Origin of the sequence: Gracilimonas amylolytica (assembly GCF_002911695.1) — a bacterium.
Taxonomy (GTDB): Bacteria; Bacteroidota; Rhodothermia; order Balneolales; family Balneolaceae; genus Gracilimonas; species Gracilimonas amylolytica.
Genome location: NZ_PQBS01000010.1, coordinates 57,672 through 115,342 on the forward strand (window position 1 = coordinate 57,672; position 57,671 = coordinate 115,342).

Genomic DNA, 57,671 nt, shown 5'->3' on the forward strand with positions numbered 1-57,671 from the left:
TTTCTCCGGGTTGAACCGCGATAGCCTTCTTCTCTCTCATCCCCATCATGCCATCTTCGGTTTCGTAGGTTTCGTGAACCTGAGTCAACGCAGAAATTTCACCGGCCACCCCAAGCAGGGTATCGGGCTCAGACAATGAGTTGGTGTAGGTAAAATAGGCTGCTGTTGTGCCCCCGCTTGCAGCCGGACGCACCCGCTGTTCGGCCACAACTTCATCGGAGTCAGCGGTTTGTTTTTCTTCAGAATTACAGGCTGTTGCCAACAGTCCCAATCCCAGGATCATTAAAACTAAAACGGAATTTCTCATCGTACTTTATTTAGGTCTTCAACCACAATGGAAGGTATCACTTTTTGACTGCCGCCATATTCAAAGATCACTCGCGACTCCTTATCCAGCACCATGATCTTATCGGAGTGGTTGATAAAATACAACTCACGTCCATCTTCAGTTTCCGTGGTCATGGAAACCTGACTTCGGACCCGGGCACTGTCCATCAGGGCAAACACCTGTGTGGAGTCACCGGTTAAAAAGGTAAACCCTTCATCCACTCCGAACGATCTCGCATAATTCTTTAATGTGGAGGGCGTATCCCTCACCGGATCAAAAGTGGCGGCCACAAATTCTACATCCTCCGGATAATTCAGATCCTGCTGTATCTTTTTAAGGTTCTGGGTGATCAAAGAGCAAATATCCGGACAGTTGGTATAGATGAAACCCATAACCACATATTTCCCCTGAAGGTCGTCAGGAAAAGTTACAGCGGCACTGTCCTGATCAAGAAGTTGAAATTCTGCATCCCCCATATCATCAATAACGTCAGGGTTATTACCGCATGCGAATACAAAAAATGGTAGTATAAGAAGTAAAAGTTTTTTCATGATTTGAATGTAAGGAACTTCAGGAATAACTTTGAAATTATGACAACAAGTATAAATCATTTAATCATTCAGTATGAAAAATCAATTCAGAATCTTAGCTGCATTATTTGTAACCGTTTTAGTCTTTGTTGGATTTGCCTGCCAACCCCAGTCATCTGAAGAGCCTTCAGTCAGTGAACCGGCTCATTCCGATTCTGACGAAAATTATGCTGAAACCGTCCCATTGATCTATCACATGTCTTTTATTCAGCGTTACAGTACAAAACTGTACCTGGCCGGCATGGAAGAAAACTGGGGACTTGCGGATATCTATGCCCATGAGCTGGAAGAGCTATCTGAGGTGATAAGCGAAGGCAATATGATGGATGACGGTATTGACATCAGCAATCTTATGAGTACCATGTTGCCACCGCAGCTTGAACAAGTTGGGGAAGCGATCGACAATCAGGACCTGAGCCAGTTCAGGCAGAACTACGAGAATATGATCCAAACCTGTAATCAGTGTCATCAGGCCGCCGATTATGGACTTGTGAAGATCACCATTCCTGAAGGAAACCCATTCAATCAGGATTTCTCAGCTCCGGCAGAGTAGAATAGAATATTTTTAGTGGTGATGCTCATGTTGATGAACAACCTGATGATCTTGAGCACTGCACGGCTCAAATTCAAACTCAAGGGTGCTGTGGGTGATGTGATACTCATCATGCAGCACTTTTTTAATGGCTGATTTAATTTCTTCCATCAAATGCAGGTCTTCTTTTTGTATCACAATGTGGCTTTCTAACAGGGTGCTTTCTTCATCCAGCCTCCACACATGCACATGATGAACATCACACACTTTATCGACACTCTGCATGGAAGTTGTCAATTCTGTGATATCGATATTGTCCGGCTTGGCTTCCATCAGTATCTCAATAGCTTCCCTCAGCATGTGATAGCTGTGCCATAAAATGTATGAACCGATCAGGAGAGTGAGAATGGCATCCACCACGTACCAGTTATATTTGATGATCAACCATCCCCCAATGATCACCCCAACCGAGGAGATCGCATCAGCCAGAATGTGAATAAAAGCAGCCCTCATATTCAGGTCGTCCTTGGAATTCTTCCACAACAGGGCAGCAGTTATCAGGTTGGCAGCCAGGCCGATCATAGCTACCCAAAACATGGTGAGTCCATCAATGGTCTCAGGTACGAAAAACCTCTCTATCCCTTCCTTGATGAGAAACAGAGCTACGATCACCAAAGTGATCAGATTCACGAAAGCACCAATGATCTCCGCTCTTTTGTAGCCAAAGGTCTTTGAGGATGTGGCTCCCTTCTTTGCAATTTTTTTGGTCACCAAAGTAGTCACCAGCGACATCGAATCATTGAAATTATGAACCGCATCCGACAGCAGGGAGAGGCTATTCGAAATAAGCCCACCGATCACCTGTGCAAGGGTGATCCCAAGGTTCAAAAAGATGGAAACCCATAGCTTCCAGATGGAGGAGTCGTCTATTTTAGAATGGTGATGATGGTGGTGATTATGTCCCATTATAATGGTCTGTGGACTGTATTCTTAAACTATTTGAGTTAAATGTGCCGGGAAAATATTCCAATTATTCAGACACCATGCTTCTCACATTTGCACTACATGTTGCCGAATTATGATCTAACCCAGATACCAAATGCCGAAGCTGCCTAAAAGTGTGATCAAAAATAATATGTATGCTTGTTTTACGGGCTTGTCAGGCAAATAATTATACAGCGGATTTTCTGTGAAGAACTCTTCCAGCTGTTCCCGCCGTGTTTTTTCATGTTCGTCCAGGTCGTCCTCTTTTTTGACCAGTACTTCGGCGTCTCCCCTAACTTCTTCAAGACTTTCGTTTAAAAAACCGGCAATGGTGTATTGGTCCACCTTCCCAAGATTACTGAGGATCAGATAGGCCGGCGTTCCAACCATAAAGATCGCGATGCTGACCACTGTTTGATCCCAAACGGTAAGGTCCACAAACAAACTTAACGACATGCTGACGAATGCGGCCAAACCCATAATGCTCAATAGAGCACTCAGTATGAGCCTTAATTTCCAGTTTTGTATGCCTTCCAGCAGTATTTCAGATCCCTTCATAAACTTCCGATCAAAATATTAGACATGAATATGTGCAACACTGCATTAGTTATCAAGATTTTTGTGATGCCATTCTTCCAGTAGTAATTGCATCAACGAACGGGCGGCTGACCTCGAAATTTCATCCAGTCTGTCTGTTTCAAGACGATCGTCCACCTCATATGTTACAGCATCTATTCCAAAGGTATGATAAAACCAGTTTTTAGCAATAGGTGAACTTGTGTCGAATTCCTCAACCGTAAATTCCACATCAGCGTTATTCTCTTTGATCAATGGGATCCATTTCTGAGTGATGTTATCCGGTGTGGTCTTTACCTCCTCATTGATGGGGTAGAACAGGTTTTCGTTTGTGGAGTGAAAATCGATCGCATAAAACATGATCCGTCGGTCGTGATCTTTCAACCGTGAAAGTGCATCCCTGACCACCCGCGTTTCGGGTTGATTGAAATTCTCCCAGTCCCGGTTTAGGTCAATTCCCCCGGCATTATGCCTCCAGTGTCCCAGGTCAACTCCATCCGGATTGATCATCGGGAAAGCTTTGACCACAAAGGTATTTCTGAATTGTTCAGCCAGTTCGGTATCTGAAGTCAACTCCTCCAGAAAACTCAGGGAAGCCAGATATCCGGTCACTTCAGGTGGGTGTTGCCTTCCAACTATCGCAAGCACCGGTGCTTTTTGATCGGGAGCAACCTCCGTGATCTCAAGTTCCATGATCTCTCTTCCTTTTTTAGAAAGCCCGGCACGTTTATGTTTTACAAAATCGTGACCGACAATGTTGCGGGACTCAAGATCTTCCATCAGATCTGATGTGGTCTGCAATGGCTGTGCCGAAACATAAAGCGGTGCCTCGCTTAGTTCCAGCTCAATAACTGCCGTGCCATCGGTTGAATCATATTCGAATGCCAACTCTTCGTAATCACTGAGCGTTACAGACCCCAAACTATCAGGCCTATGTAATTTAGGAACATATCGATGTGTGGCATCCTGATAATTAATCTTTATTTTAGCTGACCTGAGTGTGTCGCTCCAAATTTTAAAGGCATACCACGGGCTGTTATTGATAGGTGCATTTTCGGGGCGAATGTACACTTCAAAGAGTGAGTCATTTTTGGCATAAAAATCATTGAGGCGAGCCCCATCGAACATATTTGAGACCCAAACGGTGGGTTCCCCTGTTCCGATCACACGTTTATACTGAGGGGTGAGCTCTTTATCAGTGGTATCCGTCACATCAGGCGGATCGTAAGAGAAACCGGAAAACTCTTCGGTACTTTTACAGGATGTTAGTAAAATCATCAGTGAAGTCAGCAGTAATACAAATCTCATGAAAATAAAGACATTTAGACTTTTACATTATTTCCTTAAAATCAAATCTTGGGTACCAAGATAGCAAACATTAGGTTATACTTATTATTCAAATAACGGTTTCTGATCCCTGAATTTAAACATGCATAGAGCTACTCATATTTTAATTTTGTCGGCAGGGTTTCTGTTTTTAGCACTGGGTACCGCTTTCGCTCAATCACAGGATGAGGAGCCGGTTCAACCACGGGTATGGAGCGTGAGTTTTGAGGGTAACACCACCTACGAAGACCTTGTATTGCGCAACAATATTCTGAATGAACCACCCGGCTGGTTCAAAAAACTGGCTTTCTGGAAAAACCCGGGCATGAGACTCAACGAAAATGAAGTCCGTAGGGATGTTATTAGAATTGAGCGATTCTATCAGCGAAGAGGGTTCAATGACGTTCAGGTGGCCTATGAGATCCGAACGCTGAACAAAGAGTGGAAAAAGGCCCTTCTATTTACGATCACGGAAAACAAACCCATTCGAATTGATAAGGTGAACTTCAGTATCACCTCACAAAAAGAAGCGGACCGTGAACTGATCCTGAATAACGATGATTTCAGGAAACTGACCGATCGACTGCCATATCGTAAAGGTGAACGCTACGAAACCGTTAACGAAACGGATGTAAAAGCGAATCTGACCGGTGCTCTTAATGATCTTGGGTATCCCTATGCCGAAAGTTCGGTTCAGGCCCAAATTGACAGTGTCAAAAAGCTGGCTATTGTAAACATTGAGGTGAACTCAGGCGTCAGAGCTCGCTTTGATTCTGTGAGTGTAGAAGGTGAAGAACAACTTGCAGCAAAATATATCCGGCGTGAAACGGGCATAGAAAAAGGCGAGTATTTCAGCAATGATCAGCTGCGGGAAGCACAACGTGAGGTTTTCAGTCATCATTTTCTAAGGTTCGCGATCGTATCCATCCCGGATCAACCTCAGGATTCTACTATTGATATCAACGTGAGAGTCAGGGAAGCTCCGCCAAGAACCATTCAATTACTGTTCGGTATTGGAAACCTCACAAGAATAGATGATGGCTGGGCCGATTTTTATAAACTCTTCAGGGGGCGTGCTTCATGGACCCACCGTAACATGCGAGGAAGAGGTGAACGATTAACGGCATCTGCCAGCGCGTCGGCCATTGAACAACGCTTTAGCACCGACTACCTGTTTCCATATCTCTTCAACACAAAAACCTCTTTTGTTACCTCGCCGTTTATCAGTCACCAACTGGAACCTTCCTACGAGATCCTGAGAGGGGGTTTCAACAACAGCTTTGTGTATCAGTACAGTGCCAACTTCACCGGTACCGTTTCCTATGAATTTACCCTCAACAATGAGTACACCCTAAACTCACAGGAAAGCTTGCCCGACAGTATTCAATCCTATAACACCTCCTCTTTTAATATAAATGCATTCTACTCAAATGGGTTGAACCGGGGACAAAGCGGGTGGTCCATCCAACCCTTTTGGGAACTTTCAGGATTGTTTGGGGAGTCAACCTACAGCTTTCAAAAGGCCGGTCTTGATGCCAGAAAATTCACTCCTATTACAGACGATATTGTTTTTGCGAACCGGATCAATATGTCGGGGATCTACTTTTCAAAGAATGACACCCTCCCCTCAAATATCAGGGTGTACAGTGGAGGGACGAATTCCGTAAGGGGCTGGAACCGGCAGGAACTTGGGCCAAAAAGAGCGATCATTGACGCAGACGGTAATTTCGACCGGTTTGTCCCAATGGGAGGCCGCGCCAGCTTTAGTTTCAACACGGAGTTCAGGTTCAGATTAGACCGGCTCATCAAAGGTTTTGGTGTAGCTACTTTTTTAGATGGCGGGCAGGTTTGGAGAAACTTTGGTTCCATTGCATCCACACCCATTCTGTTTGGTACAGGCGCAGGGTTAAGGTACCAGTCTCCCATTGGTCCGGTCAGAGTTGATGTTGCGTATAAGATCAACCCAACTGACGAGGACCTACGGATCTATCAAGGTACCGACTACGGCAGCGCGTGGAACCGGTGGGGTATTCACTTTAGCATTGGGCAGGCATTTTAATGAGTGAATCAAAGCAACATAGCCCCCTTAGCCCCCGGCTGAAAAGAATACTTTGGGTATCACTCGCTTTAGTGTTCTTTTTGATCGGAATACGCTTATCACTAAAAACTCAGACTGTCCGTAATTTTGCCAAAGATCAGATCACTTCCATTGCCAAATCTTCCCTCAATGGCACCCTTGAGATCCGGAATATTAGCGGAGATCTCTGGAATGACTTCCATGTTTCCGGAATTACCCTTACAGATTCCAAAGCGGATACTCTGCTTTCTGTGGCAGATATCCACATCAGGCACTCGCTGTTGAAACTTATCGGTTTAACCTATCAAAGCTCACAGATCTCGGTTAATGGGATGAAGCTGTATTTGAAAGAAGAAGAACCGGGTACGTTCAATGCTCAAAATCTGATTCCGCAGGATACGACCAACACCAATCCCGAAAGTGGTTCGCCCCTGAATATTGACCTTCAGGAAATTCAGCTTCAGAATTCGGAGATCTTTGTAAGCTCACCGACTTATCTCCCCGATGGGTTTCTCTCTATTACTGACCTGAATGCTACAGCGCACCTGCGGTTATTTGAAGAGATCAGCGCGAGTTTAGACCAACTCGACCTGAAGATCAATGAAGGCCGGCTACCGGATTCCATAGCCCTGACTGCCTCTGCCGATTACGACACCGGCCGGATTTCCCTGAACGAGCTCATCCTTAGTACCGGACGATCGTTTTTGGAAGCCAATGCCTATACTGACCTTCAGGATTCAACCCTGAATGCTGCATTTAGTGCCTCCCCGTTCTCGTTTTCTGACCTCAAACCCTATATCGACCAACCGCTGCCGGATGAAGATCTGCAGTTATCTCTTCAAGCCAATGGTACGTTTGAATCATTTGATATAGAGATCTCAGGTGACGGTTCCGGCTTTGATGATCTCCTGTTTGTAACAACGCTGTCAATTCATGAAGAACCAACACTCAAAAAGGCCGGACTGAGTGCCCGCAATCTGGATCTCGGGTATTACACTCAAGATTCTGTTAAGGCAATGGTCTCCGCCTTTCAGGTCACGGCTGAAGGACACCTTGATCCGACCCCTGAGCAGGCGAATCTGACCTGGGGGTTTACACTGGATGATATTCGGTATGAGAATTACAGGCTGCAAACACTTTTCGGAAGCGGTACGCTGAAAAATGAGACTTTGATCGCCAATCTAGAAATGCGAGACGGACCGGAATCGGTGATCCTGAATGCTGATATTGAACGCCTGTTTGATAACGATCCTGAATGGGCCGCAAGTTTAACACTCTCTGAACTCAACCCTGCCCGATGGGCGAAATCACCTGAATTAAGCGGTGTAGTTTCCCTAAATGCCAAGGCTTCCGGTACCGGATTTACCCTAAGTGATGAGCCATGGAAATTTTCACTCTTCAAACAAAAAATACCGGTCAGAACAAACGACCCCGCCAATGCGACCTTTGGAGAACGCATTACACTTCAATCTGATCCCATAGAGCTTGCCGGATATCAGATTCCTGATCTATCCATCACCGGTACGGTAAATTCAGAAACACTGACCACAGAGGGCTTCATCGATCTGTTCGATAACAGGATCAACCTTAAGGCCGCTATTCAACAGCTTTTTAATGAAACCCGCTCATTTTCGTTTGAGACCTCCACCCGTGCATTCAACCTTTCTGACCTCCCTGATCTCGAGTCGATACCAAGTTCATTTAACCTAAGTTTGGCGGCAAACGGAAATTTCACTGACTTAGAAAACCACTCTTTTGAAACGTTGATCCAGGTCGATTCCAGCTATATCAATGGAGCCTCCATTGATTCTCTGCTCATTGATGCTCAATTGCAGGATAACATATTGAGGGTCAGAAACGGTGAATTAGTCAGTGAAGTCATTGCAGGGAATTTTTCAGGCCGCCGAAACCTGATAGATCGCACGGATCCATCCAACAACTTTGACCTGAATATGAAGGTCTTGGATCTTCAGCCTCTGGCTCCTTTGGCAGGAGCAGAACAGCTTAAAGCCACCGGAACCATTACCGGTAAGGTGAGCGAAGTGATCGAAAATGAATTGTTGTTCGATGGAAATATTTCCCTTTCTGAGGTTCAGTACGATTCCCTTTTTACCGCCGATCAGATCTCCGGCTTAACCAAGATCTCCATTCGGGATGAGTACGGCTTTGACTTTTCGCTGAACATTGAACAACCGGTGATCAACGATATCCCCCTTCAGGATGTCACATTTCAAACCATTGGTGTTGCTGACAGTGAATTCATGTCCGGATATTTCAACTTTGACATTCTTAGCGAGGATGCGGGGGAGATCAGGCAATCAGGTGATTTCGCGGTTAACCTCAATACCCTGAGGACGGAGTTAAGCTGGGATGAGTTAGAATTCATTACATCAGTTCAAACCTTATCCATGGAGCAACCTTTTAATCTGATCTATGAAGAAGCTTCCATAAAAACGGATACCCTGCGTTTAGGCTCACAAAATGATGCCTTTTTGAATTTTGCGGTTCCTTATGCCGACACCCTTTCCCAACGCTTCTGGATGGAAGCCAATAATTGCGATCTCGGTATCATTCAGGAAACCATTTTTGATGAACGGTTTGTAGATGGCATCCTGTCCGGTGGGCTGGCTCTCGAAAATACCGACAGTACCTTTACCGGTAATGGCGCCTTGAATATCCGAAACTTGTCGTACCTTGGAACAGAAACCGAACTTTTTTCACTGGATTTTCAGATCGGTGAGGAGCGGTTAAATGCAGGGTTGCGGGTGATGATGCATGGAGATGAAATGGTTAGTGGAACCGTGGACGTCCCCTTCAGGCCTGAAGCTCCTGATGATTTACCCGAAACCTTTTTTGAGGAACCGGTATCCGGTTCACTGGAAATAAAACCGATCGATCTTAACGAGATCAAGGGCATACTACAAGCATTTCAGGTCACCCAAACAGAGGGCGAGATCTCATTTCTTGGTAATTTAGATGGCACTGCCGGGCAGCCTAATTTTGGAGGGTCGTTTAAGCTGAAAAACCCCACTATATCCGGTATCCCGATCGATTCCGCTCTGGCCAGTTTTCAGTACAACCATACCGAGGAACACATCTCCGCCTTTACCCGCATTGATGCTCGCGGGCAACGTGCGGCATCCATCGATGCCATGGTACCGGTTTCCATAGACTTCAGGACCTTTGAAGTTCAGACCCCGGGCGAGGATGATTCTTTAAACGTGAACCTCGTCACCGATAATTTTAACCTGTCGGTATTTAACGACTTTCTGGATCAGCAATTCACCCGAAATTTAAGAGGTACGCTGAATGCGAATGTTCAAATAAACGGGACCAAAACTACATTGGCACCCAAGGGATTCCTTAGATTAGAAGAGGGCCGGGTTTCTGTACCCGTTGCCGGAATTACACTGACCGATATTCAATCTGAAATTGAATTTATGGAAGATGGCCACCTCAACCTGAACCGTTTCAATATGAATAGCGGAAGTGGTGGCTTCTCTGCTTCCGGTTCAATTGAACTGGATGGAATCACGCCAAAGAACCTGAACCTTAACGCACGGGCTAATCGGTTCAGGCTTGCCAATACCGATGACTATAATCTAACTATTGATCTGAATAGTGATCTTTCCGGTGACCCGGTTCGTCCAAAGGCTTCCGGTTCCCTCACTATCAAAAATGGGTTTGTGTTCCTTCAGAACTTTGGCGAGAAATCGGTTGAGGATGTACAGCTTGAAGAAGAAGAAAAAGCCTCATTCAGTCCTTACGATTCCCTTGCCATGGATATGACCTTTGTTATTGAGAGGGATTTCTTTATCCGTAACCGTCGTTACCTGGATATGCAGATCGAATTGAATGGCGAGCTTGAGGCTCAAAAACAAACCGGTGGTGAACTTCAGCTATTTGGCAGCCTCGATGCTAACGAGGGCTATGTCCGGCCGCTCGGCAAACAGTTTAACCTGGAAGATGGGTCTTTTACATTCAGTGGTCCCCTCACAAATCCGGATATTTATGTAAACACGAGTTACGTCCCTCAAAGCGCACAAAAGCAAGGTGATCCAATTACCCTGTTTTATGTGATCGAAGGAACTGCTGAGGAACCTGAATTTCGTTTTGAAAGTGAACCTTACATGGAGCAGCAGGATATCATCTGCTACACACTTTTCAACAAACCTTGCTATGCCCTTGATTCGTGGCAGCAGGTGGTCAGCGGAGGCAGCGGTTCTTCCCCAACCGATCTCCTGGTCGGGGTCTTACTGGATGAGGTGGAAGCCCTCGCTACTCAGGAACTTGGCATTGATGTCGTTCAGATCGAAACCAATAATACAGGATCTGATGCCGGAACAACTACTTCTATCAAAACCGGATGGTACCTGAACCGAAGAACGTTTTTTGCGATCATCAATGAGATCACCGGTACCACTCCAGAAACCATGTTCATCCTGGAATACATGCTCAAAAACAACCTGGATCTGATCATCACTCAGGGAGATGAAAGACAGCAGGGAATTGACCTGCGTTGGCAGTATGATTATTAGGAGACGGTTATGGTGTGATTGCGTTACGGTATTAGGCTAGTACTTACGTGCCCTAATAGCGTAACACGTAAGCACCTAAACACCATAACACTTAACCCCCACACTGTTCTCCGCGGCAGCATTCTTCTGCGTTGATCCCACAAGCTGCACATTGCCCGTGACCATGCACCCAGATCAGTTCTGCCTCCTGCCCACAGAACAGGCATCTTCTTTTAGCTGACTGCTTATTTTGGTTCTCTTCCTGGGTGTTAGTCTTGTGTGAGTTCATCATAGGCAACCTGTACATTCGCGCTTAAAGGTAATCTCCATCCCGGGGCTTTAAATTCCTCAAAGCCATCGAAAGTTTCAATATCTGACAGCTCCTCTTTTGAACTCCCGGCTGTTTTCCTCGTTCTGACGCAGAGCTACTGATCGTGGTAGTGTAGGTTTTCAAGGACTTCAGCGAAATGCCACTTAGGCTAATTGACGATGGAAAATATCAACTCAGGAAAAGTTAATATACCCTCGAAACCTCTATACCAATCATTGTCCAAGCGGAACGCTAGAACCAGGCCTTAGCAGCGGGGATTTTCAACTCAGGATTTGGTAAATACATCCTCTACACCTAACCTCGCTAAGACGCTCTGCGCCTGCCTTTATCGGCAGACAGGTCGTTGCGAACAAAGTCCGATCAACTCATGCCGCGGTAACGACCGGGCTTGTGGTTAATGGCCAGAATAATATTAAGAGCTACAGCCGCCAATACCGAAAAAGCCAGGGCTTTCCAATCCACAATAAAGAAGGCAGCCAGAATGATCAGTGTGTCAGCTACCATCTGAAATTTACCGGCACTGATCTGAAAATATTCCTGAACATAGATGGACAGGATATTCAACCCTCCCAGACTTGCCTTATGCCGGAAAAGCATCAATAATCCACTGCCGATCAGAAAGCCTCCAAAGATTGCAGCAAACCACGGATTGATCTCCCCAAACTCAAAGATCGTCGGGATGAACTCTGTCAGGAATGAAACCCCTGATACAGCAATAAAGGTCTTTATCGTGAAATCCCATCCAAGTTTTTTGATGGCAAGAACATAGAACGGCAGGTTGATCACAAAGAAGATCGGACCAAAGGTCAGTGAGGTGGTGTATTGAGTCAGAAATGCCACACCGGCAGTTCCCCCGATCAGAAAGTTCATGTGCGAAAAGATCGCGATACCAAAAGCTGCCATCAGAGAGCCTATGATGATCCCCTGAATGTCATCTACCACGGAATGCTTTTCCATGTCTTTCGTTTTCTCTTGTTCTTTTGCTTCAGAAACGGTTTCGTTTGTACTGATCTCTTTCTCTTTAACTGTATTCATTTAGGTTAATTGGTCGTCTCTGATCAAAAGCAGAATGGCCGCATGCGGCACGATCAGATACGTTTCGTTTTCAAATTCTATTTCATAGGCTTGTTTCTTCAGGAAAATAGCCAGATCTCCCTCCATAGCCTGCATACCGATGTATTTGGTATCGGTACTGCCTTTCCAGGTTTCTTCAATATCTGTATTTGGAATGGGGTATCCGGGCCCGGTTCTCAAAATGTAACCGCTCTGTATCTCTTCTTTTTCCTTCACGGATGCCGGAAGCACAAGTCCGCTGCGGGTGTGCGTTTCCATGTCTCTCGGCTTGATGAGAACTCGATCTCCCACCACCACAAATTTGTCAATTGAGTTCAGATATTCCTGTATCATTGAGCAATTAATTTTTGCCTGAAGATACGGAATTTGAGACTTATGAAAACCGTTAGAAATCCCGTATCAATATTTAAAAAACGACGTATTACCTTTCAAAATTCAACAAGCTGAACAGTCAATCATGCAAAACAAATTAGTGGTGATCACCGGGGCTAACTCCGGAATCGGATTTGAAACTTCAAAAGCCTTAGCTAAGAAAGGCGCTTACCTTGTTATGGTTTGTCGAAATGAAGATAAAGCCATGAAAGCACGGCAGGAGATCATCGAAGCAACGGGTAACTCCGGCATCGAGATCGTGTTATGTGATTTTGCCATTCAGTCCGACATTCACTCAGCCGCTAAACAGATCACAGATGCTTATGATAAGATCGACGTACTTATCAACAACCATGGTTTCCTGGCTTCAGAAAAAGAAGAAACCGTTGACGGACTCGAAATGACCTTTGCGGTCAACCACATGGGGTATTTCCTTTTCACCAGCTTGTTGCTCGATCACATCAAAGCTGCAGACAGTGGCCGAATTATCAATGTGTCCTCTGACGCCCATAAAGCCGGCACCTTTGATCCTGATAACATTCAATTGAAGGATGGATACTCGCCATGGAAAGCCTATGGAAATTCCAAACTCTACAACATCCTGTTTACCAAAGAGCTGGCTGATCGCCTGGTGGATACCAATGTGACTGCGAATTGCCTTCACCCTGGAGTCGTGGCTTCAAATTTTGCCCAAAGTGGAGGTTTCTTTTCGAAGTTGTTTTTTACTCTGGGTAAACCCTTTCTGACCTCACCTGAAAAAGGAGCCGAAACTTCCATTTATCTCGCCAGTTCACCGGAGGTTGAAATGACCAACGGGGCTTATTTCAAAAACAAAAAAGCAGCCACACCGTCTAAAATAGCCCGGGATCCTGAAGCCGCTAAATTACTATGGGATATCAGCGAAAAGCTATGCTGATCGCATGAGTATGGGTAAGTTATTTGAAATTTACCTTGGTAATAATGATGCCAACCAGCATCACAACTGCCGAAATGATAATAGGATTGTAATCTCCGGTACTGATCGCGAAGTCTGCCCCAAAGGCTTCAAATGATTCAGATTCTTCATAATATTGCCAGCCGTAATAGATGATGCCTAATACACCCCCAATGGTCAGTATTCTTCCTATTGTGTCCTTCATTTTACTCCGAATTTATTTCCGATTTATTTATTAAACCCGGAACACAATACTTTGTTTCGCCAATAATTTCCATTTGAGCTTTTTATACAAAACAACAGCTTACAAAAAAACCCTTATCCAATGATCCAATGAATAAGGGTTTGATGCTAAATGTCTTTAATAAAGACGGGTCCGTATGTGATCAATAGGAAGAATATACGCTTGTGGAACCGTCATTATGAACCAGAAGCACATCATAGCTTTCCGGAGCGCGGCCCGGTGTTTCCATTCCCGGTGAACCGATCGGCATTCCCGGTACGGCCAACCCAATGGCATCGGGTTTTTCCCTTAGCATACGCTCCACATCGGCTCGTGGCACATGACCTTCCACCACATATCCTTCTACCAGGGCAGTATGACAAGAAGCGAGTTCTCGGGAGATCCCGTTATCGCGTTTTACCTGCATCAATACGGGAACCGGAACTTCTTCCACTGCAAAATCACCTTCATGCATGTGATCGCCCCATTTTGTACAGCACTGACAGCCTTCATTTTTATACATTACCACTTCAGTTCCGCTTTTAAACAGGTCGCTGGGTGACTCATTACCCGGCCAGAATAAAAAGGCGGCCACGCCGGCAGTTATTAGTAAACCAAGGATCAGGATCTTGTTATTGCTCATAGCTCTAATAAATAAAATTTTTGAATAGGATTTCGTCAAAGATAACCTTCTTACAGGAAATTTGTTTTATGCTGAATTATGAAAGTTTGTTAGGGTGCTTTTCGATCGGTATGGGTGGAAAGTTAGACTGGAATTGGATAGCATGAGGCGGAGCCTCCATTAGGCATTCCTGAGCGGAGCACCGGAACGAGGTTTAATTGGTCTGACGATTACATGAATTACCCTTAAAACTCAATCCAACTCCGCTTTACCCAGCCGCTTGGAGTTGAGTACGACTTTTATGGAACTGAAGGCCATAGCTACCTCAGCCAGTAAGGGATGCAGCATACCCACCACAGCAAGAGGTATCATGATCAGGTTGTAGAAAAAGGCCCAGAACAAATTTTGCTTGATCTTGGTAAACGTTGCCTTACTGAGATTGATCGCCCGCAATACGCCGGGTAGGTCGCCTTTTACGAGTACAATATCACCTGATTCTATGGCTACATCCGTTCCTGTTCCGATGGCAATGCCCACATCTGCCAGGGTCAGCGCCGGAGCATCATTGATGCCATCCCCTACCATAGCTACCACTTTGCCTAACTGCTGCAGTTTCCTGATCTCATCTGATTTCTGATCCGGCAGTACCTCAGCGATCACTTCATCAATACCGACCTTATCGGCAATGGCCTGACCGGTTTTGGCATTATCGCCCGTCAGCATGATGGTTGTTAATCCCAGCTTTCGGAATTCACTTATAGCCTCCAAACTGTCCGGCTTCACTTCATCCGCGATACCCAGAATGCCCAGCAGGTCTCCGGATAGGCATACATAAACGGCTGTTTTGGCCTCTTCTTCAAGTTGTTGTTTTTGCCGGGATCTCTCATCGGTGATCTCTGCACCCAGTTCTTCCATCAGTGATGCCGTTCCCACTCCCACGGCTCCCTCACCAACAATAGCTTTCACCCCTTTTCCGGTAATACTTTCAAAGCCGACTGAATTTAATAGTTCGATACCTTTTTCTGAGGCCGCATTCACCACAGCACGGGCCAGCGGGTGCTCTGAATTGTTTTCAACAGAGGCAGCCAGATTAAGCAGATCACTCTCGCTCAGTTCCCCAAAAGTGATCACATCGGTCACTTCCGGCTTCCCTTTGGTGATGGTTCCGGTCTTATCCAGCACAATGGTATCCACATCTTTCATACGCTGAATGGCTTCTCCCTTACGGATCAATATGCCGTTTTCAGCGCCCAATCCGGACCCAATCATAAGTGCTGTTGGAGTGGCTAATCCCAGAGCACACGGACAGGCAATGACCAGTACCGCGATCATCGCATAAAAAGCGAGGGCAGTGGAACCAAGATCAGGGTTTACCCATGGAATAAAGTCTGATGCCCAGATCACCAATCCGCCAAAAAGATCCGGAAATACCAGCCAGGCGGTTAAAGTCGAAAGGGCAAGCAAAAGTACCACCGGCACAAAGACGTTGGTCACCCGGTCGGCAAAATCCTGAATCGGGATCCTGGAGCCCTGAGCTTCTTCCACCATTTTGATCACCTGATTCAGAAAAGTATCCTTACCGATCTTGGTGGCTTTCACTTTTAAAACGCCATTGGTATTCAGGGTAGCGCCAATGACCTCATCTCCTTTGGTTTTCTCTACCGGCATAGACTCACCGGTGGCAATGGACTCATCCACACTGCTTTCCCCTTCTATTACCTCTCCATCGGTAGGGATCTTTTCTCCGGGGCGAACCAGCATCACATCCCCGATCTTCAGTTGGCTGACAGGGATCTTGATCTCTTCCCCATCTCTTAAAACGGAGGCTTCCTTTGCCCCCAGGGTCAATAACTTCCGAATGGCCTGTGAGGCACTCCCTTTGGCTTTGGTCTCAATGTACCGACCGGTGAGGTGGAAGGCCATGATCATGCCCCCTATCATGGCAAAGCTGTGAAAATCAGCTCCGATCCCAAAGGCATGCAGCAGCTTAACAAACCCGGTTGAAAGAGCCGCCAGTGACCCCATCGCGATCAGCACATCCATATTCGGGCTCAGATTTTTGGTTGACCGCCAGGCACTCTTCAGAGTTTCCCATCCCGGCACAAAAATGGCAAAACCTGACAACAGGATCATACCGGCTTCCATCCCGATCATACCAAAAAGCATATAATCGGCGATCCACATGGGTATCATCCATGCCAGCATGATGAGCGTCGGGACCCACGACCACACCATGTTTCTGCGGGCCGTATCCAGTTTCTTTTGCTCGCGTTCCTCAGCCTGTTTGGCTTTATCTTCTGTTTCTTCTGATTGCTGACGGACCAGTGTGAAACCGGCTTTGGTGACGGCCTCATCAAAAGTCTCTATGGAGATCTCTCCCTCATACTCAACCGTGGCCGATTCCGTGGCAAGATTTACCTGAGCCGATCGCACGCCCTCCAGGGCTTCAAGCTGTTTATCTACGGCATTGACGCAACCGGCACAATGCATGCCATCAATTTGGAACGTGGTTTTTTTCATGGGTAACAGATTTATATGATTTTTTTGCTTTTCAGGCATCAATGCGGACCGGAGGTCCGGGCGGTCCGGGCATGCATTCTCCCAATTTCATCGGGATGGTTTGGAACGAGCTTAATAATTATAAGTGTGAAACAGTATTCCAAAAAGCAACCTCGCAGCGTGCGAAGCTCCTGCGAGCGTTGCGGATCCAGGTTTAAACTATGACGTTGTCACACTGGACGCCTTATAATATTTTTGAAGAAACTTATTGAACATCAAGAGTCTCAAACAAGATCAAACATCTAAGTCCAAAAATAAGTTGAGATCCTTCGCGATCATCAATAATTCCTTTGTTACTATAACAGCGCTCAGGATGACAACCATCGGGAATGGTTCTTAAGAGAAGTTGTCATCCCGAGTGTGTACCAAGTTCCTAATTGTGATAATGTCTAACACGAGGGATCTCAAGGTAAGACATAGCTCTTAATTTAGTTTGAAATACCCGTCATCTGGTAACCGGCTTCTTCCACGGCTTTCCTGAAGTCTTCTTCCTTTACTTCATTCTCGTCGTAGTCCACTTCAGCGATGCCCTTTTCCAAATTGGCGATCGCGGTTTTTACTCCAGGCAGAGCGGCAAGGGTATTTTCAACCGTATTCACGCATCCGGAACATCCCATTCCGTCGATATTCAAAGTTATGGATCTCATGGTGCTTCTCGTTTTTTAGTTAAATTTTCTAATCAAAGATACTGAAGCTTCTGTACCCATAAATGCCGAATCCGTACTGAGGTTTATCAAATTTTGCGGAACCGATTAAACCAACTTTTTCAATATTTCTCCCCCAAAGTTTTTATCCTCTTTTCCACAATTAGTCAAATTTGAACCATCAAGATCCTATGAAGCATTTATTTACTGCCCTTGTAATGGTATTGTTTATCGGTGCCGACCTCACTGCACAAGCCCAACAATTTCCGGATGAATTAACCCTGAAGGATATTTTCCACGAACCATTCATCCCGGGAACCCGACCCTCTTTTTCACATTATTCACCCGACGGCAAGACTATCTATTTTAGCTGGAGTGATTCGGCCACTTCAGACCGGGAACTCTTTCAGGTTGGCCTGAGCGGTAAGAATCAAAAGGAAGCCCCGGAGGGTGTGGTCCGGAATTATGAACGGTCACCGGATGGTAAGCATGTATTGTTTACTGAGGATGGGGACCTGATCCTGGCTAACTCCAAGTTTGAAGAACAAAGACTGATCGTCGCTTCCAAGGATTTTGATTATAACCCGGTCTGGAATGCCGATGGTACTCAGTTTGCATTCGTTCAGAGCGGAGATGTTTGGATATCAGGCGTGGAAGAAGCTTTCATCAAGCAGATCACCAATAAAGCAGAAGATGACCCCGGTTACAGCGTAGCCGGATGGGCAGGCAACAAACTCTTGTTGAGTCAATTTGATAGTTCGGATTATACCGAATATTACTTCCCGGAATATGCCGGTCAATACGTAGAAACCGGATCAACCCGACGCGGTATTCCAAACCGAATATTTTCCGTAGCCCCGATCGATAGTGGTGACGTGGAAGTGATCCTGGAACACAAGGGATATGTGAGTTCTGATATCAGCGCTACCGGTAAACATTTTGCCCTGGATATCATCGACGCCCCCATGAAAAAGCGCCGGATCGAGGTGTTCAATACAAACGACCTTAGCTCAAAGGTTCTTTTTGAGGATTCCACCAAAGGCTGGCTCTATGGCACCAACATGGAATTTGCCCCGGCCACCGAACGCCTGATGTTTCAGAGCGAGCAGGATGGATGGAATCACATTTATACCGTCAATCCCGATGGATCAGGTTTTGAACAACATACTTTTGGGGAGTACGATATTCCCTGGGCAACCTGGATGGACGAACGTACCATTGTAATGGCTACCAATGAAATGGATCCGGGTGAAGTGCAATTGTACAGGCTGGATATCATCAACAATCTGCCAACCAAATTAACCTCAGCTGAGGGCTTCCGGCAAGATTTCAACTTAAGCCCTGACAGACGGTATGTTGTATACAGCAAAACCTATTTCAATGAGCCCTTTGATCTGTATATGGTCGATACCAAGATCCCTCAAAGAGAAGTACAGCTGACAAATTCTGTACCTGAGTCATTCTTTGAATATGACTGGCAGAAGGAAGATTACGTTCGGTTCACGGGTAGGGATGGAGAAACCCGTTTATCCATGTCGGTGCTAAAGCCGGAACGCAGAAACCCGGAGGGAAATCCGGTGGTGGTATTTGTTCACGGAGCCGGTTCTCTGCAAAATGTCTATAAAGGATGGTCAAGCAGTTACTGGCGCGAGTACATGTTTCATCAGTTCCTGACGCATGAGGGTTATTACGTGATCGAAGTAGATTACCGACACAGTACCGGATACGGCCGTAAATTCCGGGAGGATGTGACCAACTGGATGGGTAAGTACGAGACCGAGGACATTGAAGATGGTCTTGCCTTCCTGGCCGATAATTATGACAAAGCGGATACCTCCAGAGTAGGTATTTACGGAGGAAGTTATGGTGGATTCATGGCACTTTATGCCGTGGGAGTTTCACCGGAACACTTTGATGCTGCAGCCGCCTTGCGATCGGTCACCAACTGGGAGAACTACTACTACACCAATCCATGGTACACCCTGCCAAGACTGGGTGATCCCGAAGAATTTCCGGAACACTACGAACGCAGTAATCCCTTGACTTATGCGGATTCCCTGCAACGACCGGTCATCCTCCTGCATGGGCTCATTGATAATAATGTCGGGTTTCAGGATGCGGTACAATACATTGAGAGATTGGTTCAAACAGGCAACGAGAACTTTGAGATGATGATGTACCCTACCGAACGTCACAGTTTTCAGGATGAAGATGCCTGGTATGATGAGTATCGCAGGATCTATCAATTCTTTGAGGAGCATTTGAAGCAGAATGGTCAGTGATAAGGAAATAAGTATATAAGGGAACGTAATGAATGGATTTAAGGTCTGTATTACACAGTGCATAATATCACCTATTCCCTTATTTACTTATCCCCAAAAACCTTAAAGCAGCCGTTAAACAAAACCAACCCATGAAACTCATTGGTAAAATCGTGACCATACTTTTGATCCTGCTTATTACAGCCGCACTGTTTATCGCCTCTGTTGGCTGGTATGTATCGGAGCCGGGATATGAGGGTCCGGTCAGTGAGCACTTCAACGGAAATACCTTTGAAAACCCCGGAGAAGTTCCCGATAAATCCTTTATGGATGTCATGAAGTGGTACTTTCAAAGAGATCAGGGAGAATGGAGCCCAATTCCCGAATCTGAGATCACCTTTGCCAAAAAACCGGCTGAAAATGTCACCGATGGAATGACCATCACATATGTGAACCACTCCACCTTTCTGATTCAGGTGGCCGGGGTTAACATTCTGACCGATCCGGTGTGGAGTGATCGTGTGAGTCCGGTTAGTTTTGCTGGCCCCAAACGATTCCGCCCTGCCGGCATCCGATTTGAGGACCTTCCCCGTATCGATCTTATTGTTATCAGCCATAATCACTACGACCACCTGGATATTGAAACCCTTAAAAAGGTCCATAAAGCCTATGAGCCCCGTGTGATCGCCCCTCTTGGCGTTGGTCGCATGCTGAACAGTAACGGCATCTACAAGGTGTTTGAGTTAAACTGGTGGGAGGACAAAGTCATCGACAGCGACATCACGGTTCATGCCGTTCAGGCTCAGCACTTTTCTGCCCGCGGATTATTTGACCGTGATAAGACCTTCTGGAACGGCTATGTGATCGAAACCCCGGCCGGTGATGTTTATTTTGCCGGTGATACCGGTTATGGTCCCTTTTTCACAGAGATCGGTCAGCGTTACCCCGATATCAAAGTGGGGTTGATCCCTATCGGTGCCTACAAACCCCGCTGGTTCATGAAACCCATGCACGTCAATCCGAAAGAGGCCATTCAGGTTCATAAGGATGTGGGAGCTGAGATCAGCTTTGGCATGCACTTTGGTACGTTTCCACTCGCCGACGATGGCATGAAGGATCCTGAAAATGATTTTTCTGCAGCAATGCGCTTAAAGGAAAACCGAGGCGTGAATTTTAAGCTGCTGACGGAGGGAGATTCGTTTAGAGTTCGGTAAACTGCACCCGTTTACTGCAAGGAGAGCACGAGAAAACTCAAATAAAGCAGCACAGCCAATGGTACCCCCATTCTTTTCTCCTTTACACTACCGGTGTTAAAATTGAAAAAGGCACTGATCATGAATACCAACCCTAATACAGGGTAGGTTTCTGCAATACGCAGAAATTCTAAATTAGCGCCAAGAAGTAACAGGACGACTACTGCAAACAAGATGGCTGAAAACAGACTGCCATATCGAAATTTCTTTGGCAGCACTTCATTCTTCCCACCCCATGCATACGCACCAATCGGGTACCCTTTTGCCAGCAGCCCATGAAAAACAATGAATCCAAGCGAAACGAAAGTTGAACCCCAAACCAACCATGCCTTCAGGTCAAAATAATTGACATACGTTCTGCTATTGATGATGTCATTCCCTGCAAATTCTACAGTACACCTGTTCGAATGCAGATCGTAGTTGCTCCATACCATCAATTTATCCCCACTTCGTTCATATTTAAGCAGGTTTCCGGTATTCAGGGTCTTGGTTACATAATCTGCTGACTCCCCGGCATCAAACATCAGGCACAGGATCCGGATCTCTTTTTCAGCTTCGGTCCAGTATATTGCACCGGCCGACAATCCGAGTAGGACCCCGGCAAACAAGATATTTTTAATCAGCTTCAACATCCGCGATCAGAGTAAAAATCCTCAAAGATAGGTTTAGGTTGTAACGACCACAGCTCCTGATTTATGTCCTTTTGATACATACTCAAATGCATCATGGATAGCATCAAGATCATACTTCCGGTCAATGACGGATATAAGCTTTTTTTGATTGAAAAGCTCTGAGATAAAGAGCAAGTCCGCCGTTTTATCCTCATTTTTCCTAAGACCTGTTAAAGCCAGTATGCTTTTCTTATCAGTTCCCTTTGTCATCAACATATCAATCACGGAACCTAAACTCAGCACTGTTGTCAGGTAAATTCCCTGAGGACTAAGTAAGTGTTTCAATACACGCATCGAATACTTCCCAATTGTATCAAAAATGATATCAAACTGATCCTCAATGTCCTCCAATTTGGTTGTTTGATAGTTGATACAGTGATCGGCTCCCAAAGATGAGACCAGCTCTACCTTTTCTGAACTGCAAACGGCCGTTACTTCTGTCTCAAAATATTTTGCCAATTGAACGGCATAAGTACCCACACTGCCTGATGCTCCAATGATCAACACCCGATCTCCCTGTTTTATCTTACCGTGGTCTCTTAAAAACGGTAAAGCTGTGAGAGCTCCATAAGGTACGGCCGCAGCTTCTTCAAAAGAAAGACCTTCCGGTTTATGAACGATCGGATCCTTGTCAGAAACGATCACATACTCCGCATGAGCCCCATAATTTGTCCCACTGTCAGCTATGACCTCATCCCCGATCTTAAAGTCATTAACCTGTTCACCCAGAGCCTCTACCACACCGGATAATTCCGTACCAAGTGTTTTGATCCTGGGTGAAAATAAACCCGTTGCCATTCTGGGAAACAGATCGTTTCCTGACCTGAAAATAGCATCCACAGCTGTAACAGTGGTCGCTTTAACCCTGATGAGTATTTCATGTTCTTTTATTTTCGGAAGCTCAACCTCACTAACCACAATTGAGTCACGACTTCCATACTTTTTGAATAACGCTGCTTTCATTTTACCTGATCTTAAATGACTTGATCGCTCGGGTATCCTACATAGTTTTGATAGAAAAGTTGCACAGAATCATTACATAGACGTTTTTTCGAAATTATTTCAGCTCTCGAAAAAATAATTGACATTTCTATGTAACATATTTTTTACATCACGTAAAGAATACCCGACTCTTAACAACACATTATACTTATGTCAAAACAAGAAATATATGCCTGGACCTCACTGCTTTCATCAATTGCCATTTTAGGTTTTTATGGACTAACTATGTTTGGACTTCCCTCAGAATGGGCTGCCATTGAAGATCAATTATCATCCGTTTTGTTCAAGATCTTTCTGTTTGCCCTTATCGTAGAAGTTGGGATAGGTATCCTGAAAAACAAACATGAGGTAGAAAAAGATGAGCGTGATGAAAAGATAGCCGGTAAAGGATTTAAAAACGCTTATTACTTCCTGGCGATCGCGGTTTCGTTTGTTCTTTTTCAGGTGATCATGGATAACATCTTTTCCTATGCCCCATTTATGTACGGCACCCTATCTCTGATCCACCTGCTGGTGGTCACACTGGTTCTTTCCTCTGTAGTGAATCGTACAACACAGATCTACTTCTATCGAAAGATGTAAGGCAAGGACAAGAAGATGAAAGACAAAAAGATCGCAAATAATATCCGGACACTAAGATTTCAAAACGGGGAGATGACCCAGGCTGAACTGGCTGAAAAAGTGGGTGTAACCCGGCAAACCATTAACGCATTGGAGGCTGCCAAGTACTCCCCTTCCCTGGAACTGGCATTCAAAATTGCTCACGTATTTGGGGTAGGACTGGAAGAAGTATTTCAATATCAGGATTAGTATTTCATATGAACCATAAAAGTATTTCTAAACATAGAAATTTATTTCACACTACGTTTTTAATCCCCCAATTCACCCCAATTTTTTCTGTTCCTTTTTGTACATTGCTTTGATTGAAAAACCGATTTATCAATGTCAGACACTTACCGCGCACTTACCAGAAAATACCGGCCGACTTCCTTTGAGGATATTGTCTCACAGGATCATGTGAGCAACACCATCAAAAATGCGATCAAGCAGAATCGTTTGTCTCATGCGTACATGTTTTGCGGTCCGCGAGGAGTGGGTAAAACCACCATGGCGAGGGTGCTGGCCCGTACCATTAACGAGATCGACAGCAGCATTGACGGGGAGTCGCTGAATCAGACATTGAACATCGTTGAGATGGATGCCGCCTCCAATAATAAGGTGGATGATGTACATCACCTTCGCGAAAGCGTCCGGATCCCTCCGCAAAATGGTAAATACAAGGTCTTTATAGTGGATGAGGTCCATATGCTCAGTAAAGCGGCATTTAATGCCCTGCTAAAAACGCTTGAGGAACCGCCTGAGCACGCTATTTTCATTTTTGCCACCACCGAACCGCACAAGGTTCTGCCTACCATTTTATCCCGCGTTCAGCGGTTCGATTTCAAACGAATTTCAGTAGATGAGATCGTTCAGCGTTTGCGCAAGATCTCCCTGGATGAAGATATTTCCATTGATGAGGAATCCCTGCATGTGATCGCTAAAAAAGCGGACGGAGCCCTGCGCGATGCCCTTGGGCTCATGGATCAGGCTATAGCATTCTGTGGTGATACCATCACTCACAACGAACTGCTGCAGGCACTCAATGTGGTGGGAACCGATCGCCTGTTTGAATTTATGGAGTGCGTTAAGGATCATGATGCCGACCGTGGACTGGAACTGATCAACACGCTGCTTCAGGAAGGCTATGACATTCAGGAATATCTGATAGGGTTGACGGAACACCTCCGGAATTTGTACATCGCTCACGAAACATCTAAGCTGTACCTGGTGGAGGCCTCTGAGGAAACCAAAAAACGGTATCAGCAGACGGCCGGAGATTTTTCACGGGATGACCTGATGCGCATGCTGCATATCATCAGCGAAGCACAGATCAAGTTGAAGGATGCGAGTCAGCCAAGAATACAGTTTGAGATCACCCTGCTGAAGCTCATTCACATGGAGCGGAGTGAGCAACTTTCTGAACTGCTGGCCGGACTTCAGGAGTTAAAAAAAAACTCCGGTAACTTCGTAGCCCCTTCCCAAAACGGTTCAACCCAAAAAGAAGTGAAGCCTGAACCTGAAGAACAGGCCGAAAAAGTATCTGAACCGGTTGATGAGACCGAATCAACTGAGGAAAACCTCGAACCTCAGCCCCTCAACCCCTCAACTGACTCTGAAGCAGTAGGATCGGACGGTAGCTCTCCCGGACCAAAAGAATCTGAAATTGAGGTCGAAGCTGAAGCTGAAGTCGATACTCAAATTGAAGAAGAGGAAGACGATGATTTTGATATTGGCGCTCCTGCTTTGATCACTACCTTAGCCCGAAAGGCCCGTGCATCGGTTCAGTCCGAAAAGCAGAAACAAACGGCACCGTCTAATGGTGCCCCTACGGAAACCTCTTCTGAAAAAGACCTCCCTGAGAAGATCACCACAGAATATGTTCAGGAGATCTGGGTTGAATACCTGGAGTCATTAAAAGGTGATTTCCCTATGCTTTTACATCTGCAGATGGAGCGAACCAAAGTTAAGAAGGTTAAAGGCGGAGAACTTCACCTGGAGTGTGATAACAGTTTTGCCCAGAAAATGCTGGATGAGCAGAGTACGGATCTGCAGTTCAAGCTAAAGGAATTTACAGGCAGCGTACTGCGTTTTAACATCTCCGTGGGTGAGATAGATGAAAAAGACAAACCCATGAGCGTGTACGAGCGCTTTAAACAAATACAACAAAAAGACCCCATCATACGTGATATCGTTGAGATCTTTGGGGCTGAACTTGAATATTAACACCTGCCACCCCATGAATGACCCGTGCTTTTACGCCAGTGGTCAAAGTGGCATTACATCGAATTCACTAAATCAAATCGAAGACTTATGAACAATTTTAACATGGCCGATATGTTTGGCAAGATCCAGGAAATGCAATCGAAAATGCAGGAGGCGCAGGAAGGCCTCAACGACGTGATCGTAGAGGCTGAAGCCGGCGGTGGCATGGTGAAAGTGAAAGCCAACGGCAACAAGCAGATCGTTTCCATTGAAATGGACAATGATGTGGTTGATCCGGCCGACAAAGAAATGCTGGAAGACCTGATCGTGGCCGGTGTTAACAAAGCTCTTGAAAAAGCTGAGGAGGCATCTAAAGAAAAAATGCAGGAAATGTATAAGAATATGATGCCCGGCGGCGGTATTCCCGGAATGGACATGTCTAAATTTGGACTATAAATCAGGTACAAGGTTCAAGGGGTTAGGTTTCAGAAACACTAACACCTAATACCTTGCGCCTTGCCTCTTAAAACATGCAAATAACCTCAGAATATTTAGAACGGGCGATCGAGCAGCTTTCCAAGCTCCCGGGAACCGGCAGAAAATCAGCTCAGCGTATTGCCATCCATCTTTTAAAACAGAATAGCGATTATGCCCTTAGTCTGGCTCAGGCTATCGTTGACCTCAAGGAAAAGGTAACCCGATGTTCCGTTTGTGGAAATGTAAGTGATTCCGATCCTTGCAAGATCTGTGATAACCCCAAAAGAGATCCCTCAGCCATTTGTGTGGTGGAAGAATTCAATGATGTCTATATCATCGAAAAATCGAATGAATTCCGGGGCCGATATCATGTTCTTGGAGGCGTGATCTCTCCTATGGACAACATTGGTCCCGACAAATTACGTATTCAGGAATTACTGAAACGGGTCGGGGAAGATGATCAGATCAATGAAGTGATATTAGCTTTGAACCCGGATGCGGAGGGTGAGGCCACGTCTTACTACATCAACAAATTATTGAAGCAATATGATGTGCAGGTAACGCGTATTGCCTATGGAATTCCTATGGGAACCGAACTGGAGTTCATCGATGAAGCCACTTTAAGCCGTGCCTTCGCCAGCCGGAACTCTTTTTAATCATGGGCTTAGCAAACTCTGCGAAACCCTTGCGTTCTTTGCGGTTTATTTTAACTTGGTCTGTTACCGCAGAGATCGCTGAGATCATGCAAAGTACGCTAAGAACAAACGACCATGACAGAGAATGATATTTCAAAAATAGTTTTGGATTCTGCCATTCAGGTTCACCGGGCGCTTGGTCCCGGCTTGTTAGAATCAGCATACCAAAAATGTTTAGCGTATGAATTGATGCAGCAGAATTTGTTTGTTGAAACAGAAAGAGGACTCCCTTTAGTTTATAAAGAAGTTGAAATGGAAGTTGGCTACAGAGTTGATATCTTTGTTAACCATAAAGTCATTGTAGAGATTAAATCAGTTGATGCCCTCAACGACATTCATTTAGCTCAGGTTTTAACATATTTAAAATTATCTGATTCAAAACTTGGCTTACTTATTAACTTCAATACTAATTTATTAATAAACGGTTTTCGACGAGTTGTAAATAACCTCTAACTCCGCGTGCTTTGCGTAAACTTTGCGCTCTCTGCGGTAAATTTATACTGTATGAAAAAACTACTATCGCTACTACTAATTACCATCTTAACACTGCCTGTTTTGCAGGCTCAGAACCGTGATTACTGGCAACAGCACGTGGATTACACCATGGAGATTGACGTGGATGCTGAAAACCATCAATATGCGGGTAAGCAAACATTGGTTTACACCAATAATTCGCCCCACACCCTGGATCGGGTTTACTACCACCTGTATTTCAATGCCTTCCAGCCGGAAAGCATGATGGATATTCGCTCCAGAACCATCGTTGATCCGGATCGCCGGGTGGGTGACCGCATCTACAATCTTTCCGAAGATGAGATCGGTTACCAAAGAGTGAATTCACTTACACAAAACGGTCGTGCCGTAGATTATGAAACGGACGGCACCGTGCTGGTAGTTGACCTTAACGAGCCGATCGGCCCAGGTGAAAAAGCCACATTCGAAATGGAATGGGATGCTCAGGTTCCCTTGCAGATCCGCCGCTCCGGCTGGAATAACGCTGAGGGTGTTGAGTTCTCAATGAGTCAGTGGTACCCTAAAATGGCTGAATATGACTACCAAGGCTGGCATCCAAATGAGTACGTTGGACGTGAATTCCACGCTCCATTTGGCAATTTTGACGTCAAGATCACCATCGATCAGGATTATGTATTAGGTGGAACCGGTGTTCTCCAAAACCCGAATGAGATCGGCTACGGATATGAAGAAGAAAGTGCACGTGTAGAGCGCCCACGTGGTGATAAAATGACCTGGCACTTTAAGGCCGAAAATGTGATCGATTTCTTCTGGGGAGCCGATCCGGATTTCAAACACGTTACGGCTCAGGTTCCCAACGGACCAAAACTACATTTTCTGTATCAGCAGCCTGCCGTTGTTGAAGGAGCTTCAGACGAAGCCAACGCTCAGTACACAGAGAATTGGGAGCAGCTGGTGGAATACACCATCGGTGCTTTTGAATATGCCAATGAGCACTTTGGTGAGTATCCCTATCCGCAATACACCAACCTGCAAGGTGGTGACGGCGGAATGGAATACCCTATGGGAACCCTTATTACCGGTGGAAGAAGCCTTGGTAGCCTGGTTGGCGTGATGGTTCACGAAATGTATCACAGTTGGTTCCAGAATGTGCTGGCCACCAACGAAAGCCTGCTCGAATGGATGGATGAAGGCTTCACCAGTTTTGCTTCCTCAGAAACCATGGCTCATTTATTTGACCGTGACGGCAATGTTCACTCCGGCTCCTACCGAAGCTACAATTACATTGTTCAAAGCGGCAATGAAGAGCCTATGACCACCCATGCCGATCATTACAATACCAATGGCGCATACAGTGTGGCCGCATATTCCAAAGGAGCTGTATTCCTGAATCAACTGGAGTACATTATCGGTAAAGAAGATTTCCGGAACGGTATGCTGAAATACCATGAAACCTGGAAAATGAAGCATCCTACCGCCCTCGATTTCGTTAACATCATGGAGCAGGAATCCGGTATGATCCTCGACTGGTATTACGAATATTTCGTGCAAACCACGAAGACCATCGATTACGGAATTGAATCGGTAGTGGGAGACGAGAACAAGACCGTTGCCAAACTTGAGCGCAACAAATTGATGCCTATGCCACTCGATATTGTGGTGGAATACACCAATGGTGAAAAGGAATTGTTCTACCTGCCACTGCGTATGATGCGTGGCGAAAAACCAATCGAAACCGACATGAAGCGCACGGTTCTGCGAGACTGGACCTGGGTTGAGCCGACTTACAACCTGGTGATCAACAAACCGGCCTCACAGATCAAGAGCATCACCATTGATCCAACCGAGCGTTTAGCTGATATTAATTCAGATAATAATTCTTTCGATGTGGCTTCAATGTTGAGTGAATAATTCCTTATTTTTAGCAGATCATCTAAAGGCGTTGCTCATTGCAACGCCTTTTTTATTTAATGAACTTTTTAAAACTCACTTTAATTAAGCTTACATACGCTTAAACTCATCATATACCATGTCCCAAAAAGATTACGCCAAACTGGCTCTCGAAGCACACGAAAAATACAAAGGCAAGATCTCTGTTGAACCCAAAATGCCTCTCGAAACCAAAGACGACCTGAGCATTGCCTATACACCCGGTGTGGCCAAACCATGTCAGGAGATCGCTGAAGACAAGGAAAAAGCTTACACATACACAGCTAAAGGAAATATGGTGGCCGTGGTCAGTGACGGCTCTGCGGTTTTAGGTCTTGGAAATATTGGCCCCGAGGCTTCTCTCCCGGTTATGGAAGGAAAATCCGTACTGTTCAAAAAGTTTGCCAATGTAGATGCCTTTCCCATCATCCTTGATACACAGGATACCGACGAGATCATCCATACGGTAAAAAATATTGCTCCCGGTTTTGGCGGTATCAACCTGGAAGACATCTCGGCTCCACGCTGTTTTGAAATTGAAAAGCGACTGAAGCAGGAACTCAACATCCCTGTATTTCATGACGATCAGCATGGTACAGCTATTGTAACGCTGGCCGGAATGTACAACGCTCTTGAACTCACTCATAAAGAAATGAGTGAACTTCAGGTAGTGGTCAATGGAGCGGGCGCAGCCGGTGTGGCTATTGTGAAGTTATTATTTGCCGCCGGAGTTAAAGATGTCATTATGTGCGACAGCCGTGGGATCATTTACAAAGGAAGAAAAAGCCTGAATCACACGAAGAAGGAAATGGCTGAGATCACTAATAAACAAGGGCGTAAAGGGTCTCTGGAAGATGCGGTTAAAGACATGGATGTCTTCATCGGTGTTTCCGTGCCTAATGTATTGTCCGGGGAAATGGTTCGAAGCATGAACGATAATCCCATGATCTTCGCGATGTCGAATCCGGATCCTGAAATTCTGCCGGAAGATGCCAAAGCAGCCGGAGCTGCAGTCGTTGCAACCGGTCGCTCAGACTTCCCTAATCAGATCAATAATGTACTCGCCTTTCCGGGATTGTTCCGCGGTGCCTTGGATGCCCGCATCACGCGCTTGACCACAAAAATGTTCATCACAGCCGCTAAAGCCATTGCCGACTGTGTGGAAGATGTGACCCCGGATAAGATCATCCCAAGTCCCTTTGATGAGCGTGTTCCACAACGTGTAGCAAATGCCATCATCGAAAGTGCCGAATAACTGTGGCTATTCAGACCGGAGGTGTAGCTTCGATATCTTTTTACAAAATGCACCTCCGCCTGATATTCAAAATCTTTACTTTCCCTGACTTCTATCAACAAAAATATCAGGAAAGTAATGAGGTCCATATATTTAGCCGCCTGTGTACTAATTTTCACAGCGTTTTCATTCAGTGCATTCGGGCAAATACAACCACCGGTTCCGGATCCCACCGATTTTGAAGTCACGGCTGTATTCACCGAAAATCCACCTTTTGTAGATGGAGACCTGAGTGACGAGGTTTGGCAGGATATTCAACCCATCACGAACCTGACACAGGTCTGGCCAAACGACGGTGCTGAAGCCACTGAAGACTCTGAGGTCAGGATCGCCTATGACCGCGATCACCTCTATTTCGCATTCCGTTTTTATGATAAGGATCCCGAGCTGATCCGCGCCAAGAACCTGGAACGGGGTGGCCGCAACAACCGGGATGATCACGCCTATATCGGTATCGACACCTATCGCGATGGCCGTAATGCCTACCTGTTTGAAATGAATGCGCTTGGCACTCAGGATGATGCCCTGGTAACCGATGAAAAGATCAGCTACGAAAGTTTTTCGTGGGATGCGGTTTTCATCAGCGAAACCAAGATCGATGAGGAGGGATGGACCCTTGAGGTTTCCATTCCGTTCAGGCAGCTTCGCTTTCCGGAAGGTGATGAACTTGAGTTTGGGCTTATGGTCTCACGTATGATCAACCGTAAGAACGAACGTGTGCTCTGGCCGGCTATCGGGATGGAATACGGGGGCAGTTTTGGCGTGTTGGCCGCCGCCTCCCAATACGGAACTTTGAAAGGCATCCGGAATATTCGGCGTGGGAATAATATTGAGTTAAAGCCTTATGTGATCTCAGGGGTGCAGGAAGTGCGACCGGATCTTCAGAACGAAGCGACCGATACCGATTATACCTACGACATTGGCGGTGATATGAAATGGGGGATCACTTCTAACCTGACTTTGGATATGACCGTAAACACCGACTTTGCTCAGGTGGAATCCGATAATGTACAGCTGAACCTTTCCCGTTTCAGTCTCTTCTTCCCGGAGAAACGGGAGTTTTTCCTGGAACGAGCCGGTCTGTTTGAACATGGTAATGCACGTTCAACCCAAACCTTTTTCTCAAGGCGAATTGGCCTGACCGATCAGATCCTGACCGGGGCCCGCATGACCGGGCAGGTTGGCCGATTCTCGATCGGTGCCATGAATATTGAAACAGGTGACAAACTGAAGCAGGCCTTTGGCAGTCAATCGGTTAATAATTCGGTAGCGAGGATCCGAACCAATGTCTTTCCAAGAGCAACCGTTGGCAGTATCATCACTAACGTGGAGCAGGTTGATGGATATAATCGCGCCCTCGGGTTTGATACAAAATACCGGTTCTGGACTTCCAGTGAATTTAATGCCTGGTACACAAAGGTCTGGGATAACACCGATATCCTGAACGATCAGGCAGGTCATGCCAGCCTTCAGCTTCAGAATGACACCTACGAAGCCGGTGGTTCATTTACAAGTGTGGGAGCAAACTACGCGCCGGCACTTGGGTTTGTGAGACGCCTTGATATGAGGGAATACTCGGGTAATCTGGGATATAACCCAACGGTCGATATCGCGGCCATACCCGGTATCCGGCGATTCAACATAGGAACCGATTATGATTATATAGAAGGACAGAATGGGGTCAAACAATCGACCTATTGGTCCGGAAGTATAAGTGCTGAATTCAGTAGAAATCAAAACATAACCCTTTCTGCTAACCGGGAATTTGAACGTTTATTTTCCCCGTTTTCCATCCGGCCTGATGCTATCATACCGGCCGGTGAATATACTTTCGACAGAGTAGGACTTAGCATTACAACCGATGAAAGTCAGCGTGTTTTTGGGTCGGCATCAGCGGGCATTGGTGAGTTTTTCAATGGAAACAGAACAGAATTTGGTGGCAGTATTGGGTTTCGTCAGTCCAAACATTTACACCTTGAGGCCAATTTAGATCACAGTATCATTGACCTGCCAATCACTAACGGTGAGTTTGAAGCCACCACCGTCTCAACTTCCATTCTGGGCGCCCTGAGCCGCAAGCTCTTTGCCAAAGCTCTGATACAGTACGATAATTTCTCAAGAGATCTTCAGGCAAACCTCAGGGTAAACTGGATCCACACACCCGGCAGTGACCTTTTCTTCGTCATCAATACCTCCTATCACCTAACCGGCGATAACGAAATGCTCTTCGACCCAAGGCGTGATATGATCATGAATAGTCAGGCCGCCGTTGCCAAGATCACGTATTTGATCATGTTGTAATGGGTAGGATAACTCCATCATTCAGTTCCGCTTATACCTAACCTATAAAGTAAGAACCTAAATGGAACCGGGTGATGGAGTGGGTAAAGGGTTAGGTGGTTAAATCAAACTCATCCATCACCCCGTCCATTGCCATAGTCATCTTTCCGATACTTAATTATATAGGACGAAATGATGGATTTTCGTCATTCAGGTTACTTACCTTCGCACCCACATTCATAAACAATAAACTTATCGTTTTGAGCCAGCACATTTACCTTGAAGAGCTTCTCAAGGTGGGTTTTGTAGTTTAGGTGCTGATTGGCTACGCAGACAAACCGGCCGGCGGGTTTTAACTTCTCCGATACCTCCCTGAACAACCGAATGGTGACCTCGATATTTGTTTCGTGACCAAAATGAAAAGGTGGATTACTAACGGCCAGATCTATACTTCGATCGGGGATTTCATCCAGGCGGTCGTTCCAGTAATAGTGTATGCCCGGACCCTCGATATTAAGACGGGCAGATTCTATCGCAAGATACGAATCATCAGTCAGGTAGATCTCTGCTTCCGGTTTCTGAAGCTGTATCGCCTTGGCGATCACCCCATTCCCACAAGCCATATCAAGAATGTGATCTTCTGAATCCCTGACCTTAAGCTGACTGATCAAAAACTGTGTGGCATAATCGATATGATCTGAAGAGAACACCCCATAATGCTGCTGTAGCTTTTGGTTATTTGTACCGTCAAAATCATAATCAAGCCGGTGAACAAGGGGCTTATTGACGGATGGCTTCCTTCCTTTCAACACCAGAACCCTCGATTTCTTTCGCGCCAGGCTTTGTTTAACATGCTCAAAGTAGGTCTCTGCAATACTCAGCATCTGCGGCGTGAAATATTTGGTCATGAATCCGCAGAATACCACTCCGTCATCCTTTAAATGAGTGTGAACCTGATGCAGATACAGCTCAAACAGATCCATCGATTTTGGGGTGTTTAGTACTACCCGGTCAAACTTTTGGGGCGGCTGATCCAAAGGATGCATAAAATGAATCTTACCGGGATCTACCTGATTCGCCTCAAGGTTTTGAAGAATAGACCGCTCCTGACTTTTTCGCTCTAAGATCACGGTTGGCTCAAATCGGTTCAGCAGACAACTTAAAAACCCAAACCGGTCATTCACGATCCCTATGTTGGCATCAGGTTTTAGTTGTTCACCCTCAAAGATATGATCGATCAGATATTCATCGGCTGCACTCCAGGCTCGCAGTGATCGGTTGGTTGTTTTAGGGTAGCGTGAAAAGGAGTAGGTTTTACCCCCGAGATCGTATGTATCCACAAATGTGATCCTTAGAATAAGCTGGTTTGCTCTTTATCTTCTTTCTGAGCCTGCTCGATCTGCGGTTCGTCGGTCGGGGTGAAGGTCTTTAGCATTTCCGGCATGAACCTCTTTTCATAGATGCGCCGGGCAATCCCGTGGAGGGCTTTTTCTCCCCGGGGTGTGATCCTCAAAAACCCGGAATCATCTTCATCCAGAAAACCAAACGAACGCAGGTCATTCACGATCAGATAGGCCAGCTTCTCGGTCACACCGGCACTTTTTTCAACATATTCCCGGTGTGGAGGTTCATCTTCACTGATGTACACCGTTCCCAGTACATTCAATTCAACATCCGTCAGCGGGAAACCTTCACTGCCCTTGGTCAGCATCTCATCCCAGGTACCTTGTGAGTAATACAACCCAAACCACCACTTGGCTTCGCGCAGTAAGTGCCCCGTCGAGGCACATGCAAAGGGCTGCCCGGGCTGAGCTTTTCTCGGTTCACCCCGGCTGCGATACATATTCACCATCGTAGCCAGATCCAGTTCATGGATATTCGGTGGATATCGGAAATAAAAATCGCTGCGTTTTTGCATCAGATCCTTAAGCTGTCTTTATGTTATTGACAGTAGTGAATATAAATCTACAAAAAAAATTATAAAGCCACCGACCAGCGAGTTCGGGGTGAACCGAACGTTCTACCCCTTTTCCTTGATCAGGTCGATCGCCTTAGACATGGTAAAGTCTTCCGGTGCTTCTCCCTTAGGCAAACTGATATTCTTTTTACCATGCTTGATGTATGGGCCATACCGGCCGGTCATCACTTTTATCGGCTTATCGGTATCGGGATGTTTACCCAGATCCTTGATCTCATTACTTCCTCGCCTCGACTGTTTTTTCTGAGCCAGTAACTCTACGGCGCGATCCAGTTCAATATCCAGTACACTGTCTGATTTTGGAATGGATTTGAACTTTCCATCATGCACCACATATGGGCCATACCGTCCTACTCCGGCTCTTACCACCTTGCCGTCTTCCGGATGCTCACCAAGCTTGCGAGGCAGTTTCAGTAACTCAAGCGCGAGGTCAAGATCCACGTCGGCCGGTTCCATTCCTTTCAGTAAGGATACTCTTTTTGGTTTTTTATTGTCTTCAGTTACTTCCCCGCGTTGCACATAGGGTCCGTATCTCCCTGACAGCAGAAAGATCGGATCTTCAGTTTCGGGATCATGCCCAATAGGCTTATCCTGCTCTTCAGAGATCTTGATCAGCTCTTCCAGTTTTTCAGAAGAGATGTCACTGGGATCCATATCATTCGGCAGAGACGTTGTGACTTCTTCACCATTTTTGGTCATCCGGGCATAAGGCCCAAAACGTCCCACTGCCACTTTGATCCCCTCCATACCTTCCAGAGGAAGATCCAGAAGTTTGGCTTCCTGCGGATCGATCTTGTCTTCCTGAGTATCCACTTTGGCTTTCAACCCATTGTCGCCGCTGTAATAATCTTCAAGGTATTTTACCGGGTCCTGTGTTCCTTCGGCCACGGCATCCAGCTTGTTTTCAAGTTCAGAGGTGAAATCACTGTCAACCAACTCAGGGAAATGTTTTTCTAACAGAGAGGATACTGCAAAAGCCGTAAAGGTTGGGATCAGCGTTTTACCCTCACTTTTGGCATACCCGCGATCCTGAATGGTACTTATAATGGATGCATAGGTACTTGGACGCCCTACGCCTCTTTTCTCCAGTTCCTTCACCAAAGTCGCTTCCGTATATCGGGCCGGTGGTTTGGTTTCATGACTCACAAAATTCAGGTCATCCAATCCGGTGCTGTCCCCTTCATTCATTTCAGGAAGAAAGTTTTCCTGATTTTCCAGAGCGGCTTCAGGATCATCGCTACCCTCAACATAAGCCCGGAAATACCCGGGGAACAAGATCTTTTTACCACCCGCTCTGAAGTCTGCATCGGTTCCATTATGGGAAGCACGGATCGTTACGTTGGTGAATTCCAGTTCCGCTTCTGCCATTTGCGTGGCAATAGTCCGTTTCCAGATCAGGTCATACAGTTTGAACTCCCTGCCGCTCAATCCGGCTTTATCCGGTTTTACAAAACGTGAGCCTGAGGGACGTATAGCTTCGTGAGCTTCCTGAGCTCCTTTTCCTTTCTTATTGTAATTCCGTACCCGCTCAAATAAATAGTCTTCACCGTACTCATCGGTCACCGCATCTCGGGCTGCCCCAATGGCCTGTCCGGAAAGTCGGGTAGAATCGGTACGCATGTAGGTGATAAATCCTTTTTCATACAGCTTCTGTGCTACACTCATGGTGTCGCGTGCTGAGAAACCGAATTTACGGTTAGCTTCCTGTTGAAGGGTTGAGGTAATAAATGGAGGGGCGGGATTTCGTTTCTGCGTTTTCACATCCACATTGATGACCGACCATTTGGCTTCTTTCAGGTCATCCACAAGGGCACTCGCTTTGTCCTCATCCAGTAAAACGACGGACTTTGGTTTTTTTAGCTTGCCGGTGTTTTCATCAAAGTCCTTACCGCTGGCCAGCCGTTTTTCATTGAGGTGCGTCAGGTCCGCATCAAATTTATAATCATCACCTTCTTTATGGAGCTGCGCTTTCAGGTCATAATAAGTGGCGCTTCTGAACTTCATTCGCTCACGTTCACGTTCCACCAAAAACTCAACCGCTACCGATTGTACACGTCCTGCAGAAAGACCCGGAGAGATCTTCTTCCATAACAATGGTGATACGGTATACCCTGCCAGGCGGTCTAATATTCGTCGTGTTTCCTGAGCATGCACCAGGTTCATGTCAATGTCGCGGGTATTCTCCAGCGCATTCATCACGGCTTCTTTGGTGATCTCCCGGAATGCCATTCTCTTAACCGGCACTTTGGGTTTCAGGATCTCCATCAGGTGCCATGAAATCGCCTCTCCTTCACGGTCCTCATCCGTTGCCAGTATCAATTCATCGGCATCTTTTAGCAATTTTTTGAGTTTGGTAACTACTTTCTTTTTGGAGGATGGGATCACATACAGGGGATCAAAACGGTCATCCACGTTGATCCCTAAATTTGACCAGCTCTCTTTTTTATACTTGGCCGGAATTTCCTTGGCCGAGGAAGGAAGATCACGAATGTGACCCATAGAGGAGTCCACCACATACCCTTTGGGCAGATACTTCTTAATAGTTTTAGTTTTTGTAGGAGACTCTACAATGACGAGACTTTTCATGTAAAAACAGGATTAATTCAATTCTTCGACCAGCTCTTTTAACTCTCCGGCGTGGTCTTTCGTATTCACTTTTTTGATAGTCCCCAAAATAGTACCATCTGTATCAATAACAAAGGCCGAACGTGAAGGGGCCTCATACTCTCTTCCGTACATCTTTTTCTGAACGATAGAATCTGTCGCTTCTGCAAATTTATAATCAGGATCAGATACCAGGGTAAAATCAATGCCTTGTTTTTCAGCATAGCGTTTATGTGACCCACAGGTATCTTTACTCACCGCCACCAGGTTATATCCCTTTTTGGTAAACCAGTCGGCATGATCCGCAAGGTCTTTGGTTTGGCGATCGCACCCGCCCGTATTATTTTTCATATACACCGATACAATGGTGGGCTTATCCAGCAGATCATTAAAATTGATCTCTTTCTCTTCTCCGTTTTGCACAGCTTTGACTGTAAAATCGAGCTTGGCTTTTTTTCCGGTTTCTAACATAGTCGATTGCGTTGATTTTCTTTGGTCTTTGGATGTGATAACTGAAAGTAAGAAGGGATTCGTTCGATTTCAGTTTTCTAACTACATAACAGCTTACTAAATAATTGAGCCGATCAATAATAACTTTTCGTATTCAAAGGTGTAAAATATTTTAAAGCTGCTTCTAACGTCAAGAATATATTGGCTTTAAACTTTAACGAAGTACTCAAGTGCTTTAAATCAACCTAAGTAAAAATATTAGATCATGAAAAAGAAGCTACTATTTATTACATCCTTCCTGATTTTGGTCACCGGCCTTAACAGTCCTTCAGTTCAGGCCCAACAGACCGACGATCAGATCTTTTATATAGAGGACAGTGGGGTAGGTTCCGTAAAACACCTTAAAAAATATGATATGGAGATAGACAGCTCCATTAACATCATTAATAATTCTGTTTCCTACCGTAATGGATATTATATCCCCAGCGAAGACAGTATGTTGCTGATCAATAATAAAACTATATACAAGTCAGATCGTGCATTCACAACCTTTCGTGAAGCTTACACATTAAACAACTCAGACAATGATATTTATACGGATATCGATCTGGATGGAAATTCCTTGTATGCCACAACCAGTAAACAGGTGCAGCGACTCGATCTTGCCAGCGGTGATATCTATACCGAGATCCAGAAAACAGATACCGGATATATGCTAAATGTCGACTATTCTGAAAGTGGAAAGATATTCTACGCAGAACAAAACGGTAGTACCGATCAACAGTTAGTGGTTAAAGACGGGGAAAACGATCCTGATACCTTGCATACCATCGATATATACACAAAGTACGAACACATAGAATCTGATGCTGCGGGTGAAAATGTTAATTTCGTACTGGATGGCTCTTACGATATTCAACTGATGCAACATGACCTGCTAAATGATACCACAATTGAATTATATAACAGTTCGGTGAATATCAATCAGATCACACTTGATGAAGCTAACGATCGGATTTTGATGCGCACTAATGAAGATAGAAATTCCATTTTTGAATTAGATCTGAGTGATGAAAATGCGGAACCGGTAGCAATAGTTACAGAAGACGTTAGAGTTTCCGGTTTTATACTGGATAGTGTTAATGATGCTCTGATATACAACGGAGGTGAACATGATCTGGCCACTAACACCTTTACATCCTTAACCTATCCATCATTTTTTGAACATGTGCTTGCCATGGATGCGCAACAGGAGTGGCTCTACCTGGTTACCAGAGGAGTAGAATCCCGGATCTTAAGAACTAATTTCGCCGGTGATGATGTGCAATTCATTAGGCCCTTTAATGTATCCGGTACCAGTTTCAGAAAAATGCGATTGGATCAAACCAACAATGATCTGTATCTGATCGATTCCAGAAGCCTATACAAAATAAATCTGGATGATGAACTTCCAGAGGAAAGATTACTTAGCCTCGATTACGGCAATTCGATTGTAGACTTTGACATCAATTACGAGGATAACCTGATCTATTACTACCTGGAAGAAGACGGTATTTATCAGTCTGACATGGACGGTAATAATTACACCCCTGTAACCACAGACGGTTACTACTACACGCGTGGAATAGCCTACAACCCTGATCTGAACAAGATCTACTTTAGCCGATCCACATGGATCGATCAGGTCAATACCGATGGCTCCCAGGTTGAACATCATCATGATGGTTTTAATGGTGTGATCACCCACATTCAGTATGACTCAGATCTGGAACAAATGGTTTATATTGATGAAAATTCCTGGGGAACGGATTACGTGCGTTACAGAAAAACTAATGAAACCGGTGGAACCAATTTATCCGGCATCTATTTTTCTGCACCATCCATCTCGGCTATTCAATTTATGATCAGTCCATCCGATGATATTGGTACTTCAAATGAGGAATTGATCACCGGAATCCCCCAGGCCACTCAGCTCAGTCAAAATTACCCGAATCCATTTAATCCTGTTACTGTCATCAAATACGAGATAGCAAGGCAGGCAGATGTATCACTTGATATATTTGACATGGCCGGGCGAAAGGTCAGAACCCTGGTTAACCAAACGCTTACACCGGGAACTTACGAAGCCACCTTTGATGCAAGTAACCTTGCCAGCGGAATGTACCTCTACCGACTTTCAGTTGGCTCAAATGTGATGACCAAAAAACTTACGCTGATAAAATAAGTTCAAGATTGAATTAGTAGCTAAACACTAAAACCTGTCGGTTTCTTACCGGCAGGTTTTTTTATTTGAACCGATTTGATTTGCAATACAATACCCCTGATGTTAGTTTCATAATACAACCAAAATGAAACCAACATGGCTAATATAACTGTAAAAAATATTCCAAAGCCGATCTATGAAAAGTTAAAGAAACAAGCTGCGGCTAGGCACCGCAGTATGAACAGTGAGATCATTGCTTGCCTTGAAAAGGCCGTTGAGCCAAACCGGGTAACGGATAATGAGATATTGTACCAGGCGCGATTGGCAAGAAAAATGGCACAGAAAGCATTGAATACTGAAGATATTCAGGATGCCATTGATAAAGGCCGTTCATGATCGTTGTGGACACTAATATCATAGCGCATTTCTGGCTTCCTTCCGATCAATCTGATCTTTGCGATCAATTATTTCAAAAGGAACCTCACTGGATCGCACCTCTACTTTGGCGCAGTGAATTTCGTAATGTAGTTTTGTTGTATCTCAGAAAAGATCTGATCTCCCTTTCACAGGCTATGCTTATTACTGAAAAGGCAGAGTCTCAAATGTTTGAACGTGAATATCATGTGCACTCAAACAGTATCCTTGAGTTAAGCAGCAGATCTTCCTGTTCAGCTTACGACTGTGAGTTTGTAAGCCTGGCCAAAGAGCTCAACATTCAATTAGTTACCCTGGATAAGCAGATTTTAAAAGATTTTTCCGGTATTTCTTCTCACCCTGAAGACTTTGTTTAAAAAGCTTCACGCTTATTCCTTGTCTCTTCTCCAAAGCAAGTACTTAGCCACAGCCGCTACCACCAGGGAATGATGTACTGTTCCTTCATGCACCAATTCCATAAAATTATCCAAAGGCATGGTATGAATATTGATGCGTTCATTCCCATCCAACTGTTGCTCCTGCACCTTTTGGCAGTTCTGAACTACGTATAAATGTGTATAGTTGGTCAGGAAAGCAGGATTCGAGCTAACCTTACCTAAATAACTCCAGGTATCACCCGCATATCCTGTTTCCTCAAGTAATTCCCGTCGAGCCGTTTCATCATGGGTTTCCCCCGCATCCACCATGCCACCCGGTAATTCCAGGGTTGGTTCTTCGATGCCATACCTGTACTGTTCCACCAACACGATCTCATTATCCGAAGTGAGTGGGATCACATTCATCCACTCAGGTGCTTCAACGATCGAAAACGTCGCTGAATGATCTTCGGACTCTAATTTCATGTCGCGACTTAAAAGTTTGAAGATATTCGTCGTATATTTGAGCTCTTCTTTCGTGGTGACCCACGGCTCAATCGAAAATTTAAAATCACGGGTATTCATAGATGTCAGACACGCTCAAATTAGTTAAAGATCAGTTTGCATCGGAGGCGGAACTTAAAAAAGCTATCGATAAAGCGTTGGATCTGATGGAGGATATTTATCGATCCGGCAAATATCCCAAGATGATCGTTGAGCGTACATGGAGTAAACACAACCCCGTCATCGATGGAGAGCTGGCCCAGCCTGAAGCCTATCGCTGGTACCTGAAACGGGAGATCGAACGACTGGTGACTCATGGTGCCACCGTTTTCATCAAGCCTTCCCGGGATGTTTTGCCTCTGCATGAGCCTGTCCTTTTTGATAACCTGGATGAGAACGACTGGAACATCACCCAAAAGAAGCTGTTCCTCTTCCGGGCAGAGCGGATCGATATCTCACTGGACCGACTACAGCACTACACGGGCACCAAACCCGAAGATTTTCAGCGCTACATTATGTTTACCAATTACGACATGCATGTGGACGTATTTCTGGAGATGTTTCCCAATTGTACGAAACCTGCTCGTGAAGGCGTACAAATGCCGGCCTATCACCACAAGATGGATAACAACTCCGGCGTAACCCTGGTCAATATCGGTGTGGGGCCTTCCAATGCAAAAACCATAACCGACCATGTTGGCGTACTCAGGCCCGATGCCATGGTCATGGTGGGACATTGCGGTGGACTCCGAAATCACCAGGATATCGGAGATTTTGTGTTAGCCAACGGGTACTACCGGGCGGATCAGGTTCTGGATGATCTGTTTCCGATCGGTATTCCGATATCACCAAATTACATTCTGAACCGATACATGCAGGAAGTGTTGGATCAGAACCACATGACACACCGTATTGGCACGGTGTACACCACCGCCAACCGAAACTGGGAATTTTCTAAAGCTAAGACGGTTGAGGAAATTCACATGAGCCGAAGTGTGGCCGTTGATATGGAATCAGCCACGGTAGCCACCAACGGGTTTCGATACAGAATTCCACACGCCACTCTGCTTTGTGTAAGTGACAAACCGCTTCACGGCAAACCCAAGTTATCCGGAGCAGCCCAGTCCTTCTACCAGAACTCCAAAGAGATGCACCTCAAGATGGTGATCGATGCGCTCCAAATGGTGAAGGATAATTATCCCGAAGGTTTACCGAACTCCAGTATCCGTGCCTTTAATGAACCACTGATGGGCGGCCCCGAGTAAGGAATGGCGATCTCAAACACTCAATATTGGACATTCAATATTGGGTGGTCATTAGTTATATATATATATATATATATATTCGATATTTGCATAAACCTTCAATTCATCAACTCTTTAATTTCTGGCCGTCCTATTGAAACCATTTATTTTACTATTCTCCCTGATACTGTTCATAAGCTGCAATTCTAAAAAACAGAATGATACAAATTCATTAAAAGAACTCTCCTTTAGTAAGGAGCTGCTTGTCGATGCTGATCACCCCGATATCTTGATTGGTGACTTTTCAGGAATGGCTGTTGACGATGAGGATCAAATTTATATAGCTGACACCCGGCTCCAACAAATACACAAATTTTCGCCTGAAGGAAATTACTTAGTTTCTATTGGGCGTGAGGGCAAAGGGCCAGGAGAGTTTGATGGCCTAAATCCCGCAATAAAAGTTCATGAAAATCGGCTTTTCGTACTGCAAAATAATGCCAGGAAAATTGATGTTTTTGATGCTCAAACCAATAAATACTTATCTACTATTAGCATCGAAAATATAAAGATAAATAGTAAACCCATCGGAACACCACGTAACATCTTCCCTTCAGAGAATGGAAATGTGTTAGTATCATTTGTAGACCCATATTTCTTCAAGCCTGAAGAAGGTGAGGCTCAAAAATTTGTCACTCTATCAGAAGTTGATCTACATGGTAGATTCACCAATGAAAAGCTTTTACAGATTCCCATCCTCTTTCCGACCAATAACAGGCTGGTTTATATGGAAGACAACAGTATTAATATTTTTACAGCCGATATGTATCCTGATCTGAAGATCAGTTCTAATGAAGGAAAGATCGTTATAGCTAAAAGTGACTCTCTTCACTTTTCAGAATACGATTTAGCTGGATCAAGGATCTCTGATTTTAAAGACCAAAACTCCCTGATTCCGTTCACTAATGTTGACCTTGATAGTTTAAGCAATAGTAGGGGTGATAAGATCATAAAAGCTATTAACAGTACGGGCAAACCATCCTATTGGCCTGCTTTTGAAGAATTTACAGTAGATCAGGACGGCCGGTACTGGATTAAACAACATGATCCCTGGAGTGATACGCAACCATGGCTGATCATTGATAAAAGCAGTGATGCTAAATGGACCGTCAATCTGCCTTCCGATATCAAACTTTATCCCGGAGTTCGCGGCAGTGCTTACGCCATTCATGAATCACCCAATGGTTTAGCTTCTGTTTATCGATATACCTTTGAGTTTTAGATTTAAACCTAATATCACCCCATCCCCGGTCATTCCCGCAAAGGCGGGAATCCAAATACCTGCCATGGAATCAACTTTTGATTCCTCCTCACATTATTAAATCTCAGGCCAACCAATCAGCATGGTTAAGCATTCGCCGTGAGATGATTTTGCTTCGGTTAGCGTAAGGGCGTATCGCATACGCCCTTACTGCACAACTACCTACTAGTTTTTATCTGAAAGAAAAAAATTTGTAAGGATTTCCTTTTTCATCGCTCTCACTGTAAAAGAAAACAAACTGAGAGATATGACAAACCAAGAATCCTTTTCCGTTGAACACTTCCATAACCGCACCGTCAAAGAGATGCTGCCCGATGAACAGCCCCGTGAAAAACTCATGAACTACGGGGCCGACTCCCTGTCCGATGCTGAACTCCTCGCCATTCTGATCCGTACGGGAACCAAAAAGCTCAATGTGATCGATACGGCCAAAGCCCTGCTAACACAGTTCGGTGGCTTGCACAATCTGGTTCGGAAAGACTGGAAATCCTTGAAAGTGATCCCCGGTATCGCCAAAGTAAAGGCCATAACCCTGGAAGCTTCTTTCGAGTTGGCTCGCCGACTGCAAGTTGCGGCGCTCGGTGAGGAGATACGGATCACCTCGCCCGAAGACGTCAATGCTTATTTTGCCCCCAAACTCCGGCACCTTACAAAAGAAACTTTCATCGTCGGTTTTCTGGATAATGCCAAAAAACTGATGGGATTTTCCAGGATCAGCAATGGCGGGAAAACAGCCACTATCGTAGATACAGCCGAAGTGATGCGGCAGGCCGTGCTGAACGAAGCCAACTCCATCATCCTCATCCACAATCACCCCTCAGGACACAATAAAGCCTCCACAGCCGATATCCAGCTCACCAAACGTATCGCAGAATGCGGCAAACTCTTCGGCATCCCGGTGGATGACCATGTCATCATTGCCGGTTATAATTTTGTGAGTTTGAGAAGCGAGGGGCTTTTTTGAATATCCAAAACTCAACACGGAATATTCAATATCCAGGTAATAACTTGGCCATTCCTGTAGATGTCAGGTAATTCGAGGACAGTATATTAAACATGTTCTTGTACGACCCTGAAGGGGTCACTTACGAATAGCCTCGGCCAATGAAATGCAGTAGCATTGAAGCAGGCCTGGGTTAGAAATATGAATACACAAAGCTTCGCCCATAAGGTGATTTAGTCTATACCGTTTAACGAAGCTTGGGCAACGAACTTTTTAGTGGCTTTGGTGCCCGCATGCCCCAACCCTGCGATAGCCATGTGATATTATGGCACCTTTCGTTGCTTGGGTTTTTACTATTTCGGGGATGTACCCCAGGGTTGCACCCGCTTACGCGTATTTACCCCGGGCTATTCATATGTGACCCCTTCAGGGTCTTCATCTTAACCAACATTGTCCTCGAATTACCTGACATCTACAATTCCGTGATGGATATTGGTTATTGGATATTCATACCTTAGGTAAAATTCAACAAACCACCGTTCCCATGATCCACGAATTCTTAGGCCGAACTCCTCAGTACAATGATTCCGTTTTTATTGCAGGTAATGCCGAGATCATCGGAGATGTTACACTTGGTAATGAAAGCAGTGTGTGGTTCAATGTTACCATTCGTGGAGATGTCAACTATATCAAGATCGGTGATCGCAGTAATGTTCAGGATAACGTCTGCATTCATGTGATGAATCAGACCGGACCCACCAACATTGGGAATGAGGTTACGATCGGTCACGGAGCCGTGGTACATGGGTGCACCATCAATGATCGCGTATTGGTGGGGATCAATGCAACAATTCTCGATAAAGCCGTCATTGAATCGGATGTGATCGTTGCTGCAGGCACGCTGGTTCCACCCGGAAAAACTTTAGAAAGTGGCTATTTGTACATGGGTTCCCCGGCTACAAAAGCCCGCAAACTTTCTTTAGAGGAGATCGCCTCTATAAAAAAATATGCCTCCAACTACGTAAAATACTCCCGTGCCTATCAGGGCAAAGACCAATACGACCAAAACCCATTCTACACTAAATAATTTTTACTTTTAAGTGCTTACTCAGCACTTAAAACAAGCACCCAAAAACTCCCATGGCAGGTCTTTACATACACATCCCCTTTTGCAAGCAAGCCTGTTCATACTGCGATTTCTATTTCGTGACACAGCAAAAGTATAAACAGGAGTTCGTGGATGAATTGATCCGTGAGATCTACTCCCATAAAGATACCCGTTTTACCACAGACCCAATTCAAACGATCTATTTTGGGGGAGGCACTCCCTCACTCCTAACTCCGGCCCAGACTGGATCCATCCTCGAAGCCATATATTCTGTGTTTGATGTTCAGGCCGAAGAGATCACCCTTGAAATGAATCCGGATGATGTGACCCGCGATTTTCTATCGGGAGTAAAAAGCGCCGGCATCGATCGTGCAAGTATGGGAGTTCAGAGTTTCGATACCGATCTTCTGAACTTTATGCATCGGGCACATACCTCAGGAGAAGCCCTCCGCTGCCTGGAGTTACTACAATCCTCTGATTTCAACGTCTTCACCGTAGATCTGATCTACGGCAATCCGGGGCAATCCCTTGAGGTTTTGGAAAAGGATATTGAAACCATCCTTCAGTTTGATCCTCCCCATATCTCAGCGTACTCGCTCACCGTGGAGCCCCAAACCAGGCTTGGTAAACAGGTTAAATTAGGGCGGATCGTCCCGCCTGAAGATGATAAGGTCGCCCGGCATTTTGATCTGGTGGTCAATAAGCTGAAGGAGGCCGGCATCATGCAATATGAAGTGAGCAACTATGCAAAACCTGGCAAGGAGGCGATTCACAACTCAAACTATTGGGATCATGTGAACTACCTGGGGCTGGGCCCGGGAGCACATTCTTTTTGGTGGGAGGAAGATCTGAAAACAGCTCATAGGTGGAGTAACAAACCGGACCTCAGGTCTTATTTAAAACAGGAATGGGAACAGCCTTTCGAACAGGAAACTTTAAACATGCAAGCACTGGCTGAGGAACGGTTAATGCTTGGCCTGCGAACCCGAAAGGGCGTTGCGAGTGAAGAACTCAAAAGTCGGTATCAGTTCTCATTTTCAGAAGAACAGCTTCAGTATATCGATCGGTTAAGTGACGAGGGAAAAGCCATTTTTGATCAAAACCTCAGACTCACAACAAAAGGTTTAAAGATCGCAGACACGATCCTATTAGACATTCTGACCAAATAAGAGTTCAGGCACCCATCTTCTCCCACATGCGGGCAAATTTTTCATACTCGTCAGCCTTCTCGGACTTTCCTGCCTTTTTATACGCTTCTGCCACCATTTTTGTGGCTGCTGCCAGATCCTTGTAATCATTACTGGTAGGGTTATCTGCCGATCCTTCCATAGCCGGCACGCTGATGTTAGTCAGTTTTAAAAGGCTGTCAGGATCTTCATTAACCGAATGATTTTCCATGAATAACAATGGCCAGAATCGGGGTTTTCCGTACAGTTTTTCTGATATCACCCAATACCATTCTCCCTGCTGCACCTCATATCTTTTATTTACTGATCGTTCCTCATTTGTATCTGAAACCTGATTGGACGGTTCATCAGCGGACACCTTTTCAGAAACTGGATTTTCTTCTGTTTCTGCGGGTCTGATACTCTGTTCGCTTTGTTGTGCTCTGAGTCTTTCTGCTTGCTGGGTCAGGGCTTTGATCCGTTTTTCAAGTTCATCTGCTTCACTCTTAATGGATTCATAAGTTCTCAATGATACCTTCTGCCCGACTTCACTACCCTGAGCTACAGCACCGGTCTGAATATTGTTTTGTGAACCGTTTACAGCCTGCTTTTTTTCTCCCGAACCGTTATCCACCAGGAACCAAACGGTGGTGATGGCAATGACCGTCAGCATTAATACGGCCATTATCGATAGTACATTGGTATAGTTTCGCTCACTCCCATCAGATGCATCTGAATCGGTCACTGCATGCTCAGGTTCCACATCCTCTTCAGCTTCATCTGACTCGACATCATCTTCAGGCTCTGTTTCACCGGTATTGGTATCTCCCTCAGTTTGCTCAGGTGTATCATCTTCGATCTCATTCTCTATCTGATCGTCTGATTTCTCATCATCTCCCGATGCTTCCTCTTTTGCATCCGGATCGGTTGAAATCGCAAACACATCATCCGCCTGCTCTTCTTCAGGATACTCAGGTTCTGTAGTTTCATTGGGCTGAGTATCCTGTGTTAGATCCGTGGTACTTTCATCGGTCTGCTTCCCCTCTTCTTCTTCATTGATCAGCTCACTTTCCAGGTGACCATATTTTGCATTCACATTCTCACGAAGTGATTTATATGGTGAAAAAGAAACCCTTTTATGCGCGGGAATAACGATGGGATCGCCTGTCTGCGGGTTTTTACCTTGGCGCTCGGCAACTTCTTTAACCTTAAAACTCCCGAAATTAGTGATCGAGGCTTTTCCGGATTCCCGTAATTCGTCTTTAACCTGATTTAGCAGGGCCTTTACAAAAGCCTCGCTTTTTTGCTTACTGAAACCGGTTTTTGAAGACAGTGCATTGACGATATCGGAATAGGTGACTTTTTTATTCATCGCTATCCCGGTTTATTTCGTCTTTCAGGGTGCTGCTTTGGCTGAAATGAACCACATTTTTAGGCGGGATAAGCATCATCTGCTCATAATGGGGGTTGTATGATTTGTGCGCATCCCGTAGTTCCGTACTGAAACTGCCCACGCCCGGCAGGGTAAAACCCACGTTATTGGAAAGCAGTGTATTCATCCCATTCACAAAGGAATCATACAACTGTTCCGTTTCGGCAATGGTCAGATCCAGTTCCTTGGATATCGACTTAAGCACCTCCGATTTTGTCATAAAACAAATCCTTAGTTTGTACCAACGTTCTACTGAATAAATGTTAAAAGAACAAAATATGCAATTTTCGCTGATATTCTGCTATTCCGCATTATTTAAGATTTTGGGATACATTAAGGTTTGTTATCATTGCATGAAATTATAAATATCTAAGAAACCCGGGTATGCTCAGATCTTTCATAGACGTCGATCCTGACTCACATTTTCCAATTCAAAACCTGCCATATGGGGCATTCATCACGGATCAGGGGGAGATCCACCTCTGTACTGCTATTGGTGATCGGGTGTCAGATCTGTTCGTTCTGGATGAAGAGGGCCTGTTCAACGGACCTGAACTAAGCGGACAAATGGCCTTTCAGGATTCGTCCCTCAATTACTTTATGAGCTTGGGAAAAGCAGCCTGGAACGAAGCCCGAAGCACCCTCCAATCTTTGCTATCAGCTGATGAGCCCACACTCAGAGATAATGAAATGTTGAAAGACCGGGTGTTTTTCAAGCAAAGTGAGATTCAACTCGTTTTTCCGGTCGAAGTGGGTGACTATACTGATTTCTACTCATCTGAACAGCATGCCCGAAACGTGGGAGCTATGTTTCGGGATCCTGAGAATGCCCTCTTACCAAACTGGAAACACCTGCCCGTTGCCTACCACGGAAGAGCCAGTTCCATAGTTATGAGCGGTACCGATGTCCACCGCCCAAAAGGACAAATACTGCCTGATGGCGGCTCATCACCGAAATTCTCACCCACCAAACGGGTTGATTTTGAATTGGAGGTCGGCTTCCTGGCCGGTCCTGAAAATACACTCGGGCAGCCCATCCCAATCGATAAAGCTGCCGATCATATCTTTGGCTTGGTTTTAATAAATGACTGGAGTGCGCGGGATATCCAAAAATGGGAATATCAGCCTCTTGGCCCTTTTCTCGCCAAGAATTGGGCTACGTCGGTTTCCCCCTGGGTGGTCACTTTACAAGCTCTTGAGCCTTTTAAAACTAAAGCACCCCGGCAAGATCCATCCCCATTAGCCTACCTGAATTCAGATCAGAGGTCTGCCTACGACCTTCAGCTTGACGTTCACCTTAAAACGGCCCAAATGGCTCAGCCTTATAAGATCTGTATGTCTAATTACAAGAATCTCTATTGGAGTATGGAACAGCAGCTGGCTCATCATACCGTTAATGGTTGTAATATCAGAACCGGCGATCTGTTTGGCTCAGGCACTATCAGCGGAGATGAAAAGCACAGTTACGGAAGCATGCTGGAACTGGCATGGATGGGGACTGACCCCATTATACTGCCCAACGGTGAGGAACGAAGCTATCTTGAAGATGGAGATGAGGTGATCATGAGCGGCTTTGGTCAGGCAGATGGATATCGAGTCGGTTTTGGGGAAGTCCGTGGAAAAGTATTACCGCCTTACTCCTGAACTATTTGATGTACATCATTTTTTTAGTGAACACTTCCCCATCGATCCTGAGCCGATAGATATACATACCTGAGCTCAATCCTTCAGCATTGAAGGTGTATTCATAAGGCCTGCTTCTTGGATTTAATGTTTCATTGGCCAGTGTCTGAACCTTTCTGCCCATGATATCAAACACTTCAAGATTCACAAAAGCTGACTGTGGGAGTTCAAAACTGATTTTAGTAGAGGGGTTGAAGGGATTCGGGTAGTTTTGAAAAACTGCGATCTGTTCCGGGATATCCCCGTACTCCGGATCGCGAATATCGACAACCTGCCCGGTCTTGCCAAATTGAATACTCAGATCTCGAGTTGTAAGTGCATTGCTGTAGTTGGCGATCACCAGGCCTAACCGATCGATATCGGCCCAGTTGACCTGTGAGGGCACAAAAAGCTGTGCTTTATTTTCGCCGGTTGCGATCAGGTCGGTCATTCTACCATCTTTATGATAAAAAAGAAGGCCAACCCCAACCTGAGTGGTATCAAAATCGACCGCTACTTCTATGGTGCCCATATCTCCGGGGGATGGAATGACCTCGTAATAACGCGCAGCCATGCGGCTTACACTGTTCAGGTTCACACTGCTTTCCGGAACGGAGTTAAAGGTCGCCTCCAGATTAGAATTCGGGTACTCCTCTTTTTCCCTAAAACCGTAGGAATCTGTTCCTGTCCGAGAGCCTGAGGCTAGGTGCCACAAATGATTTTGAACAAAGCTCTCACTGAAATCTTCTTCCTGAGCGGGAAGGATTCGACGCAGGGCATCATCAATACTGAGGTTATTCTCCGATTCAATCTCCTGCCACACTTCGTGCCAAACCGTGGAGCCGAATTTCTCATAATAATAGATCATCCAGCTTACGTGCCAGTAAGCTCCCGGTGTACCGGAGCCCGGGGAGAAGAATATCGAACTTGAATTAGGGTTATCAGAATTGATCCCATTTTTGATGTAATTGTAATAATCGTTTACATCATCATAAACGACTTCTTCCATGAGTGTAGCGTCCATCTCAGACCAGTTAAACGCTCCCGACGGTGATGACCAGTTATTCTGTGCGTATTGAATAGCATGCTTGAATTCATGTGCCATGGTTACATAGATGGCTCCGATCTGATCTCCATCCGGATGGGTGTTTTCAGGAAATCCATCAAAATTTGATTCAATGACAATGAAGGTTCCCCCCGGCGAAGTGGAGGAAGTATTTGTTAACCCATACGCCCCACCCGACAGGTCATCTTCCACACGCACCTTGTACGTTTGTCCCGGAGGAATGGGATCTGTAAACCCAATGGTCAATACCTCATGGCGATACGATGAGTCGGCCGCTTCCGCCACATGATCGATATAATCCGGTACTCCGTTTCCATCATCATCGGTAATTGACACGGAATCGGGGCCCGAGGTTTGGTAAATGATCTCAAATTTACCGGAAGGTGAGATGTAAGACTCTTCGGCCATGGTAGAATTCTGTGACTCAACCAGTCCTAGGCTCTGCGCTTTGGCCAGGATATCGCTATCCAGTTCATCCCGGTGCTGATGCAAAAACATGGTGGCCGGTGTGAGACATTTGTTGATGGCATGCGTATTTGAAACGGGTCGCTCCAGCAATTCTAATTGCTGCAGTGCTGCTGATCGCACATCCAATTCTCCCCTCTCAAACGATGACTGCACCGATAACAAGGTTTCCTGTACCGGCCGGACCTGAGCCAACAGAATTCCCGGGATAAACAGGATGCACAAAAACGCTCTCTTGAATCTTTTATTTATAAATCCGGACTTATGCATTGTTTGTATTTTGCTTAACTTTCAGGTTCGCCCAAATGATGAACGTCAAGACCTGACACTTCTTATACTTATAATTTAAGAGAAAAATGTATCAAGTAATACTCTACTACAACTTCCAGAAGATCGATGAGCCGGACAGGTTCTGCAAAGCCCATAAAAAATTCTGTAAAGAGATCGGTTTAAAAGGCCGCATTTATATTTCTGAAGAGGGACTGAATGGAACGGCCGCAGGAACCGAACAACAGATCGAGGAATACAAGAATTTTGTGTGGTCCATACCCGGTTTTTCTGATACAGCTTTCAAACAGGATGAATGTGAGTACATACCCTTTCCGCGGCTGACCTGCAAAGTACGTGAAGAGATCGTTTCTCTGCACATGGACGGTGTGGATCCCAAAAACGGAGGAAATTACCTGGAACCGAAAGAATGGCGACGCGTGATCGAAGAAGAAGATCATGTTATGATCGATGTGCGTAACAATTATGAATCAAAAGTTGGCCATTTTGAAGGCGCCATCAAACCGGACCTTGAGAATTTCTATGACTTCCCGCAATGGCTGGATGATGCGGATATCCCGAAGAACAAAAAAGTACTGATGTACTGCACCGGTGGTATTCGATGTGAAAAATTCTCCGTATTAATGAAAGAGAAAGGCTGGGAAGACGTGAATCAGCTGCATGGCGGCATTTTACGATATGGCAAGCAAGAAGGCGGTAAGCATTTTAAAGGAAAATGCTTTGTATTTGATGACCGGTTGGTTGTGCCTGTTAATCCTCAGGACCTGGAGCCTATCGCACGTTGTGAGATCACCGGAAAGCCGGCTGACACCTACATCAACTGTGCAAACATGGAGTGCAACAAGCTTTTTGTGTGCTCTGAAGAAGGTGCCCATCAAATGGAAGGCTGCTGCAGCGAAGAATGTAAGGAAAGTGAATACAAGCGCCCTTTCGACCCTGAAAATGCTTTCAAACCATTCCGAAAATGGTACAATTATTTTGGAGAAGATTTCAAGGAACGACCCGTTGGATGCGCGTAAGATCCGCATTGTATCCCCCTATCCTATAACCTATCGTTTTAAGGTAAACGAGGAGTTTCACGGAAAAACCCTGCTTGAGACGATGAGCACGCGGTTCCCTTTTCACGGAAGGCAGGTTTGGGAAGATAAGATCAACAACGGCCTGGTTGGGGTGAACGGAGAACATACCGACCCCGAACAGCTCCTCAAGCGACAGGATGAAGTGTATCATCACAATCCAAAGGTTGTTGAGCCAACCGTGCCTGATGAAGTACTGGTGCTTGAAACTCAACCCGATTACTTGATCGCCTATAAACCGGCCCCCCTGCCTATGCATCCCGGAGGACGGTACAATAAAAATTCCATGACAGAGATCCTGAAAGATCAGGGGTATGGCGACCTGAGAATTGTACATCGGCTGGATGCGGTTACTTCCGGTCTCGTCCTATTTGCCCGCAATAAAGAATTTGCAAAGCAGGCGATGCTTAACTTCAGCCGATCTGAAGTCCGGAAAACCTATTATGCCAAAGTTGCGGGAACACCCAAGCAACGCACCATGACGATCGATGCCCCCATTCGGCGTAAAACAGGCTTTGTGTTTGAATCCAAACTGGGCTTAACCCGGGCTAAAGAAGCCATCACTGAATTTGAGGTCGTTGAAAAAAGCACAGATTCTTCCATCATAAAGTGCCACCCAAAAACAGGGCGTACCCATCAGATACGCCTGCACCTGGAGCAGTGGGGCTACCCCATCATTGACGATCCGATATATGGCCTGAATGGAGACAAAAGTAGTCAAACCGCTCAAAAGAAAGCCATAAGTTTACTGAATGCGGGCCTGGAGATCGAGTCACTCGGGATCAAAGCTGAGCTGGATATTCCGGATAATTGGAGAGAATAAGGTGTTAGATGCAAGGTGTTAGGTGTTAGAGTGCACTTGCACCTTGAACCTAACACCTAAAACCTATTTAAAAAACGCCTCCGCTATTCTGGCAAACTGTTTGGGTTTATCGAGGAAGGCATAGTGGCCGGCATCTTCAATAATAACCAAAGCCGCATGCTCAATACCCTTTTCAATACGCTGACCCTGGTAGACCGGAGTGGCATCGTCATTACGTCCCCAGATCAACAGCACCTCGTGTGGTATATCAGGCAGGCATGGCTCCAGGTATTCGGTCACGGATCTCACAAAGGTCTCCCTCATCACCCCGGATAATTCGCTGTATTCGCTTGAACCGAGGCTTTTCCAGAGCGATGTGCTTCTCAGCCAGCTCAAGGCTTTTTCTCTTAGGCTTCCGGGAAGAACCATGAATGGAGCCTTTAGTGTTTTAGCCGTATATTTTCTGAAGTAAAATTTCATGGATCGTTTTGGTTTCATCCCGGCTCCACCCGTGATCAACACCTTATCGACATGGCTTTTTCCAAATTCACGAGACAGTAGTTTCAGGACGATCCTGCCGCCAAAGGAATGCACCAACAGATCCACTTTTTCATATGGGAGATCATTAATAAAAGCCTCAACCGCGTCGGCATAATCATCGATCGACCAACCGCGATCCGGTTCGGGAGATTCTCCAAAACCGGGAAGGTCCAGTACGTAGCTTTTCCGTAAGCGTGAAAGGTGTTTAGCTACCGGCATCATCACACGCTTACTACTCCCCCAGCCGTGCAGTACCACCAAAGGTTTGCCATCCCCAATGGTTTGATAGATGATAGATTGGTCGCCGTAATTAAAAGTGTGATTTTCTGCCATGATCTGAATTTTGCCAAACTTCACACTTCCTGCAGACTGAAACAAGAATATTATTGAGTTTTTCCTTCCTCAAACTCATATTACTCAGATGAAGCTCAATAATTTCAAAAGAAAGGCCTTTTTCTGGATCGACAAGTTACAGATCACGCGAAAAGAGCGTGTTTCTTTCACCATATTGCTGTTTATTTTGAGCCTGATGTTTCTGAGTTCATTCTTCATCAAACAAAAATTGAATTATCAGCAGGAGGAGTATGATGAGATCCTTGCTCTGTTTGAAGAACGAACCAAATTAGCCGAGCAGGAACAGGCCGCCATTGCCGAAAAATATAATCCTGATTTTACAGTTAGTAACGATGAAAATACCGATACTGAACCGGCTGTGACTCAATCGGCGGCCTCAGAACCGATGGATTCGGAAGAGACTCCCGGGCAGGAGATCGAACCGGTTCCTGAGATCATTAATATTAACACAGCCGGACTTGAAGAACTTCAAACCCTGGATGGAATTGGTCCCGCTTACGCCGGCAGGATCATTGAATACCGAGAGTCGAATGGTGGATTCAAGACTATTGAGGAACTCATAAACATAAAGGGCATTGGTGAAAAACGACTGGAAGCCATCCGCCCGTATGTAACTTTAGAGCCATAAAAGAGGTTAGACAACAGGCTTATGCCAAAAATACTATGGGCTGATGATGAGATCGATCATCTGCAATCACACATCATTTTTTTAGAGAAAAAGGGATTTGATATCACTCCGGTAACCAATGGAGCCGATGCCATCAGCCTTATTGAAAGCGAGGCGTTTGATATCGTATATCTGGATGAACAAATGCCCGGTATGGGCGGCATCGAAACGCTTGAGAAGATCAAGGCCTTGCAACCATCGCTTCCCGTGGTCATGATCACCAAGAGTGAGGAAGAATCCATCATGGAAGATGCCATTGGGGGCAAGATCTCGGACTACCTTATCAAACCTGTTAATCCAAATCAGATATTACTAACCACCAAGCGACTATTGGAACGCGGGCGGCTCCAATCAGAGAAATCGGCTCAAACCTACCTGAGGCAATTCAATGAGCTTTCTTCACGCATTCACCCCGGCACACACTGGAAAGAATGGATCGATGTGTACAAAGAACTGACGCAATGGGAGATCGATCTCGGTGATGGCGATGAAGGATTGAAGCAGGTCCTGTCAGATCAGTTTCAGCAGGCTAACAAGGAATTCGGAAAGTTCATGGATCAGGAGTATCGGGAATGGATGCGAACGGGTGAAAACCGGCCTATGCTTTCTCCCGAAGTCATAAAAAAGTACGTGAATCCTCATCTGGACAAAGGGGAAAACGTCATGTTCTTTATCATCGATTGTATGCGTTATGACCAATGGCTGTTGTTTGAGCCGTTCTTGTCTAACCACTATTCCATCGACACCGATTTTTACTATTCCATTTTACCCACGGCCACACCCTATTCCCGAAATGCTATCTTCTCCGGACTGTACCCGGCTGATATTGAACGCATGTATCCTGAATTGTGGCAGCAGGGGCAGGATGAATCCTCCCTGAACCGGCATGAAGAGGAATTACTGAAGCGACAGCTGGACCGCCACGGCATCGATATCAACTTCAAATATGAGAAGATCTTGAATGCCGATGCCGGCCGTAAAGTGGCTGACAGGATCGGAAGCTACGCTCAGTCGCGTTTGGCGGCTTTTGTCTTCAATTTTGTGGATACCCTGGTTCATTCTCGTTCTGATTCCGATGTCATCAAAGAGCTGGCTCCGGATGTATCTGCTTTCCGTTCTGTGACCGAAGCCTGGTTTCAGCACTCTACCCTGCTTCAGATGTTCAAGGGACTGGCGAAGGAAGATGTTACCCTGATCATTACCACCGATCACGGATCAGTGCGTGCTCTCCGGGATACCAAGGTGTATGGCGACAAGGATACGGCCACAAATTTGCGCTATAAGTATGGCCGCAATCTGAAAGCTGATGAGCCCGAGACCGTCATCTTCATGGATGATCCAGAGCAATTCAGATTACCAAAAGTAGGTGCCGTCAATAATTATATGGTGGCACGGGAGGATTACTATTTCGTCTATCCCACCAACTATCACAAATATCAAAATATGTACCGCGATACCTTTCAACATGGCGGATCATCCATGGAGGAAGTTATTTTACCAATTGCCACGTTGAAGCCGAAGTAGAGTTAGGAATATTGAATAACGAACCTGCCTCGCTAGCAGGCAGGCAAGGAATAACGAATCCTGAAGTTTCTGACCTATCCTGGTGAACTCGTTCCCAACCTCCCCGATATAATCGGGAGAATGCCTGACAGAACCTCCGGTTCGAGTAGTTGTCATCCTGAGCGAAGTGAGGTTTGATGTAGATTTGGGAGTTTTGCCGCGAAGGATCTCAAAGTTTGATCTGGCAAATAGTGCATGCTTTGAGATCCCTCGTGTTAGACTGATTCTCCTTTGTGACTAGGTACGCACTCGGGATGACAACTTCTTACTTTAAACTCGTTCCCAACATCCGAAATACCACCCATACCGTATCACCCACCGGGCGGAGGTTCTTTTATTCTCATTTTTACCCCGGGATAAATCCCGGGGCTATTGATTTCATCCAGTTGGGATGAATCCACAATAATACCGCCCTGAGCCTAAGTCTTCAATCCATTTACAAATCGGTCGCTCGGTCCATCGCTGATCGGTGAATCGGTCGTTCAAGTGACTCAATCCTAATCCGTGACCATCCGCAAGAACCGCGTAATCCGTGTTCCACTCCGAAGTGTTTTACTAATGAATGTACCATTTGTGAATCGCGGATTCAGGGGATTTTTGGATTTCGCAGATGTCTGATC

The 57,671-nt window shown here is 45.5% G+C and carries 51 protein-coding genes (1 of these 51 only partly in view); 28 read left to right on the forward strand and 23 right to left on the reverse strand.

Annotated elements, in window-relative coordinates:
• Both C3B73_RS02580 and C3B73_RS02585 read right to left on the reverse strand, forming a co-directional pair.
• Window positions 1-307 carry the 5' portion of a copper chaperone PCu(A)C gene (locus tag C3B73_RS02580; protein ID WP_103664076.1) on the reverse strand. It extends 140 nt beyond the left edge of the window, so the window shows 307 of its 447 coding nt (coding positions 1-307); the start codon lies at window positions 305-307; its stop codon lies beyond the left edge, outside the window.
• Window positions 304-879 carry an SCO family protein gene (locus tag C3B73_RS02585; protein WP_103664077.1) on the reverse strand — a complete coding sequence of 192 codons (576 nt, stop codon included), beginning with the start codon at window positions 877-879 and terminating at the stop codon, window positions 304-306. The genes C3B73_RS02580 and C3B73_RS02585 overlap by 4 nt, the downstream gene beginning before the upstream one ends.
• A 73-nt stretch (window positions 880-952) precedes the next feature.
• Here C3B73_RS02585 and C3B73_RS02590 point away from each other — a divergent pair, with 73 nt between their 5' ends.
• Window positions 953-1,471 carry a hypothetical protein gene (locus C3B73_RS02590; protein WP_103664078.1) on the forward strand — a complete coding sequence of 173 codons (519 nt, stop codon included), beginning with the start codon at window positions 953-955 and terminating at the stop codon, window positions 1,469-1,471.
• 12 nt (window positions 1,472-1,483) lie between these two features.
• On the opposite strand, the gene C3B73_RS02595 is transcribed toward C3B73_RS02590, so the two are convergent.
• The 3 genes from C3B73_RS02595 to C3B73_RS02605 all read right to left on the reverse strand — a co-directional run bounded on the left by C3B73_RS02595 (window position 1,484) and on the right by C3B73_RS02605 (window position 4,318).
• Window positions 1,484-2,416 carry a cation diffusion facilitator family transporter gene (locus tag C3B73_RS02595; protein WP_103664079.1) on the reverse strand — a complete coding sequence of 311 codons (933 nt, stop codon included), beginning with the start codon at window positions 2,414-2,416 and terminating at the stop codon, window positions 1,484-1,486.
• A 117-nt stretch (window positions 2,417-2,533) separates the two neighbouring features.
• Entirely contained in the window at window positions 2,534-2,992 is a 459-nt protein-coding gene (locus tag C3B73_RS02600; RefSeq protein WP_103664080.1) for a hypothetical protein, read from the reverse strand.
• Between the two features lie 45 nt (window positions 2,993-3,037).
• Entirely contained in the window at window positions 3,038-4,318 is a 1,281-nt protein-coding gene (locus C3B73_RS02605; protein ID WP_103664081.1) for a M14 family metallopeptidase, read from the reverse strand.
• Between the two features lie 121 nt (window positions 4,319-4,439).
• Between C3B73_RS02605 and C3B73_RS02610 the strand changes: the two genes are divergently transcribed.
• Both C3B73_RS02610 and C3B73_RS02615 read left to right on the forward strand, forming a co-directional pair.
• Window positions 4,440-6,395 (forward strand): BamA/OMP85 family outer membrane protein, encoded by a 1,956-nt coding sequence (locus tag C3B73_RS02610; RefSeq protein ID WP_103664082.1) that lies wholly within the window; start codon window positions 4,440-4,442, stop codon window positions 6,393-6,395.
• Window positions 6,395-10,951 (forward strand): translocation/assembly module TamB domain-containing protein, encoded by a 4,557-nt coding sequence (locus C3B73_RS02615; protein ID WP_103664083.1) that lies wholly within the window; start codon window positions 6,395-6,397, stop codon window positions 10,949-10,951. The genes C3B73_RS02610 and C3B73_RS02615 overlap by 1 nt, the downstream gene beginning before the upstream one ends.
• A 91-nt stretch (window positions 10,952-11,042) precedes the next feature.
• Here C3B73_RS02615 and C3B73_RS14050 read toward each other — a convergent pair whose 3' ends face one another.
• The 3 genes from C3B73_RS14050 to C3B73_RS02630 all read right to left on the reverse strand — a co-directional run bounded on the left by C3B73_RS14050 (window position 11,043) and on the right by C3B73_RS02630 (window position 12,668).
• Entirely contained in the window at window positions 11,043-11,222 is a 180-nt protein-coding gene (locus C3B73_RS14050) for a hypothetical protein (protein WP_157939404.1), read from the reverse strand.
• A gap of 399 nt (window positions 11,223-11,621) precedes the next feature.
• Window positions 11,622-12,296, reverse strand: a complete 675-nt coding sequence (locus tag C3B73_RS02625) for a YitT family protein (RefSeq protein WP_232802949.1) — start codon at window positions 12,294-12,296, stop codon at window positions 11,622-11,624.
• Window positions 12,297-12,668, reverse strand: a complete 372-nt coding sequence (locus C3B73_RS02630) for a co-chaperone GroES (RefSeq protein WP_103664084.1) — start codon at window positions 12,666-12,668, stop codon at window positions 12,297-12,299.
• 124 nt (window positions 12,669-12,792) lie between these two features.
• Between C3B73_RS02630 and C3B73_RS02635 the strand changes: the two genes are divergently transcribed.
• Window positions 12,793-13,623 carry an SDR family oxidoreductase gene (locus C3B73_RS02635; protein WP_103664085.1) on the forward strand — a complete coding sequence of 277 codons (831 nt, stop codon included), beginning with the start codon at window positions 12,793-12,795 and terminating at the stop codon, window positions 13,621-13,623.
• Between the two features lie 19 nt (window positions 13,624-13,642).
• Here C3B73_RS02635 and C3B73_RS02640 read toward each other — a convergent pair whose 3' ends face one another.
• The 4 genes from C3B73_RS02640 to C3B73_RS02655 all read right to left on the reverse strand — a co-directional run bounded on the left by C3B73_RS02640 (window position 13,643) and on the right by C3B73_RS02655 (window position 17,692).
• Complete coding sequence (locus C3B73_RS02640; RefSeq protein ID WP_103664086.1) at window positions 13,643-13,846, reverse strand: hypothetical protein; 204 nt, start codon at window positions 13,844-13,846, stop codon at window positions 13,643-13,645.
• Window positions 13,847-14,027: 181 nt separating this feature from the next.
• The gene (locus tag C3B73_RS02645; RefSeq protein ID WP_103664087.1) at window positions 14,028-14,507 is read right to left on the reverse strand and encodes a DUF411 domain-containing protein; all 480 of its coding nucleotides are present in this window, start codon (window positions 14,505-14,507) and stop codon (window positions 14,028-14,030) included.
• A 231-nt stretch (window positions 14,508-14,738) separates the two neighbouring features.
• Complete coding sequence (locus tag C3B73_RS02650; RefSeq protein WP_103664088.1) at window positions 14,739-17,006, reverse strand: heavy metal translocating P-type ATPase; 2,268 nt, start codon at window positions 17,004-17,006, stop codon at window positions 14,739-14,741.
• Window positions 17,007-17,473: 467 nt separating this feature from the next.
• Window positions 17,474-17,692 carry a heavy-metal-associated domain-containing protein gene (locus C3B73_RS02655; protein WP_103664089.1) on the reverse strand — a complete coding sequence of 73 codons (219 nt, stop codon included), beginning with the start codon at window positions 17,690-17,692 and terminating at the stop codon, window positions 17,474-17,476.
• A gap of 188 nt (window positions 17,693-17,880) precedes the next feature.
• Here C3B73_RS02655 and C3B73_RS02660 point away from each other — a divergent pair, with 188 nt between their 5' ends.
• Both C3B73_RS02660 and C3B73_RS02665 read left to right on the forward strand, forming a co-directional pair.
• Window positions 17,881-19,971 carry an alpha/beta fold hydrolase gene (locus C3B73_RS02660; RefSeq protein WP_232802951.1) on the forward strand — a complete coding sequence of 697 codons (2,091 nt, stop codon included), beginning with the start codon at window positions 17,881-17,883 and terminating at the stop codon, window positions 19,969-19,971.
• 131 nt (window positions 19,972-20,102) lie between these two features.
• A complete protein-coding gene (locus tag C3B73_RS02665) occupies window positions 20,103-21,164 on the forward strand; it encodes an MBL fold metallo-hydrolase (RefSeq protein ID WP_103664090.1) in 1,062 nt (353 codons plus the stop codon).
• Between the two features lie 11 nt (window positions 21,165-21,175).
• Here the strand turns inward: C3B73_RS02665 and C3B73_RS02670 are convergent, their stop codons facing one another.
• Window positions 21,176-21,835: a hypothetical protein gene (locus tag C3B73_RS02670; RefSeq protein ID WP_103664091.1), complete on the reverse strand. Its 660-nt coding sequence runs from the start codon at window positions 21,833-21,835 to the stop codon at window positions 21,176-21,178.
• Between the two features lie 33 nt (window positions 21,836-21,868).
• Window positions 21,869-22,837, reverse strand: a complete 969-nt coding sequence (locus tag C3B73_RS02675) for an NAD(P)-dependent alcohol dehydrogenase (protein WP_103664092.1) — start codon at window positions 22,835-22,837, stop codon at window positions 21,869-21,871.
• A 189-nt stretch (window positions 22,838-23,026) separates the two neighbouring features.
• Here C3B73_RS02675 and C3B73_RS02680 point away from each other — a divergent pair, with 189 nt between their 5' ends.
• The 9 genes from C3B73_RS02680 (at window position 23,027) to C3B73_RS02720 (ending at window position 32,848) form a co-directional block, all read left to right on the forward strand.
• Complete coding sequence (locus C3B73_RS02680; protein WP_103664093.1) at window positions 23,027-23,458, forward strand: hypothetical protein; 432 nt, start codon at window positions 23,027-23,029, stop codon at window positions 23,456-23,458.
• Window positions 23,459-23,473: 15 nt separating this feature from the next.
• Complete coding sequence (locus C3B73_RS02685) at window positions 23,474-23,686, forward strand: helix-turn-helix transcriptional regulator (RefSeq protein ID WP_103664094.1); 213 nt, start codon at window positions 23,474-23,476, stop codon at window positions 23,684-23,686.
• A gap of 132 nt (window positions 23,687-23,818) precedes the next feature.
• On the forward strand, window positions 23,819-25,699 hold the full coding sequence (dnaX, locus tag C3B73_RS02690; protein ID WP_103664095.1) for a DNA polymerase III subunit gamma/tau: 1,881 nt from the start codon (window positions 23,819-23,821) through the stop codon (window positions 25,697-25,699).
• 87 nt (window positions 25,700-25,786) lie between these two features.
• On the forward strand, window positions 25,787-26,134 hold the full coding sequence (locus C3B73_RS02695; protein WP_103664096.1) for a YbaB/EbfC family nucleoid-associated protein: 348 nt from the start codon (window positions 25,787-25,789) through the stop codon (window positions 26,132-26,134).
• Between the two features lie 74 nt (window positions 26,135-26,208).
• A complete protein-coding gene (gene recR, locus C3B73_RS02700; protein ID WP_103664097.1) occupies window positions 26,209-26,811 on the forward strand; it encodes a recombination mediator RecR in 603 nt (200 codons plus the stop codon).
• Between the two features lie 114 nt (window positions 26,812-26,925).
• The gene (locus C3B73_RS02705) at window positions 26,926-27,303 is read left to right on the forward strand and encodes a GxxExxY protein (RefSeq protein WP_103664098.1); all 378 of its coding nucleotides are present in this window, start codon (window positions 26,926-26,928) and stop codon (window positions 27,301-27,303) included.
• Between the two features lie 51 nt (window positions 27,304-27,354).
• Window positions 27,355-29,235, forward strand: coding sequence for a M1 family metallopeptidase (locus C3B73_RS02710; RefSeq protein ID WP_103664099.1), 1,881 nt, complete (start codon window positions 27,355-27,357; stop codon window positions 29,233-29,235).
• A 118-nt stretch (window positions 29,236-29,353) separates the two neighbouring features.
• The gene (locus tag C3B73_RS02715) at window positions 29,354-30,508 is read left to right on the forward strand and encodes an NAD(P)-dependent malic enzyme (protein WP_103664100.1); all 1,155 of its coding nucleotides are present in this window, start codon (window positions 29,354-29,356) and stop codon (window positions 30,506-30,508) included.
• A 117-nt stretch (window positions 30,509-30,625) separates the two neighbouring features.
• Entirely contained in the window at window positions 30,626-32,848 is a 2,223-nt protein-coding gene (locus C3B73_RS02720) for a DUF5916 domain-containing protein (protein ID WP_103664101.1), read from the forward strand.
• 194 nt (window positions 32,849-33,042) lie between these two features.
• On the opposite strand, the gene C3B73_RS02725 is transcribed toward C3B73_RS02720, so the two are convergent.
• The 4 genes from C3B73_RS02725 to C3B73_RS02740 all read right to left on the reverse strand — a co-directional run bounded on the left by C3B73_RS02725 (window position 33,043) and on the right by C3B73_RS02740 (window position 37,880).
• Window positions 33,043-34,167 (reverse strand): class I SAM-dependent methyltransferase, encoded by a 1,125-nt coding sequence (locus tag C3B73_RS02725; protein WP_103664102.1) that lies wholly within the window; start codon window positions 34,165-34,167, stop codon window positions 33,043-33,045.
• 11 nt (window positions 34,168-34,178) lie between these two features.
• Window positions 34,179-34,745 carry a hypothetical protein gene (locus C3B73_RS02730; protein ID WP_103664103.1) on the reverse strand — a complete coding sequence of 189 codons (567 nt, stop codon included), beginning with the start codon at window positions 34,743-34,745 and terminating at the stop codon, window positions 34,179-34,181.
• 102 nt (window positions 34,746-34,847) lie between these two features.
• Window positions 34,848-37,391, reverse strand: a complete 2,544-nt coding sequence (gene topA / locus C3B73_RS02735) for a type I DNA topoisomerase (RefSeq protein WP_103664104.1) — start codon at window positions 37,389-37,391, stop codon at window positions 34,848-34,850.
• A gap of 12 nt (window positions 37,392-37,403) precedes the next feature.
• Window positions 37,404-37,880, reverse strand: a complete 477-nt coding sequence (locus tag C3B73_RS02740; protein WP_103664105.1) for a peroxiredoxin — start codon at window positions 37,878-37,880, stop codon at window positions 37,404-37,406.
• Window positions 37,881-38,124: 244 nt separating this feature from the next.
• Here C3B73_RS02740 and C3B73_RS02745 point away from each other — a divergent pair, with 244 nt between their 5' ends.
• The 3 genes from C3B73_RS02745 to C3B73_RS02755 all read left to right on the forward strand — a co-directional run bounded on the left by C3B73_RS02745 (window position 38,125) and on the right by C3B73_RS02755 (window position 40,853).
• Complete coding sequence (locus C3B73_RS02745; RefSeq protein WP_103664106.1) at window positions 38,125-40,083, forward strand: T9SS type A sorting domain-containing protein; 1,959 nt, start codon at window positions 38,125-38,127, stop codon at window positions 40,081-40,083.
• A 135-nt stretch (window positions 40,084-40,218) separates the two neighbouring features.
• Window positions 40,219-40,458 (forward strand): FitA-like ribbon-helix-helix domain-containing protein, encoded by a 240-nt coding sequence (locus C3B73_RS02750; RefSeq protein ID WP_103664107.1) that lies wholly within the window; start codon window positions 40,219-40,221, stop codon window positions 40,456-40,458.
• Entirely contained in the window at window positions 40,455-40,853 is a 399-nt protein-coding gene (locus C3B73_RS02755; RefSeq protein WP_103664108.1) for a type II toxin-antitoxin system VapC family toxin, read from the forward strand. Before C3B73_RS02750 ends, C3B73_RS02755 begins: the two co-directional genes overlap by 4 nt.
• A 12-nt stretch (window positions 40,854-40,865) precedes the next feature.
• On the opposite strand, the gene C3B73_RS02760 is transcribed toward C3B73_RS02755, so the two are convergent.
• Window positions 40,866-41,339, reverse strand: coding sequence for an NUDIX hydrolase (locus C3B73_RS02760; protein ID WP_232802953.1), 474 nt, complete (start codon window positions 41,337-41,339; stop codon window positions 40,866-40,868).
• A 101-nt stretch (window positions 41,340-41,440) separates the two neighbouring features.
• Here C3B73_RS02760 and C3B73_RS02765 point away from each other — a divergent pair, with 101 nt between their 5' ends.
• The 5 genes from C3B73_RS02765 to hemW all read left to right on the forward strand — a co-directional run bounded on the left by C3B73_RS02765 (window position 41,441) and on the right by hemW (window position 47,139).
• The gene (locus tag C3B73_RS02765; RefSeq protein WP_103664110.1) at window positions 41,441-42,622 is read left to right on the forward strand and encodes a phosphorylase family protein; all 1,182 of its coding nucleotides are present in this window, start codon (window positions 41,441-41,443) and stop codon (window positions 42,620-42,622) included.
• A gap of 133 nt (window positions 42,623-42,755) precedes the next feature.
• On the forward strand, window positions 42,756-43,880 hold the full coding sequence (locus C3B73_RS02770; protein WP_103664111.1) for a 6-bladed beta-propeller: 1,125 nt from the start codon (window positions 42,756-42,758) through the stop codon (window positions 43,878-43,880).
• A gap of 286 nt (window positions 43,881-44,166) precedes the next feature.
• Window positions 44,167-44,883: a RadC family protein gene (gene radC, locus C3B73_RS02775; RefSeq protein ID WP_103664112.1), complete on the forward strand. Its 717-nt coding sequence runs from the start codon at window positions 44,167-44,169 to the stop codon at window positions 44,881-44,883.
• A gap of 523 nt (window positions 44,884-45,406) precedes the next feature.
• The gene (locus C3B73_RS02780) at window positions 45,407-45,949 is read left to right on the forward strand and encodes a gamma carbonic anhydrase family protein (RefSeq protein ID WP_103664113.1); all 543 of its coding nucleotides are present in this window, start codon (window positions 45,407-45,409) and stop codon (window positions 45,947-45,949) included.
• Between the two features lie 53 nt (window positions 45,950-46,002).
• Window positions 46,003-47,139, forward strand: coding sequence for a radical SAM family heme chaperone HemW (hemW, locus tag C3B73_RS02785; protein WP_103664114.1), 1,137 nt, complete (start codon window positions 46,003-46,005; stop codon window positions 47,137-47,139).
• Window positions 47,140-47,143: 4 nt separating this feature from the next.
• Here the strand turns inward: hemW and C3B73_RS02790 are convergent, their stop codons facing one another.
• Both C3B73_RS02790 and C3B73_RS02795 read right to left on the reverse strand, forming a co-directional pair.
• Entirely contained in the window at window positions 47,144-48,508 is a 1,365-nt protein-coding gene (locus C3B73_RS02790) for an HU family DNA-binding protein (RefSeq protein WP_103664115.1), read from the reverse strand.
• Window positions 48,501-48,788 (reverse strand): HU family DNA-binding protein, encoded by a 288-nt coding sequence (locus tag C3B73_RS02795; protein WP_103664116.1) that lies wholly within the window; start codon window positions 48,786-48,788, stop codon window positions 48,501-48,503. The genes C3B73_RS02790 and C3B73_RS02795 overlap by 8 nt, the downstream gene beginning before the upstream one ends.
• Before the next feature lie 164 nt (window positions 48,789-48,952).
• Between C3B73_RS02795 and fahA the strand changes: the two genes are divergently transcribed.
• Complete coding sequence (fahA, locus tag C3B73_RS02800; protein ID WP_103664117.1) at window positions 48,953-50,212, forward strand: fumarylacetoacetase; 1,260 nt, start codon at window positions 48,953-48,955, stop codon at window positions 50,210-50,212.
• A 1-nt stretch (window position 50,213) separates the two neighbouring features.
• Here fahA and C3B73_RS02805 read toward each other — a convergent pair whose 3' ends face one another.
• Complete coding sequence (locus C3B73_RS02805; RefSeq protein ID WP_103664118.1) at window positions 50,214-52,031, reverse strand: MXAN_6640 family putative metalloprotease; 1,818 nt, start codon at window positions 52,029-52,031, stop codon at window positions 50,214-50,216.
• 86 nt (window positions 52,032-52,117) lie between these two features.
• On the opposite strand from C3B73_RS02805, the gene trhO reads away from it, so the two are divergent.
• Both trhO and C3B73_RS02815 read left to right on the forward strand, forming a co-directional pair.
• Window positions 52,118-53,068 carry an oxygen-dependent tRNA uridine(34) hydroxylase TrhO gene (gene trhO, locus C3B73_RS02810; protein WP_103664119.1) on the forward strand — a complete coding sequence of 317 codons (951 nt, stop codon included), beginning with the start codon at window positions 52,118-52,120 and terminating at the stop codon, window positions 53,066-53,068.
• Window positions 53,028-53,948: an RluA family pseudouridine synthase gene (locus C3B73_RS02815; RefSeq protein WP_232802955.1), complete on the forward strand. Its 921-nt coding sequence runs from the start codon at window positions 53,028-53,030 to the stop codon at window positions 53,946-53,948. Before trhO ends, C3B73_RS02815 begins: the two co-directional genes overlap by 41 nt.
• 63 nt (window positions 53,949-54,011) lie before the next feature.
• Here C3B73_RS02815 and C3B73_RS02820 read toward each other — a convergent pair whose 3' ends face one another.
• A complete protein-coding gene (locus tag C3B73_RS02820; protein WP_232802957.1) occupies window positions 54,012-54,845 on the reverse strand; it encodes an alpha/beta fold hydrolase in 834 nt (277 codons plus the stop codon).
• A 43-nt stretch (window positions 54,846-54,888) separates the two neighbouring features.
• Here C3B73_RS02820 and C3B73_RS02825 point away from each other — a divergent pair, with 43 nt between their 5' ends.
• Both C3B73_RS02825 and porX read left to right on the forward strand, forming a co-directional pair.
• A complete protein-coding gene (locus C3B73_RS02825) occupies window positions 54,889-55,449 on the forward strand; it encodes a ComEA family DNA-binding protein (protein WP_103664121.1) in 561 nt (186 codons plus the stop codon).
• 21 nt (window positions 55,450-55,470) lie between these two features.
• Window positions 55,471-57,012, forward strand: a complete 1,542-nt coding sequence (gene porX, locus C3B73_RS02830) for a T9SS response regulator signal transducer PorX (RefSeq protein WP_103664122.1) — start codon at window positions 55,471-55,473, stop codon at window positions 57,010-57,012.
• Window positions 57,013-57,671: the final 659 nt, after the last annotated feature.

Bases quoted from the DNA above. Each gene is read 5' to 3' on its own strand.
- C3B73_RS02585 (WP_103664077.1), bottom strand. From the start codon at position 879: ATGAAAAAACTTTTACTTCTTATACTACCATTTTTTGTATTCGCATGC.
- C3B73_RS02590 (WP_103664078.1), top strand. From the start codon at position 953: ATGAAAAATCAATTCAGAATCTTAGCTGCATTATTTGTAACCGTTTTA.
- C3B73_RS02595 (WP_103664079.1), bottom strand. From the start codon at position 2,416: ATGGGACATAATCACCACCATCATCACCATTCTAAAATAGACGACTCC.
- C3B73_RS02600 (WP_103664080.1), bottom strand. From the start codon at position 2,992: ATGAAGGGATCTGAAATACTGCTGGAAGGCATACAAAACTGGAAATTA.
- C3B73_RS02605 (WP_103664081.1), bottom strand. From the start codon at position 4,318: ATGAGATTTGTATTACTGCTGACTTCACTGATGATTTTACTAACATCC.
- C3B73_RS02610 (WP_103664082.1), top strand. From the start codon at position 4,440: ATGCATAGAGCTACTCATATTTTAATTTTGTCGGCAGGGTTTCTGTTT.
- C3B73_RS02615 (WP_103664083.1), top strand. From the start codon at position 6,395: ATGAGTGAATCAAAGCAACATAGCCCCCTTAGCCCCCGGCTGAAAAGA.
- C3B73_RS14050 (WP_157939404.1), bottom strand. From the start codon at position 11,222: ATGATGAACTCACACAAGACTAACACCCAGGAAGAGAACCAAAATAAG.
- C3B73_RS02625 (WP_232802949.1), bottom strand. From the start codon at position 12,296: ATGAATACAGTTAAAGAGAAAGAGATCAGTACAAACGAAACCGTTTCT.
- C3B73_RS02630 (WP_103664084.1), bottom strand. From the start codon at position 12,668: ATGATACAGGAATATCTGAACTCAATTGACAAATTTGTGGTGGTGGGA.
- C3B73_RS02635 (WP_103664085.1), top strand. From the start codon at position 12,793: ATGCAAAACAAATTAGTGGTGATCACCGGGGCTAACTCCGGAATCGGA.
- C3B73_RS02640 (WP_103664086.1), bottom strand. From the start codon at position 13,846: ATGAAGGACACAATAGGAAGAATACTGACCATTGGGGGTGTATTAGGC.
- C3B73_RS02645 (WP_103664087.1), bottom strand. From the start codon at position 14,507: ATGAGCAATAACAAGATCCTGATCCTTGGTTTACTAATAACTGCCGGC.
- C3B73_RS02650 (WP_103664088.1), bottom strand. From the start codon at position 17,006: ATGAAAAAAACCACGTTCCAAATTGATGGCATGCATTGTGCCGGTTGC.
- C3B73_RS02655 (WP_103664089.1), bottom strand. From the start codon at position 17,692: ATGAGATCCATAACTTTGAATATCGACGGAATGGGATGTTCCGGATGC.
- C3B73_RS02660 (WP_232802951.1), top strand. From the start codon at position 17,881: ATGAAGCATTTATTTACTGCCCTTGTAATGGTATTGTTTATCGGTGCC.
- C3B73_RS02665 (WP_103664090.1), top strand. From the start codon at position 20,103: ATGAAACTCATTGGTAAAATCGTGACCATACTTTTGATCCTGCTTATT.
- C3B73_RS02670 (WP_103664091.1), bottom strand. From the start codon at position 21,835: ATGTTGAAGCTGATTAAAAATATCTTGTTTGCCGGGGTCCTACTCGGA.
- C3B73_RS02675 (WP_103664092.1), bottom strand. From the start codon at position 22,837: ATGAAAGCAGCGTTATTCAAAAAGTATGGAAGTCGTGACTCAATTGTG.
- C3B73_RS02680 (WP_103664093.1), top strand. From the start codon at position 23,027: ATGTCAAAACAAGAAATATATGCCTGGACCTCACTGCTTTCATCAATT.
- C3B73_RS02685 (WP_103664094.1), top strand. From the start codon at position 23,474: ATGAAAGACAAAAAGATCGCAAATAATATCCGGACACTAAGATTTCAA.
- dnaX (WP_103664095.1), top strand. From the start codon at position 23,819: ATGTCAGACACTTACCGCGCACTTACCAGAAAATACCGGCCGACTTCC.
- C3B73_RS02695 (WP_103664096.1), top strand. From the start codon at position 25,787: ATGAACAATTTTAACATGGCCGATATGTTTGGCAAGATCCAGGAAATG.
- recR (WP_103664097.1), top strand. From the start codon at position 26,209: ATGCAAATAACCTCAGAATATTTAGAACGGGCGATCGAGCAGCTTTCC.
- C3B73_RS02705 (WP_103664098.1), top strand. From the start codon at position 26,926: ATGACAGAGAATGATATTTCAAAAATAGTTTTGGATTCTGCCATTCAG.
- C3B73_RS02710 (WP_103664099.1), top strand. From the start codon at position 27,355: ATGAAAAAACTACTATCGCTACTACTAATTACCATCTTAACACTGCCT.
- C3B73_RS02715 (WP_103664100.1), top strand. From the start codon at position 29,354: ATGTCCCAAAAAGATTACGCCAAACTGGCTCTCGAAGCACACGAAAAA.
- C3B73_RS02720 (WP_103664101.1), top strand. From the start codon at position 30,626: ATGAGGTCCATATATTTAGCCGCCTGTGTACTAATTTTCACAGCGTTT.
- C3B73_RS02730 (WP_103664103.1), bottom strand. From the start codon at position 34,745: ATGCAAAAACGCAGCGATTTTTATTTCCGATATCCACCGAATATCCAT.
- topA (WP_103664104.1), bottom strand. From the start codon at position 37,391: ATGAAAAGTCTCGTCATTGTAGAGTCTCCTACAAAAACTAAAACTATT.
- C3B73_RS02740 (WP_103664105.1), bottom strand. From the start codon at position 37,880: ATGTTAGAAACCGGAAAAAAAGCCAAGCTCGATTTTACAGTCAAAGCT.
- C3B73_RS02745 (WP_103664106.1), top strand. From the start codon at position 38,125: ATGAAAAAGAAGCTACTATTTATTACATCCTTCCTGATTTTGGTCACC.
- C3B73_RS02750 (WP_103664107.1), top strand. From the start codon at position 40,219: ATGGCTAATATAACTGTAAAAAATATTCCAAAGCCGATCTATGAAAAG.
- C3B73_RS02755 (WP_103664108.1), top strand. From the start codon at position 40,455: ATGATCGTTGTGGACACTAATATCATAGCGCATTTCTGGCTTCCTTCC.
- C3B73_RS02760 (WP_232802953.1), bottom strand. From the start codon at position 41,339: ATGAAATTAGAGTCCGAAGATCATTCAGCGACGTTTTCGATCGTTGAA.
- C3B73_RS02765 (WP_103664110.1), top strand. From the start codon at position 41,441: ATGTCAGACACGCTCAAATTAGTTAAAGATCAGTTTGCATCGGAGGCG.
- radC (WP_103664112.1), top strand. From the start codon at position 44,167: ATGACAAACCAAGAATCCTTTTCCGTTGAACACTTCCATAACCGCACC.
- C3B73_RS02780 (WP_103664113.1), top strand. From the start codon at position 45,407: ATGATCCACGAATTCTTAGGCCGAACTCCTCAGTACAATGATTCCGTT.
- hemW (WP_103664114.1), top strand. From the start codon at position 46,003: ATGGCAGGTCTTTACATACACATCCCCTTTTGCAAGCAAGCCTGTTCA.
- C3B73_RS02790 (WP_103664115.1), bottom strand. From the start codon at position 48,508: ATGAATAAAAAAGTCACCTATTCCGATATCGTCAATGCACTGTCTTCA.
- C3B73_RS02795 (WP_103664116.1), bottom strand. From the start codon at position 48,788: ATGACAAAATCGGAGGTGCTTAAGTCGATATCCAAGGAACTGGATCTG.
- fahA (WP_103664117.1), top strand. From the start codon at position 48,953: ATGCTCAGATCTTTCATAGACGTCGATCCTGACTCACATTTTCCAATT.
- C3B73_RS02805 (WP_103664118.1), bottom strand. From the start codon at position 52,031: ATGCATAAGTCCGGATTTATAAATAAAAGATTCAAGAGAGCGTTTTTG.
- trhO (WP_103664119.1), top strand. From the start codon at position 52,118: ATGTATCAAGTAATACTCTACTACAACTTCCAGAAGATCGATGAGCCG.
- C3B73_RS02825 (WP_103664121.1), top strand. From the start codon at position 54,889: ATGAAGCTCAATAATTTCAAAAGAAAGGCCTTTTTCTGGATCGACAAG.
- porX (WP_103664122.1), top strand. From the start codon at position 55,471: ATGCCAAAAATACTATGGGCTGATGATGAGATCGATCATCTGCAATCA.